Below are 50,652 nucleotides of genomic sequence, written 5' to 3'. Positions count from 1 at the left end.
CGCCGGCTAACGCCTCGTCGGAGATTCGTCGCGACTACGAATTGGCCCTGCAGGTCGGCAACAAAGCCGCCATGAGCGCGTTCCTCGCCCAGCATCCCGACGGCTATTACGCAAACCTGGCCAAGCTTCAGCTCAATCAGATCGACGCGGAGGACGCGCGCGTTACCGCCACCAGGAAAGCGCAGGAAGCGGAGCAGCAGAAGGCTCGGCTTGCGTCCGAAGGTGCGCAGCGAGCGGAGCAGGAAAAGGCGGCCGCAGATTTCAAGGCCGCGGAGGACGCCCGTATCGCGGCAGAAAGAACAAAGCAGGCGGCGCAGGACCAAGCTGCTGAGGCTGAACGGAAGCGGACCGCATCGCAGACCTCGACGGTCGCCATGCTTTCCGCGAACGGACCCGCGCCCGACAGCGCCAAGCCGGATAGTATTGCAACCGCTACCCCATCGCTGAATAGCGAGGGCGCGAAGGTGGCCGCCTTGAACACGGCGCCGCCGCAGGAGGATCTTGCCAAATCGGTGCAGAGCGAGTTGAGCCGGGTTGGCTGTTTCACAGGCTCCATCGACGGTGAGTGGAACGCGGCCTCGCGTCGCTCCCTGACCCTGTTCAACCGGCACGCCGGAACCAAATTTGACGTCAAGCTTGCAAGCCTCGATGCGCTCGATGCAATCAAGCTGAAACCGGCCCGGGTTTGCCCACTGATCTGCGAGCATGGCTACAAGGCAGACGGCGATCAGTGCCGCAAGGTCACCTGCGCCGAAGGCTCGTTCCTGAACGAGGATAACGAATGCGAGAAGCGGCGCGGAAAAAAGCCGATGGCGAAGCGTTACATGGATGAGCGCCCGTCGCGCGCCGATCGTCCGGTTCGCGAGAGGCCTGAGCCGCAAGCCGACACTCCCCGCCGACAGGCGACGGCGAGACCCTCGGGTGGCAGCGGCCAGATCGTGTGTGATGCTTATCTATGCCGCCCGGTCCGTCGCGGATGTCATCTCGATTACCGTGGCGGCGGAGGTCCCGGCGGCGGTACCGGCAATGTTGAGGTCTGCAACTAGGACGGTATGCACGGCGGCGCGCTCGAGATCGTGTACGGGCCGCCGTCTCCTCCCCGCAATCGGCAATGCCGGGGCAAGGGAGCCAAACCGCAGGGCCCTGCACGCAAGACACCGAACAGCAGCCTCCGCCACACGGATATTCACCACATGATCGCTCGGGACGGTCTCCTCAACCGCCCGGGTAGCCGGTGCAACGCGATCGCTTACCTACTTGATGGAGTATGATTTGATGTCGAACGACCAATTGTTCGGCAACAGTCTTCCGCCGCCGCTGTCCGGTATCCGCAGCTGACTGGTCCAATCCGACAGATAGCTCAACGTGTCGGCCGGCCCCTGAAGCTTGCGCTGAATGTCTGGCAAATCGAGCAATTGCACACGACGCTCGCTCAGGATCGCAACGATCACGGCGGACCCGGCCGGCGGCGCGACGACATATTCAAATCCACGTTGCTGTGCCGCCGGGGTCGGAACGATGAATTGGACGCCAGGCTTGACAAGATTCATGTCGGGTCCGACCGACTGCGCCAATAGCTCGGCAGTCGGAAAGATCTGGGACATCCGCCCTTCCGCATCAACATCCACCAGCATCAGATAGCCAGGCCTCCTGGCGGTTACGCCGAATGACACCTTGCCGCCAATGTTGACAGTTGGACCCGGCAGGATCTCAAGCGACACGCCGGCAGCATTTGCCGGGCCGCGCGGGGCCTGTACGCGCCAGAGCAACGGAGCATTCGTCGCACCCGCCGATGGAGAGGCCGATGGCGGCGGCGCCGCCGACGCGGCCCCGCTTCCCGCCAGCAGCAGCACGATCGCGAACCATGATTGCTTGCGGCAAACCAGTTCCGCTGGCGACATGGTCCGCTGCCCCAGGATTGTCAGGGAACGCTGAAGAAGCCGATTGACGCGATCCGCGCATCCGCCGGCAGGTAGCGCTCCAGACTCTTGATCACCTGCCCCGAGGCACGGCGCCGGTTGAGCTGCATCAGGACCGTCTCCAGATCGACCATCCGCTGCTGCGAGGTCACCGCGACGATCTGCTCGGCGCCGAACGGCTCGCCTACACGAAGAGGCAGCCGCAGATTTGCTGATCGAGCCATCGCGGCATCGGATCCCACCGGATACAGCATTTGGATGGTTCCATCACCGGACACGTTGAACAGCAGCACCGCCCGCGAACCGACGTCGGACAATTCGACCTCGACGGTCTGGCCGCTGCGCTGCTGTCGATCATCCGGCCAAATACGCATCAGCTGCGGCGACTGCGTCGCCATGCGCTTAAGCTCCCGAATTGCCGCGGTTCGGTTGACCACTGTCGTCAAGCCGCCAACGTCGACGCCATAGGCGACCACGTCGCCCCAGGCGATCACGTCATGGGACACGGGGTCCCAGATCAGGTCGGGATTATCAGTCGGTTGAACGGCCTGCACGCTGGCGTCCTGCGGCTTGACGCTGGTGAAATAGCCCATCTTGCCGTCAAGCGCCGCCAAGCGGATCGGCGTGGTGAGGCGGAAGGGCGGCAATGCGGCACTGGGCGCGGCCGGGGCGGTCGCGGCGGCACTGGTTGGAGCGGTTTGCGACTTGGCCGTAACGGCCGGCGGCGCAGGATTCTGCTTCTCGGCGGACGCGACGGTAGCAACCTGACCGGAGGCAGCTCTCGCGGCCGTCCCCTGGATCAGGACCACGCCGCGGGTCAATTCGAAGGCGACCTCGGTTTCCGGCATCTGTGCCGGCGACGATACCGTCACGATGTTTTGGCGCTGGTCGGACAGTTGATAGACCACCTGCCGAACATTGCTGAAAAGCTCCTTCAGGGTCACCTTGCCATCATGATTGATGTCCGCGTTGCCCTCCACGGCGCGCGCAACGGCATAACTCAGGGCGCCGCGCAAGCCATCGATCCCGGGAATCCGCACTTCCGGAGCCTTGGTGTGCCGGTCGACCGCGGCGATGAACGCGGTGTGGTCGAGATCGAGCTCGGACTTCGGGTCGTCGCTGCTCGACACCGGCTTCAATTCATCAACCAGCAGCGTGTAGCGCGGCACCTGTCGAAAGCTCATCTCCGCCGCCCGCGGGTCGATATCGCGCACCATTCCGCCGCCATGGCAGGTATCCGCAACGAAGATCACCCTTGCGCCGCGCAATTCGAACTGCCGGATGAAATGATTGAATTCGCTTCCCAGAATGCGCTCGACCGACCCGGACGGCGTGGTCGCGAATTCGGGCAGCAGGAACACATTCTCCATTCCGTCCGGTTCCGAGCCCTTGATCCGCTCCGGCTCCTGCGTGCCGTGACCTGCGATCGACAGGAAGACGAGATCGTTGTTTTTTGTCCGCTCCACCAGTGAGCTGATCTCGCGCAGCACGCTTGCCCTGTCGGCCTGTGCATTGGTCAGCTCGACCACATCGCTGACGCCCATGGTCCTCAAGCTGGACACGATGTCATTGGCGTCGGCGACCGCGCCCTTCAATTTGCGCACATGCTGGTAGTCGTCGATCCCGATGACGAGCGCCCGGAGAGCCGCACCGTCGGGATTGCTTATCGACAGTTCAGCCGCCGCATGCGCGGGCTGGAGCGGCAGGCCGATCAACGCAGCGAACAGGAGGGCTGCACACAGCCAACCGGTCCTTCGATCAAAGCCCCTGAGCGTTCGCATCGCGATCCACCTCGATATCAAGCAGGTCCGCCCTGGAACCGCACCGGTAAGGCAGAGCGGCAGGAATGCCGTTCAGGCCTCCGGAAACCAGCGCGCAGGCGGTAATCCATGTTCATCTGTAGCCTTTGTTCATCTGTAGCCTTGGCAAGACCTCAGGTTCAGCGCCGTTTATTCGCCGTCTTGCGGCCTGTCGGCGCCTCGGTCTCCTGATAGGCGTTCGCGGAAACGGTCGTCTGATCATCTGCGAACGCCCGAAAGCGGACGGGAACGTATCCGCGCGCAAGCAGGCTCGCGAGCGGGTAGACGTTGCGGCAGACCCGACCGTTGCAGCCACCCGTCGAGGATTCCATAACCTCGGCCTTGCGATCCGGCGTGAACCGCAAGAACAACATCACGTGGGAACCCGGCTTGTTCAGGGCGTCACCAGGCTTGAGGTCCCAGGGGTTGGTCACGGGCGCGGCGATCGCGGGGATGGCGGCGGTCGTGTAATGGACGGAAAGCCCCCACGTGGCACTGACGAATGCCGAACAGTCGACACCGGCCACGTCCGGCCGTGGCTCGTTACGGGTGCAGACATTGCCCGCCAGCGTCCCGCTTTCGATGCGCTGCCGGAAATTCGCGAGCGAACCGTGGCAGCCCCAGCAATAGGGCACGCCCCGCACTTCCTGGTTTACCTTGCCCTGCAGGTACCACGGCCGGCGAATACGGCTGAAACCGGAGCATTGGCTGTCGGGATCGCTGCCGTAGTTCGCCGGTGTCAGCTTCCACTGAATGCCCTCAAAGGCGAAGGCCGTCTCAATCGCCTGCTGACGATTGGACGGCCGCACGGCGGCGGTCGCATTGAACCTGATATCCGGCCGCGCCGCCGGCTCGGCCGCCGTGCGCGACGGCCTGACGTCAATGACGGATACCTTGCCCAGGGGGCGGAAGCCGACACCGACCACCTCGACACCATCCGGCTTGGTGCGCAGAAAATAGACGTCGCCATCGCCGGAGACGGTGACGAACCGCCGGGTCACGGGCGTGTTCTCCAGCGGCAGCTCGTAGATGCCCTCAAGGCGTCCGTTCGCGGCATAGCGTGCGACGAAGGTGGAGGCATTCTTGCCCGACGAAGGAATGTCCTCGGCCAGCACGTAGAAGCGGTCGCTGTTGTCGATCTCGAGAAACTCCACGGCGCCGAGTTGGTTGCGGACGCGCAGGCCGAGCTGACCGATGGTCTCGTTGGAGACCATGGTCTGGATTTCGACCCGAACGCCGGCATTGCCCTTGTCGGGAATGATATCGGCGATCACTGATCCCTTGCTGCGCGAGGCGATATATTGCCGGTCGGGCTGTCGCGTCGTCCTCACGATGGCCGCGCGCGTATTCTGATCCAGCAAGTCGGTGGGGCTGCTCAGCGCCTGCGAGCCCATCTGTGCGAAGGCCGAAATGGCGACCTGGTCGTCCGTTCCGCGGGATGAGACTTCCTCCAGCTGGATCACGTCACCGCCCAACCCGCGTGTGGACTGTCCTGGTGCCGCCTTCAGCATCCGCACGCCGCCGTCCCAAACCATGATGTCGTCGTTATGGACGACGAGGTCGGTGGGCTGCACATCGCCAGGCATCTTCAGGATATCGGGAGCCGTGTTCGGTTGTTTGGGGTCGAACTGCAGAATGCGGCCATTGATTTGATCGAGCACAAACAGGTTTCCCTGTCCGTCAGCGCTGAGCGCTTGCGGGCCCGCGAGCTCGACGTCCTGGCTGGCCGCGACGATCCCCACCATGGATGCAGCCGAACCGCCGGCAAAGCTTCGCACAACCGCATCGTCGGCCCGTGCCCCGGTGGCAGCTATGACCGCGCCGACGATAGAGAGCCAGATCCAGCTAGATCGACGAAGCATATCCGCCTCAATGTAACCGAACCGAATGCGGCGTCAGTCCGACTAATCCAAGACTGCCTAATCCAAGACTGCCTAATCCAAGACTGCGCGAATGCAGCGTCAATTAGTGGCGAGCAACCCCGATCCCGTTCAACTCTTTCACTGGACGGTGATAGTCCGAACTCCTTCAGCTTGCAGTGCAAAATCATGGCCAGAAACAGATTTGAGCAAGTCAGCGAAATCCAGCCCGACGCGATCACTCTGGTTTTGAGGAGCGACAATGCCGGCGCCTCCGGGTCAATCGTGTTGCCGGCCGCCGCAAGCGGGGGACGCCTGAGCAGCGACCAGGTCAGCGCCCATATGCCGGCCCAGGATGCCTTTCGCGGCGCAATCCGTCTCGCCAATGACATGAAGCTCGCGATCGTGGTTTGCGACCCCGATGGCGTCTGGAAGCCGGAATGGGGCGACCTTTACCAGGCGATCGATTGACCCACACGGGCAGACGCTGCGGCGCCGCATGGAGGCCGGCATGGCAATTGGAGTGTTAAGCGGGCTGTCGTTGAGGTCTCGAGCCTTGATGATCGTCCTGTTGGCCGCAACCGGCTGGCCTGCGCGGGCAAACGATTCCGCGGCCGAATTGTCCATCGGCGGGCTACAATTCGTCCGCACCAAGGACGTGGCCATGGCGAGCGAGGAGCTTCATATCGGGCTGGACCGGGTCAGCGTGCGCTACCAATTCGTCAACCAGACAAGCAAGGCGGTTGCGCTCACGGTCGCCTTTCCGCTGCCCGACATCGACCTGTCCGAAGCCGAGAGCATTGCGCTTCCATCGAGCGATCCAGTCAACTTCGTCGAGTTCGAGACCAGGATCGACGGCAACCCGGTGCCGCTGACCATCGACCAGCGCGCCATGGTCGGCAACAAGGATGTCACGGCTCTCCTCCGTCAGTTCACGCTGTCCCTGCTGCCACTCGGTGATCGGGAGATCCGGGTGGCCGACCTGCCGGCGACAACCCGCACGAAGCTGATCGATGATGGCCTTCTGATACCTGCCGGCATGAGCGACAACGGTCGCCAGCAATACACGCCCGGCTGGATAACCAAGACGTCCGCCGTTCGCGAGCAAGTGTTTCCAGCGGCGCATACCGTCACGGTCGAACATCAATATCGCCCGAGCGTCGGCTCCAGCCCTGACACCGTCCTTCGCTCGGGCCTGCGTCGCAGCGCGGCGCTAGGTCCGGAGGTCGAGCGATACCGGAGAGACTATTGCATTACGGATGCGTTCCTTGCCGAATTGGACAAGCGCACAGGTGACAGCAAGGCCAATACCGCAAAGCTGCAGGAGCGGCGCATTTCCTACGTGCTCAAGACGGGCGCGAACTGGGCGGGTCCAATCCGGTCCTTCACGTTGACGATCGATCCGGGCGGCGACGACCGTCTGGTCAGTTTTTGTCCGGGGCGGCTCAAGCCGTCATCTGCCGACAACGCGCGGCAGTTCACGGCAAGCGACTTCAAGCCGGATGCCGACCTGAAGATCCTGATGATCGGCAGGTTCTGAACGGCAGCTCAATTGGTGAGCATCACATAGCGTCCAGCCGCGGTGATGGCCACGTTGCCGCGTTGTGCTTCGCTCGTCGCCTGCAGGAAGAATGTGTCGGCAGCCATCGGTCGCGGCTGGCGCAATGAATCCAGAACCCGCGGGGCTGCGACGGCCAACAGGAGTTGCGGGCCGGTCGTACGCTCCATCGGCAGGGCAAAGGAAAGCGAGTCGACGCCCGGCTTCAGGAGATAAGACAAGCTGCGCACCTCGCCGCGATCCGAGACCATGAGCAGTTCCACCACACGGTTGGCAAAATTCTCGACGGTCCCATTGAGGGTCTCACCAGCCTTCAGCTCCGTCGCCGACAGGTTGATGCGGGGCGCACGCGCTTGATCGCTTCCGACCTGACTGAGGAACTTGACGGCCGGACATTGCGCCTGATTCACCTGCCTGACGCCGACCGAAGCCTCAAATCCCTGCTCCTTTCGAAACGCCTTGTCGAAGGTATCGAACGGGGCGGTCGAAGCGCCGAAGCCTTCAATGACGGCTGCGCTTGAGCTCACGGCAACAGGCAGGATGAAGAAGCAGTCGCCGCCAGCATATTGGGCAACATATTTGCGGATGCGCTCGGCTCGCCCCGGCCCGTCGGGGGACGGAGACGGCGTCACCGTCGGCTGAGACGGCAGCTTCGCCGGCTCCTGACGTGCTGGCGGTGGCGGAGCAGGCTCGCTCGGCGGTGTGGATGTCCCGGCGAGTTTCGGAGGTGGCGGCAAGGCCTCCAAGCCTGGTGCCTTCCAGACAAATCTATAGAAGGTGTACCCACCGCCCCCCAGCAGAAGCAGCAGCCCCGCGACGCAGGCGCCGAGCCAGATGCGGCGGGAGCCCCGCGTGGTTGATGGCGCCCGCTCCTGCGGAGCAGACGTACCAGCCTGCGACTTCGCCAATGGATCGAAGCCGTAGAGCGGTGCCGCGGGCGGCTGCGCCGACCCCGCCGGCGTCCAGTTGGCGACCTCCGCCATGGTCGGGCGCAAGGCCGGGTCCGGCTGCAGCATCCTCTCGAGAAGCGGCCTGATGCGCATGTCCACTGCGCCGAGATCGGGCACGCGCCGACGCTTCTCGACCAGCTGAAACTGGCTCCCGCCCATATCGAGCTTCTGTCCGGTCAGGGCATGGAACAGCACGAGACCAAAACTGTAGACGTCGGATTTCGCGGTGACATCATTGCCGTACAGGCCGACCTGTTCCGGCGACGCGTAATTGTCCTTGCCGGCGAAGCCGGAGCCGATGATGGTCTTGTCACCCATCTGCGTCGACCGGGCGATCCCGAAGTCGATGATCTTCGCCCGCCTTACATCGTCGAGCGGCACGATGATGTTATCGGGGGAGACATCGCGATGGATAATGCCGTGCTCGTGAGCGGCCTGAAGGCCCGATGCGACCCGCCGCATCAATTTGATCAGCGCTTCGAAGGTGAGCGGCCCATCGTCGAGCATGTTCGACAACGAGCGTCCGTTCACAAACTCCATCGCCAGATACGGGCGCTGCAGTGCGGGTTCGACCGTGAACAGGAAGTAGCGAACGATTGCTTCGTGCGGAAGATTGTGAAGCGCGGCCGCCTCCCGGCGGAACAGCGCAAGCGCCGCCTCGTTGTCGACCATGTCAGGGAGCAGCATCTTGACCGCGACGGGCGATCCGGTCTGGATCTCGCGGCATCGGTAGACCTCCCCCATGCCGCCTGCCCCGATCATCGCTTCGATCTCGTAAATGCCGTTGAGCCGGGTGCCGGCCGGCACACCGCGGTAGGATGACCGAGACGGATCGTTCGCGGTCATGGTCGCGGCTCCCGATCAAGCGGTGTCCTCGTCGGCTCTGAGGGTCGTGGCGCGAGCAATCGCACGATCACGATCGTGACGTTGTCGAGTCCGCCGCGATCAAGCGCGAGCGCGAGCATGTCGTCGCAGGCGGTCTGGGCAAGGCGAGTAGCCACATGCTGCTCGATCTCGTCGTCCCGCACGTGTCGGGTCAAGCCGTCACTGCAAATCACGAAGATGTCTTCCGGTTCGGCCGGACCGGTCACCACCTCGAGCTCGGGGTCGGCGACGACACCGACAGCCCGGGTGATGGCATTGCTCGGCCAGTCCTGAACCTCTTCGCGCGATAGCGCGCCATCGGCGATCAGCTCCTCCAACTCGCTGTGATCGTGCGATACCTGTGTGATGCCGTCGCGGTTGATCAGGTACACGCGGCTGTCACCCGCCCAGATACAGGCATAATGGCCGTCGCGCACCAGCAGGACTGCCGTTGTGGTCCCGACAATGGCACCTTGCCTTTCATGGCTGAGTGCCAGGATTTGCTGGTTGGCGCTGAACAGACGCGCCTCGCATTGCGCCAGCAGGTCCGCCGCGGAGTCCGTCGCGCCGATGGAATCAAGCGACTCCACCACGATGCGGCTGGCAAGATCGCCCGCCTCGTGACCGCCCATACCGTCAGCGACGGCCCACAGGCCGACGTCGGTCCTTACCAGGCATGCATCTTCGTTCCGCGCCCGCACCCGTCCGGCGTGCGTGACGCTACCGACATCGAACAAGGAGGGGACGTGTGCCATCGCGCGTCATCCCGTCCCGGATACTTCGCGGCCAACGTCGCCGGTCAGCAGCGTGGAATAGCGAAACGGATCCGGCAATCCGCGGCAACAGAGTGCGATCGGCGAGAACCCTTCGCCCCCCGCGGTCCACCAGAAACTGGCCGCGGCATAGACTTGAGGGTTGGCGCCGCAGAGCGTGCCGAACGCCCCGGCAAACCCGTCGACCGTCGAAACCATTCCCAGCGTCGCGTCACCCAGCGACACGACCGGCGGTCCATCAGTCCCCGGCGTCCGCAGACGCGGAAGCGCGAGACGATCCAGTGCATCGGAGATCTGCTCGAACGTCGCAGCCCGGTCCAGGGTCGAGAGCAGGAACGTCTCCACTTGCCCATACCACTCGTCCTGCGGATCGATGTGCGGCGGCGACAGCGCAGCGTCGCCATCCGGCACTGCATGCAGCGTCAACGGATAGTATCGCCCCACGCCGTCAAGCGACGGCATGATCGCTCCTGCGACGGCGGTGCCGCAGATCGCGGCGCCAAGCCAGAATCGCCAAATCGGCGCGGTCAGGAATGCTTCCTGCCAGGCGGCGCCGAGTTGGTGGCGGCTCGCGGAGATGGCTGCCTGCACCCACGGCTCCCAGACTTCCAGGAAGCTTCGCGGCGTCGCGATCGCGATGAAATCACGCTTCGCGCCGATCTTGCCGAATAAGCCGCATCGCATGGTCATATTCCGGTCGGGCAACGAAACTCGCGGAGCACTGACAGGTTTAGCGGATTGCGCAACGATCCGGTCGAAATCTGATAGTTGAGCTCGCGTCCGGCAACAATGAACGTTGCGCTGGCGGATTCCGCCTTGGCGACCAGCGAGCCAGCCTCCAGCATTCGGAACAACGACCAGGGGCCGATGCGCTCGAGTACGGATGGCGAGCCGGACTCGTTGCTGACCGAAATTGCCGTCCGCGGCGATGGGCCGGGCCAGAGCACCGTCGTCGGTGAATTGCTCTGCGGCGGCGGCGGCGGAGGAGCGGGTTGCGGCGCGCCAAACATGGAGGGGGTTGCGGCTGGTCCTGGTGTGGTCGGGCTGGTGATCGTCGTGCCGCCGATCTCGGTCTTGACTGTGATGCCCGGTCCGGCCGCAGCCGGCGGCCGGATCGCAAAGGACACCGCCGGCACACCGCCGCCAGTCTGGAAAAACGCGTCGCGGATATAAGCGGCATTCTGGAACTGCTTTAGCGTATCAGGCGAGAACGATCGGCCGACGGGGCTCTCCTTCCGCCAGACCCATTCGGATCGCGACGTATCTGCATAAGGCGCCAGAAACTGAGTGAAGAACTTGTCCATGACGCCGTTCGGGCTGAACAGCTTGGCGAAGTCCGCGAGCGGGACTTCCTGACCGCTGCTCCGCACGAACGGATAGCGGTTGGTCACCGTCTGCTGACAGACCGGCGTGACCTGATCGCGTAACGACTGCAGGATCTGGCCTGCCGTGGAGGCGGCGATGCTGCCTTCGAACTCCGCGGCCGCCGCCCGCAGCATATCGGAAAACGGTGGCGGCATACGCGAGGCATTATTGCGCAGCGCTGCAACCTGGGTCTGAAGCCCCGCGGTTGCTTGTGCCGTCAGTTGCGGATTCTCGATCATCAGCGTCAGATTCTGCGCGATGTCGTTCAGGTTTGCGATCGTCGAGTCGATCGGCCGGCGGGTGCTCTCCCCTTCAAGCACTGCATGGTAGGGTTTGAACTGCGACTCGATCGCCGCGCCGGGCGTACCATCCTGGGCATTGTTGAACAGCGCTGGCGTGGTCACCGCAGGCGGCGCGGCCGGCGTGCCGCCGCTCGCCGGCTTGGGGCGTTCCTTGGTCAGCATCGTCTCATCGCGCACCGACTCCAGGATTTGCCGCATCGGCGAGGTCGGCGCCGAAAGCGCCCTCAGCACCTCGTATTTCGGCTTGTCCGCGAGCAATTTCTTCAGACGCAGACTGCCGAGCGCAGTCCGCCAGGTCGTCACGAACTCATTGGAGTAGATGCTGAGCAGATCGCCAGCCAGATTGTCATACTGCTGGTCGATTGCCGATTGCTGGCCGGCGTCACCCAAGACCCACCGCTCCCGCTTCATGCGCTCCGACAATCCGGGCAGTCGAGCGATGAACTTCTGATTGAAGCCGTTGTAGGTGAAGAACTCGGGTACCCGCACGTTGTCCAAGGGCTGCCCAGTCGTGGTTTCGAAGACAACTGTCACGTCCGGACCACCTCGGCGGCTGGCGATCCAGTCGCCGGCGGTCGATCCACGAGCCTCCGACTTCAGGAACTCGTAGGCGCGTTGCGACACGCTGAGGCGCGCCAATGAATTCTGTGCCTGCTTGATCAGCCGGCCGTCAAGCTCGACCAGCGGCGGCTGCTCGGTTTCGAGGTCGAACATGGCGACGAGATTCTCATCGAGCAGACGCCGTCCCTCCGCGTTGGTCGCGCCAGGATACAGGTTGTCCGCCCAGTCGCGCTGCATCCAGGAACGGATGAGCTCGCGGTCCGGGGATTGCAGGCCGCCGAGCATCAGGTAGACCTTCAGCGCCTCATAGACGAAGGCAGGCTCGTTGATGCGCGCATTGAGCTGCTCTTCCAAACGGTACAGCAAACGAGGCCTGAACATGCGCTCAAGCGCGGTGTGATAGGCCGCCTTCGCGGGCGACAACAGGCGCGCGTGCTGACTGAGCCCGTAGCGCGCCGACAGTGCTACCGGCTCATTCCGTGAGGCATAGCCGGCCGGGGCGTTCCGCAGCCGATAGAGCAGCGGCAGCACCTTGTCGAGATCATGATCGGCAATCAGCGTTTGCTTGATGAGCGGCGCCCCGGCGGCCGCATACTCGTTGTCCGCCTGCAAGCTCTGTTCGATCAGGTCGGAGTTGCGCTTGTAGCTGGTCAGCCACGCACCGATCAGCCCGATCGCCACCAAACCTATCACCGACAGCGCCGCGGTCTTGAGGATCAAGGCGCGGCGCACCGCAGCGCGGTCGGTCGAGACCCAGTCGGCCTCGCCGATGATGACCTTCGAAATCAAATCGGCAAGGAAATAGCTCTTGCCGGTCCCGGAGTACGATCCGGCGCCGACTTCCTCCGCGCCGAACGTACGCGCCAACGATCCGATCAATTGATCGATCGGCGTCCCCTGCTGGGTACCCGACGTGAAATAGAACCCACGCAGATTGGCGTTCACGTGATACCGTGTCGGCTCAAAAATCTGGTTGAGGAAATCGTGGATCTGCGGCTTGAGCCGCGCCATCTGCGCCGGGAAACCAAACAACTGCACCCGGTGCTGGGGCGTCGGCTCGTCCTGCAGACGGTCGAGCGTTTCCTCGCTCAGACGCTCCAGCAGGCGATCGAACTCGACCGGAACCTGCCCCACCAGATTCTGGGTCTTGTCGGCGGTCTGGAACGTGGCGCCCCAGACCTGGCGCCGGCCGGCCTCGCCGAGATAGGCGAAATATTCGGTGAAACCGGCAACGAGATCGGCCTTGGTGAACAGCGCGTAGACCGGGAAGCTCACTTTCAGCCTTTGATGCAGTTCGAGGAGCCGCATCCTGATGGCATCGGCATGAAGCGCGAGTTCCTGCTTCGGCAGCGTCAGCACGTCCTCCAGACTGATTGCGACGAGAACGCCGTTGATCGGCTGGCGCGACCGATTTTTCTTCAGGATGTCCAGGAAGGATAGCCAGCTTTCCTTGTCGGCCTTGCTGTTTGAATCCTGGGTTGTGTAGCGACCGGCGGTATCGATCAGCACCGCCTCCTCGGTAAACCACCAATCGCAGTAGCGAGTCCCGCCGACCCCGGCGATCGCCGCCGGCGTCGCCCCTCGCGCGAGCGGAAACTTGAGCCCCGAATTGACCAGTGCGGTGGTCTTTCCCGCACCCGGCGGACCGATGATGACGTACCAGGGTAGATCGTAGAGATAACCGGACTTGTTGCCGCTCGCAGTCTTGAGCGTTGCGAGCGCATCCTTCATGCGCTCCTTGAGCACCGGCTCGTCGCTGACAGCCTGGTCCGCAGCGCTGACGCCGTCGGCGATCTCTTTGGCATTCTTGCGTCGCTTGAAGAAATGAAGGCCGGTGATGCCTGCTGCCGCAGCGCCGAGCAGCAGGATCGCGATCTGGCGAACGATGTGATTTTCCAACGGATGCCAGTCGCCGAACGCAACGAAGGGACCGGCAAGGTAGATCACCGCCCCAAGCGAGCTGAGCCCGACTCCATAGAGAACGATGCGTAGAATGTCCTTGGCGAGCATATTGACCGGTACCTGTCGCTTATCGCGTGAGCTTCTGGCGTCCGCCTATTCGCTACGTTCGATGAAGATTTCGACCCGACGGTTTTTGGCACGCCCCTCGGGTGTCGAATTGCTGGCAATTGGTGAATCCGATCCCTTGCCGTCGACATCGACGCGCGAACCATCGGCCAAGCCGGGCTTCAGCGCGGCGGCAACCGCCTTGGCGCGCTCGACCGACAATTCGAAATTCGAGGGAAAACGCACGGTGCGGATCGGCGAGCTGTCGGTATGGCCAACCACCCGGATTCGCCCCGGTTCCTTGTCGAGCGTCGCCGCGACGCGGGCCGCGATCGGCTTGAAACCATCCAGGATGGTTGCCTGGCCCGAGGCAAACAATGCGAGATCGCACACCCTGATCACGATGAAGCTCGCCGTCTGATCCGCGGTCATGGCGCAGGCCGTCTTCTCCTGCGCAAGCGCGTTGCGAATGCGCTGCAGCTGGGTGATGCGGTCCGGCGGTGGCGGCGGAGGCGGTGGTGGCGGCGGCGCAACGACGCGGCGCTTGAGCTCGATCGGATCGCCGGGATGCAGCGCCAGCGCTACTTGCGCAGCATTCTCTGCACGGCCAGCCAGCAATGTTCGCAGAACGAAATAGGATCCGGTTAACAGCGCGGCGACCACGGCCGCCACCAGCCAAACCGGAATGCGCAAGTGCTTCCGCCGACCGGCCAAGGCCTGTCCGCGCCAGTGCGGCGACAAATCGTTGGTCGGCTTGGGCCGAACCCGGCGCAGCGTTTCATAGAGGTTGCGCTGGATCACCTGGAGGTTCGCAAGTCCGCCCGGCGACGTCCGGTGGATGCCCTGGAATCCGAGCGCAAGGCAGGCGTGCTGAAGCTCGAGCACCGGATAGTTGACGAGCGGATCAGTCTTCAAATGATCGAGAATCTCGAAGAAGCGTACGCCGCCCACGCGTTCGCCGAAGAACCGGCTGAGCATCGAATATTGGGCCCAGACGTGCCGATCGTCGGTCGGAATGTGCTGCACAATATCGTCGGCGGTCGCGCACAGGATATACTTCGCCGTATTGGCCTGGTGCTCGGAAATGCCCGCCGAGCGGATATCCTTCTCGAAGAACTTGATGGCGTCGGCGACCTGCTCCATCAGGCTCGCGAATGACGCCCGCATCAGCGCGACGCGCAGCCGGCCAAGCAACTGCAGCAAAGGGCCGCCGGCGCGCATCACCGGATTGGCGTTTGGCGCAACCAGATCGTCGACACGCAATGGCGGTCCGGGCGGCAGGATCGGTTGCGGCGCCTGAGCCGGCGCCGGTGTCGAAATCCATTCCTCTGAGGGCTGGCTGGTCGGCGGGGCGGCGTAGCTTGCGCCCTGCGGTGTGGGAGAAAATGAGGGCGGCGGCGAAGGGGCACCAGGCGAAGCCATGGGCGATGGCGAGTACGCTGGACGGCTGGCAGGTCCCTCGCCTGCCGGAGGTTGAGGAGCCGGAGCCGGCGGCATCTTCCCGCCGGGGTTCGGACGGATGATGGTCCGCTCACCCCGACCGAAAGGATTAACCGGCTTGTCCCTGTCGGTCATGGCCGCTCTTCCAGGATGGCCCAAAGGTACAACTCAAGCTCCGGCCAGTCGCCGGAAAAATGCATCCCGATCGAGGCCGCTGTGCTGAACTCAGGCCACAGCGGCGACTTGCGATCGAGATAGAAATAGACGTGGTCTGTGATGGCTCGGATGTGCGGTGGCGGCGTCGGCAGATGCACCAGGGTCAAACCCGGCAGGTTTGCGTGCACGATCTCGGTCATTTTCGTGTTGGGCCCGACCTTGAACAGGTGCGGGAATTCATTCTGAATCTCGACGAGAGGCCGCCGCGCGGCGACCTCCAGCACCAAGGTCGCATTTCGGAACAACGCGCGATCGCGGATCGGCGATACAAATGCGTTTTGCGCACGTTCAATGATCTCCAGACGAATCGCCCGCCTGCCCAGCCGCGCGCTCAGGAAATCCTGGATGTCGCGCACCAGGGGCGTGAAGACGTATTCGAGGTTGTCGTGATCGTATGCCGGGTAGTCACGTGCGCGTCGCTCGGTGGTCGCGAAGGTCGCAAGCTCACCGGCAAACCTCAGCAATTCCTCGTACAGCCGCTCGGGATGTACGCTGCCGGACCGCTTGAAATGAGTCAGCACCGGAATGGTCCGGTTCAGTACCTGCAGCACGAGATAATCGACGCTCTGCAAGCCGCCGCCGGACGACGGATCGACTGCGTAGCGTGCAAGCTCGTCGAGCTTGGTCTCGACCCAGCCGATGATTCGATTGAGCCAGCCATCGACAACCGGATGCGCGGCGCAGACCAGCATCGGCGGCACAAACTTGTCGTCGAACAGGATATTCTTGTCGCGCACTTCGAGGATGCGAGCGATGCCGAGACCCATGTATCCCGGCTTGCTCGTCTTGCGCAGCTCGAACGACAGCCGTGGATAGACAACGTCGATCTCTTCTTCGATGCGCAGCGCCGAGGTTGAATCGATAAACGTTTCGGCAGTCCGAACGTAGCGACTTGCGCTGTCGGTGCGGTCCTCATCCACCTCCCGCGTATTGGGAGCCGCGACCGGCATCATCAGCCAGACGATCTGGCCTGCGGCCGAATCCGGCACTTCGATGGCTTCCGGGATCGGACTGTCGGCGGGAATATCGAACGGCGTTCCGTCCGGCATGACGCCGGTCGCACTGCGCACGGCGAATTTGCTCTGCTGAGTAAGATCGTTATCGATCTCGAGCTGGGCAAAGCCCCAGGGATATGGTGTCGTGTAACGAACGCGCTTTTCCAGCAGATGCTCGAGATAGCGATCGTTCTGCTGCAAATGATGCGGCCGCAGGAACAGACCTTCCGACCAGAAAACTTTGCTGTACCAAGACATTCCTACATCCACTTGGCAATGATCGGCGACTGCATCGTCACCGACAGTTCACTTTGAACCCGACTTGTCAGCGCGGTCGTAATATTCGGAGAAATGCAGCATGAAGGTATCGATCGGCGCGCTTTCGTCGCGACCGAGATGCGCGTTCCAGCGCGTCAAGAATTCGTCCCAGAGCTTGCTCTTGTTCGAGCCAAACAGGGATCTTGCGCCGCGCTGAAGCTCGAGCTCGCGCGCCATCAGCGTCGGATCGATGCTGGCAATCAGTCCCCGGACGGCATGTTGCATTGCCGCATAGGTCTTCAATTGATGGGATTTGAGGTCCTTGAAGCCCTGGGCGAAGGCATGCGGCGCATCGAGGTAACTGCGGGTCGGCGGCCCGAACAGGATACGCATCGCGTCTTCCGCGGTCGGCGAGAATTTCAGCGGGTTGTTCTCGATGGCCTGGATGGTGGTTTGGCTGGTGCTGCGCGTCAGCTGCTTGGCCTGGGTGCGCGCCTGCAGCAGGGCCATCAAGTTTTCCACCGTCATGCGCAGGATGACGCCGAGCTGTTCCGCAAGTTCAGCTTCGGTCTTGTCGGCAAAGAAACCGTCCGGCAGCCCGGCAGCACGGGCGACCAGGCGCGCAAGTTCGGAATTGCCGGTCAACGCCGCCGTGGCCGGTACCGGCTCGGCCAGTTGCGGCCGCGGCGCTCCCACATGCCCTGTCGGTGAAGGCGGCGGCGGCGGGGCAGCCGCTTCGTCGTCGGCCCATACCGACGGTCGGCGCGGCGTCGGCATCGCGTGCAGCACGTCGACCGGCGGTTTTGGCGTGGCAACCGGACCGGCTGCCCAGCTCATGTCGTCGTGCAGCGGCGGCTCGCGTTGAGGCATCTGCGGCGAATGCCGGACGGGATCCACACCCGCCGCGGGAACGCTCGCTGCCCAGTCCAGGAATTCCGGATTGACGGGCCGCGCGGCCTCGCGCGGTTTTCGCAACTGCTGCGGGTCGATTGGCGGCGGCACGTCGCGACCGGGAGCCCACAGTTCGTGGTAGTCGGCGTGCTGCTGAGCGAGCGGAGCTTGCTGCTGCGCACCATGGCTCGGAGTGCCCTCGGCAGGCTCATCCAGGTCCAGCGAAACGCCAATGACATAGTGGCCGATGACAAGCCGATCGCCGTTGCGCAGCCGATGCGCTCCCCGCATACGCTGGTCGGCACCATTGAGAAAGGTGCCGTTGGTCGAGACGTCGTGCAGCCAGTAGCCGCCGTCGCGATAATGGACCTCGCAATGCTTCCCCGAAATCATCCGTGCCGGATCGGGCAATGTCCAGTCGAGATGGCGATCCCGGCCGATGTCGACCGAACGCCTTCCGGTGACAGTGAATGACACAGGGCCGCCGTCTGGAAGGTTCGGCTCGTTCTCAATGTTGAAGCGAAGCACCATCACATCGTCTCGTCAGCGTGGAGGGCGCGGTTCGCCGCGTGCCAATTGAATACCATCCTCCAGGCAGGCCGTCATTATCCGGTCCCTGGACTCGCGGGTAAGCCGGCAGAGGCCGATCAAAAGGGCTGCGCGAACCGCGCGCGCCGTCTGATCCGGCTTGGCTTCGACCGGCGCAAATTCCGCGGGAACCACGCTTCCACCAGACCAACCCGCCGCCAGCGCCAGCCAGGTCGCCGGCTGCTCAGGATCGTTGGCATTGCCGACCGCCAAAGCCTTGTTGCGCGATTGCTCATCCGGTTGCCGGACCCAGGTCTCGGCAAAATTGAGCGACCTGCCTTCATTGCCGTCGAAATGGTCGAACATCTGCCGCAACGAGCGACAGCCCCAGGCGACGGCCACGCGCCTGGGGAGCAGATACGCGCAGAAGGATACAGCCTGGTGCCAGCTGCCCGCATCGGCCGCCTCCTGCAGGAAATCCAACGACAGCTTGTCCGGAGCGGCCTTGCCGACGTCGTAGCGCGCCAGCGGATAGGCTTCAAAGAGATCGTGGACTGTGCTGAACCGAACCTGATTCATGGCTGTCAGCCGACAATGGTTGGCGTGCCGTGGGCAACCAGCGGGCCGCCGGCCGCGAGCGCCATGGCGGCCTGCGCGGTCATGGTGATGGTTGGCGCGTTGATGACGATGCCGGCCGGAGACAGGATGATCTGGCTTGGACCAACCTGCAGGGTGATGTTGACGTTGGCCGTGAGGGTGATGCTCAGGCCCGCATCGACGGACTGATCCATCGCCAGCTTGACGTGCTGACCGCCCAATTCGATATCAAGCTTGTCGTTGCCGTTCTTGAGCGTGGTCTTGCGGGTGTCGCCGCCGAACGCCGCCTCACCGATGGTCCTGGTCTCGGTGTCGCGGACCGTGACGTCGTAGTCCTTCTCGGCATGCAGGGTGATCTTCTCGGACCCTTTCTTGTCCTCGAAGTTCCATTCGTTGTAGCCGCCTCCTCCCTTGGTCGAGTCGGACTTCAGACCCGCAATCGTCTTCTTGGACGGCAGGTCGTAAGGCAGCTTGTATTCATCGTTGTATACGGTCCCTATCACCAAGGGCCGGTCGGGATCCCCTTCCAGGAATTCCACCACCACCTCCTGCCCGACGCGCGGGATGATCTGACCGCCCCAGCGCTTGCCGGACCAGACTTGCGCCACGCGCAACCGGCACGACCGCTTCTTCTTCCGATCCCAGAAAAAGCGAACATAGATTTCGCCCAGCGACTCGACGTCGATTTCCTCGCTCGAATTGTCGTCCTTGGTGACGACCTTGGCCGTCTGGATACCATTGATCCTCGGCTTCGGCGTCGTCATGGGAGATCGAAACGGCCGATCGCTCGGCAGAAATTCGTAGCTGCCAAAGTAGACGTGCTGTCCGGCGTCGCCGGGGCCGCCAGTGCGATAGGACTCGATGGAAAACGAATGAGCTGCCCGTACCACGAGATATTCCACGTTCTGCGAGTCCTTCGAGTGCTTCTCGAGCTTGGTTAGTCCGCCCGGAAACAGATTGACGGCGTCGCCATTGCCCCGGCGGCGCCGATCCATCGCCTGCTCGGCCTGGAGCTGGATCTTCGCGTAACGCTCGCCGTCGGATTTCTCCTTGAACTTGCCGGGATAGTCGTAGAACTCCATCTCGGATCGTGTGTAGTGCTCGGAGCCCTTGGCGTCGCTGATCATCTGCGCGTTGGGCTTTTGGTAGTTGTAATCGTTGAGCTCGATCTTCCCGGTGCGGAACCGGCGTTCGGAAGCCCATTCATAAATATGCTGCTCGCCGCGACGATCGGAGCCGGTGAGCGGGATGTAGGGGATCTTCGCGAGACCGTTGATTGGACTGTGCGAGGACTTGGAATCGGCCAGCACCAGCGTGTGCTTGCCGCCTTCATGCTTGAAGAAGTAGTAAATCCCGTGCTGCTCCATCAACCGGCACACGAAATCCAGATCGGTCTCGCGATATTGAACGCAGTATTCGAGCTTTGGACATGAGCCCTCTTCGGTAAGCTTGGACTCATAGTCGGTGAAGCCGCGCTCGTTGAAGACTTCCTTGATGATGTCGGGCGCCTTCTTGTCCTGAAAGATCCGGCAATCGGTGGTCCGCGACAGCAGCCACAACCAGGGCCTCAGCACGATCCGGTAACTGAAATAGTCGTTCTTCACCCCCAGCCATTGGGCTTCCGTGAGAATGCCGCTGAACTCGCGTTCCTTCTCGTGCAGTTTGATGGTGAGGGTGCACTGCTTGCCGATGGCCCGATCGAAGTCGAGATCGGCTTCCTCGCTGAGACATTCGATGCGATATTCGAACAGTTCACTCAGACCTTCGGCGGCCTCGAACCGGGCAAAAACCAGAACGTCCTTGCCAAGGGGGGTCTTGAGCTCGCAGAGGCGGGTATCCTGGGTAAGCTGGCCCATGTGGGCGTTAAACTCCCTCGTTGACCGCACGAACTGCGCAACCGGCGCATCGGGCGGTCAAGCACGAACGATCGAAATCCGAGCCGTCCATCGGTGGGATGGCCGACAGGTCCGCTCGGTGTCACCTCTCCTGGCTCGGCAACGCACCCGCCCGGGGAAGCCACTGCGGCACTCATGTAGTCGGTTCCAAGCGCTTGCTGGTTCACGGGAAACCGCCGTCATCGCGGGAATGAACCGAGGCCAGCGTTGATCTGACCTAACAGTCAATCGGATCATGATCCCCCGCGTGATCCGCCAGATGTCACGGACCTGGTAGAGGGGCCAGGGCCCCGCAGACGGATCCTCTTTGCATGCTCGACGTCGCATCCCTGACCCAGCCCATCGACCCGGACGATCCCTGCGGGCCTGACCTCGATGCGGCCGGCGACGTCCAGTACCTGAATTTCTTCGCAGCTGCGGAATCGCTGCTGCCGATGTCGTATTTCGAGGTCGTCAATGCGAACGGAGAGCGCGGACGCTTCGATCCAAAAGCCATCGATATTGCCGGCCAGTTCGCCGCTGCCCAGCCCCTGTTGGCTCGCACCCGCGATCTGCGCCTGACCATGCTGCTCGCCAAGTTTTCCATCCTGAACCGCGATCTCGACGGCTTCCTCAGCTGCCTGCGGGCAACCACCCTGCTGCTCCGCGAACAATGGGAAGCGGTTCACCCAAGGGGCGAGGACGGCGACTATGCCTTTCGGGCCGTCACCATCGAGGCGATCGACGTGTTTCCGACGGTGATCAACCCGCTCCAATTCCTTCCCCTGATCGAAAATCGACGGCACGGCAGCCTCAACTACCGAGCCTATCAGATTGCCAAGGGCGAAATTCCCGCCGGCGATGCTGACGTCGACATGCCAGATCTCGGAACCATCGAGCGCATCATCGGCGAGACCGACCTCGACACCCTCAAAGCGGTGAGCGCCCGCTGTTCGGCGGTCGCTGCCGAGATTGCCGGCATCAAATCGGCTTGGCACGAAAAGTTGAACTCGGGGCAACCCATCAGTCTCGACAGGCTGGCGGGTGTCGCGAACGGCATGGCCGGCTGGCTCGCGACTCTGGTCACTGCACGCGATCCGGCCGCAGTTGCCTCATCCCCGGAGGAAACCGCCCAAGACGACCGGCAGCCTCCGATCGAAATCGCCGGCGCAGTGACGTCACCCGGACAGGCATCCGCGGCACTGGCGGCGGCTGCCGACTACTTCGCTCGGAAGGAACCGTCGAGCCCGGCGCTGTTGCTGGTGCGGCAGGCGCAGGACATGGTTGGCAAATCGTTTATCGAAGTGATGCGGATGCTGATGCCGGCCCACGTGGAAAGCGCCGCCATCAATATCGGTCGCGACAAGGTCTTCGACCTGCCGATCGAGCGCATGGCGGAGTTCGCCACCGCGCTCCCATCCGCGACCGAAAGCGAGGCTCAAGATGCTGTTTTTTCAGCCGAAAACAGAGCCCAGGCGTTGGACTTGCTGAGCAAGGTTGCGTCTTTCTTCCGGGCCGCGGAGCCGTCCAGCCCGATCCCGTTCCTGGTCGATCGCGCACGCGAACTCGCACAGCGAGACTTCCTCAGCCTGCTGAACGAAGTGCTGCCAGAGGGCGCTCTGAAGGCGATCGATAAATCGAATTGAACCCGCCTTCCGTTCGAGGGGACTAACTGAACGGAAGGAAGCTCCGCCGACGAAAGACCGAGGCACTTCCCTGCCTGCGTCGCGCAAGTCGGCTTCCGCAGAGATTTTTTTGTGAAGAGGGCAACCCAATGGCAACCGACAGCGGTCAAAAATTCATTCGCCGAAACCGCGCACCGCGCGTGCACATCACTTACGAAGATCCCTACGACGCCGAGCGGCTGATCGAGCTGCCGTTCGTCATGGGCGTCCTGTCCGATCTTTCCGGCAACAACCCCGGCATCGAGAAGACGAAGGTCGAAGAGCGCAAGTTCCTCGAATTCGACATGGACAATTTCGACAACCGCATGGCGGCGATCCAGCCCGGCGTGACGGCCCGCGTCGCCAATCGTCTCAGCGACGGGTCCGACGAAAAGATCTCCGTCAACCTGCGCTTCAACAAGATGTCCGACTTCACGCCGGTGGCGGTCGCCCGCCAGGTGCCGGCGACGGCCAAGCTGCTCGAAGCGCGCGAACAGCTTGCCAACCTGCTGCGCTACATGGATGGCAAGGTGGGCGCCGAGGACCAGCTGAAGAAACTCCTCGCCGATCCTCAACTGATGGCCGCACTGCGCGAGCGCGCGAGCAGCCAGTCCACCGAAGCCGACAGCAACAGCTAAGGGAAGGAATGGGGACCATGGCAAAAGAAGCAATCCACAAAGAGACCACCACCAAGGTCGGGACCGTCGAGGCTGACGAGTTCGCCGCCCTGCTGAAGCAAAGCTTCAAGCCGCGCACCGAACGTGCGGCGACCGAAGTGGAAAACGCGGTGTCCACGCTCGTTCAGGAAGCGCTGAAGGATACGAGCGTCATCAAGTCGGACGTGCTCGACACCATCGAGGAGATGATCGCGCGGATCGATCAGAAGCTGACCGCGCAGATGAACGAGATCCTGCACGCGCCCGAATTCCAGGCGATCGAAAGTGCCTGGCGCGGCCTCCACTACCTCGTCTTCAATTCCGAGACCGACGCCAACCTCAAGATCCGGGTGATGAACGTCTCCAAGAACGAGCTGTACCGGAACCTGCGGCTTTATCCCGATGCGCGGTGGGACCAGAGCCCGCTGTTCAAGCAGATCTACGAGTACGAATTTGGCCAGCTGGGCGGCGAGCCGTTCGGCTGCCTGATCGGCGACTACTATTTCAGCCACCTCCCCACCGACGTGCAGCTGCTCCGCGATCTCAGCAAGATCGCCGGCGCCGCACACGCCCCCTTCTTCAGCGGCGCCGAGCCGACGCTGATGGGAATGGACTCGTGGACCGAACTGTCGAACCCTCGCGACATCGGCAAGGTGTTCGACACGCCGGAATACGCCGCATGGAAAGGGCTGCGCGATCAGGACGACTCGCGCTATCTCGGCCTGTGCATGCCGCGTGCGCTGGGCCGCCTCCCCTACGGCGCCAAATCGGAGCCGGTGGAAGAGTTCGCCTTCGAAGAGGAGACGGACGGGCACACCGGTGACAAATACGGCTGGATCAACGCCGCCTATGCGATGGCGGTCAACATCAACCGCGCCTTCAAGGAGTTCGGCTGGTGCACCCGCATCCGCGGCGTCCAGTCCGGCGGCGAGGTCATCAACCTGCCGACGCATACGTTCCCGACCGACGACGGTGGCGTCGACCTGAAATGCCCCACCGAGATCGCCATCAGCGATCGTCGCGAGCACGAGCTTGCAAAGGCGGGACTCATCCCGCTGATCCATCGCAAGAACACCGACAAGGCTGCCTTCATCGGCGCCCAGTCGCTCTATAAGCCGAAGAAGTATTTCGGCGACAAGGGCGTGGATGCAACCGCGTCCGACAACCTGTCGTCACGCCTGCCCTACATGTTCGCAGTATCCCGCTTTGCGCATTATCTGAAGTGCATGGTTCGCGACAAGATCGGATCCATGAAGGAAAAGGATGAGCTGACGGTCTGGCTGCAGACCTGGATCAACGAGTACGTTGATGCCAATCCGGCCCTGTCGTCAGAAGCTCAGAAAGCGCGCAAGCCGCTGGCCGCTGCGAAGGTTGAGGTCATAGCAAACGAGGAGAACCCGGGATATTACAACGCGCGCTTCTTTCTCCGTCCACACTTTCAATTGGAAGCGATGGACGTCGGTCTCAGTCTCGTTTCGCGCCTGCCAGGCCCGAGCTCCTGACGCCGCGCTATCGCAACCGTCTATCATCAGAGAATTTTGAAAGGGCTATGCTATGGCTGTCGACATCTTTTTGAAACTCGATCCGATCAAGGGCGAGTCGCTCGACGACAAACACAAGGACGAAATCGACATTTTGAGCTGGTCGTTCGGCGAGAGCCAGAGCGGCACGTTCCACAGCGGGTCGGGCGGCGGCGCCGGCAAGGTCGCGGTTCAAGACCTCCACTTCACGCACTTCGTGGACAAGGCGACACCCGAGCTTTTCAAGGTCTGCGCGAATGGAAAGCACATCGACAGCGCCATTCTCACGGTACGCAAGGCCGGTGAACACCCGCTCGAATATCTCAAGATCGAGATGAAGCACGTTCTGGTTTCCAGCGTCTCGACGGGCGGATCGCACGGCGAGGATCGCCTCACCGAAAACGTCAGCCTGAACTTCCAGAAGGTCAAAATGACCTACAAGACCCAGACCGAAAAAGGCGGCGCCGGCGCGTCTCCGGTGTTCGGATGGGACGTTGCGGCCAACAAGGAATGGGCCTGATCGCAAGCTTCCTGCCCGGCGTCGGTTGCCCATAGCGGCAATCGGCGCCGGCTGTACGGGGACCGTCAATGACCGTTACGCCAAGGAAGGACCGGCTCTCTCCGCCATTGATGCTGGCCTTTCGTGCGGCTCATGACGCTCGCGATGCCCGCAAAGCGCTCGAATTGCGGGATCAGTTCGGTGAGCGAGTGATAGCGGGACGGCGCAGCGCTGGTCGTTTCCCGATCTCGGAGACGCTGCTAAGGCGCGAGGTTTCGCAGGACGTCGAAACACTCCTCAATACCATTGCCCTCGAGTCGACGCTTGACCTGACCGGTCGCGGCTGCGTCCGCACCTCGATCCTGAACTATGGTTTCCCCGATATCGCAAACCGTTCGATCGACGAAGTCACCGACGAGGAGCTCAGCGATGCCCTGCGCATGTCGCTGACGACCTACGAGCCAAGACTCGATCGCAAGTCCATCCGGGTGCGGCGCGACACCTCCGTGGGGCCCGAGCAGCTCAAGCTGCGCTTTGTCGTGCATTCCGACCTGAAATGCGAACCGCTCAACGTGCCCGTGGAATTCGTCGCAGACGTCGACCTCGACAGCGGCGATATACAGATCAACCGATTATAGCATGAACCGCGAGTTCCTCGACTTTTACAATCGTGAACTGTCGCTGCTGTACGAGCACGCGGAGGGTTTTGCCGAGGAATATCCTGGTATCGCCGAGCGCCTCGGCGGCCTGGTCCGCGACCGCTCGGATCCGATGATCTCAGGCCTGCTGGAAGGCGCTGCATTTCTCGCCGCGCGTGTTCAGCTCAAGCTCAAGCACGAGTTTCCGGAATTCACGGCGAACCTGCTTGAGCAGTTGGTTCCGAACTATCTCGCGCCGACTCCGTCTGCCATGCTGGTCAAGATTCAGCCGACCTACGCCGATCCGGCTTTGCGCGACGGCAAGAAGATCGCGCGGGGCGCCTATTTCGACGCGAACTATCGCGAAAGGGAACGGAGCCTCGCCTGCCGATTCCGGCTCTGCCGCGACATCGTGCTTTGGCCCTTTGACGTCACCGGCGCCGAATATTTTGCGACCGCGGGCGCGTTGCAGGCGCTCGGGATTCCAGTCGGCGGAGAGGTCATCGCCGGGCTCAGGCTCTCCTTGACGCACCGTACCGCCGCGCGGCTCGACGAGGAGCCGGCGGACGCGGAGACTCGCAACAAACCGGAGACCTGGTTCGCCGGCTGCCGCGCCAGCGAACTGCCCATCTACCTGACCGGCGCCGAGTCGGATGCCATCGCACTCTACGAACAACTGACCTCGAACTGCGTCGGGCTCTATTTTCGCTATCTCGACGATTTCGGCGATCCGGTCGTCATCCGGGCTCCGAACGACTGTGTGCAGCAGGTCGGCTTCAGCGAGAACGAATCCCTGTTTCCGAACGACAACCGGGTCTTTCGCGGCTCGGAGTTATTGCGGGAATATTTCGTGTTTCCGCGCAAGTTCCTTGGCATCAATCTGACCCAGCTTCGCGCTGTGATGCCGCGGTTACGTAGCAAATCCATCGATATCGTCTTCGCGTTCGATGAGCACAACTCGCGGCTCGCCGCCTCGGTCCGGGCAGAGACTTTCAGTCTCTACACCGCCCCGGCGATCAACCTGTTCGAAAAGACCAGCGATCGCATCCCGATCAAGTCGAATACCTACGAATACCACGTGGTGCCCGACCGAAGCCGCTATCTCGAATATGAGCCGCACCAGGTGCTGGAGGTTTACGCGCACTTTCCGGCGGAAAAGGACAAGCGCCGCGTGCGTCCGTTGTACTCCGCCGCCGTCGACCGGACGGCCGGATCGGTCGAGGGACTTTATTATACGGTTCGTCGGCTGCCGCGGCGGCGCACCGTCGAAGAGAAGACCTATGGCGCGGCCTCGGACTATACCGGGACGGACATGTTCCTCTCGCTGCTCGAGCCCGGCGACCCGAGCGGCGGCGGATCCGCCGCCGAGCTGAGCGTCCGCGCGCTGTGCTCCAACCGGCATCTCACGGAACATCTGCCCGTCGGCCAGGGCGGAGCCGACTTTCGCCTGCTGGACGACACCTCGCTCGAGCTGATGTGCATCGCCGGTCCCACCCGGCCACGCGAGCCGGTGGTGGCCCAGTTGCGCAGTCGCAGCGAAATCGCCAATAGCGGCGTCGTCAGCTGGCGCCTGATCAACATGCTGAGTTTGAACTATCTCGGCCTCGTGGAGCGCAGCGGCGGCAAGAACGCCGGGGCACTGCGGGAGATGCTGTCATTGTTCGCCGACCAGTTCGACGACGCGACGGAACGAAAGATTCGTGGCGTACGCAGCGTCGAGAGCAGACCCGTGGTGCGGCGGGTGCGTGAGCGTACCGGCAGTGGCGCAGCGCGCGGCCTGGAGATCACGGTCACACTCGACGAGAAGGCATTCGAGGGCAGCGGCGCGTTCCTGCTCGGGGCTGTGCTGGAACGCTTCTTCGCTGACTATTCGGGCTTCAACACCTTCACCCAGACTGTCATCTCGACTCCGGAGCGCGGCGAGATCATGCGTTGGCCGGCCCGCATGGGCACCCGGAGGCCGCTGTGACGCTGATCGACCAGATGAAGGCCGAGCCCTGGCGGTTCGATTTCTTTCAGACGCTCCGCCAGCTCGAGCGGTGCAATCCGGATCGGCCGCGGATCGGCGACAGTGCAGCGCGTCGCGAGGAGTTTGTCGACCTCGGTCAGACCCCCTATCTGGAATTTCCCGCCTCCAATCTGAGCTCAGTCGACGATCGTGATGGCAGGCTCAAAATTCTGGTCAAATTCCTCGGCCTGCTCGGACCGCAGGGCGCGCTGCCGCTGGCCACCACCGACGAGAGCGTCGGCTGGCAGTTGATGCGGGACGACGCTTTCCCCCGTTTTCTCGACCTGCTGAACGGACGCTTTCTGCAATTGTTCTTTCGAGCCTGGGCAGACGCACGGCCGATCGCCCAGCATGATCGGCCATCCGACGACCGCTTCATCGCCTATGTCGGCTCCTTCGCTGGCCTCGGCTCCGATATTTTTGCCAATCGGGATACCGTGCCTGACATGGCGAAGCTAAGCTTCGCCGGACTGGTTTCACCGAGAGCGAAATCCGCGTCGCGACTGGCGCGACTGCTGCAAGGGCTGTTCGATGTCCGGGTCGAGATCGACGAGTTCGTTGGCACCTGGCTCCCGTTCGACCCAAGCCACTGCAGCCGGCTCGGCGGGACGCACGCCAAGCTTGGTCACGACGCGCTCCTGGGCTCGCGCGTGTTCAGTGTCGAAGACAAGATCAGGGTTCGCGTGTTCGTGAAGGATTTTGCTCAATACGAGCAGTTCCTGCCGACCAAAGCGCCGAACCTGTCCGAGCCCCTGGCTGACGCCGTCTACTTCTATATCGGCGACGAACTCGAGTGGGAGGTGGAACTCGCCATTCCGGCCGGAGCGGTTGTCCCGATGAAGCTGGGGCAGAGCGGACGCCTTGGATGGACCAGCTGGGTTTCGCCGAACTGGGCCTCGACCGAGGAGTATCGGCGCGATGCACGCTTTCACCTTGCCGAGCGTCTCAGAGCCCGGCGAAGCGCTGCCGCTGATCAGCAGCCGATTTGAACCTAAGCATCGCTCCGATTGTCCTAACATCATGGGAATTCGAGCCGATTTCCGCGACGACCCGGCATCGCCCGGTGATTGAGCAGGAGGCGCCATCGTGACCGATATCAGCCTTGAGGCCGTGACTGGCAAACTGAACCGGGCCGGCTACGACGCCTTCATACAGGCCCTGCGCCACGCCAAGAGCGCCAGCAACCGTAACGTGGAGCTTGCGCATTGGCTGTTTCACATCCTGCAACAGGAGCGGACCGACCTCAGCCTGTCGGTGGATCACTACAAGCTCGACCGCGCGCGGCTGCTGTCGGACCTCGCGGGCGTCATCAACGGTTTCCGCAAGAACGAAACCGACATGCCGGGCGTCGCCAATTCGGTCATCGATATTCTCGACCGTGGCTGGCACTATGCCACGCTGTTCTTCGGCGAGACTCAGATCCGCACCGGACATCTCCTGGTCGCAGGATTGAAGTCGAACGAGATCCGTCGTGCGCTCAACAACATCTCGCAGGAATTCGCCAAGATAAACGTCGACGCATTGGCTGCGGAGCACCGCGCCATTTGGGCAGGCTCCGAGGAGGAGACCATGCGTCCGATGGACGGCTCCGGATTGGCCGGCGCCGGGACGGACGGTACGGACCGCGCGAATCCCAAAGGGACGACACCGCTCGACCGGTTCTCCCAGGATCTCACCGCCAAGGCCAGATCGGGCGAGATGGACCCGATCCTCGGTCGAGACGACGAAATCCGTCAATTGATCGACGTGCTGATGCGCCGGCGGCAAAACAATCCGATCCTCACCGGCGAGGCCGGCGTCGGCAAGACCGCCGTGGTCGAGGGATTCGCCCAGCGCATTGCCGCCGGCGAGGTGCCGCCGCCACTGCGCAACGTCAGGCTCTGCGCACTGGATATCGGCCTGATGCAGGCCGGCGCCTCGATGAAGGGCGAATTCGAGCAGCGCCTGCGCTCGGTGATCGACGAAGTACAGAACTCGCCTACCCCGATTATCCTGTTCATCGACGAAGCCCACACGCTGATCGGGGCCGGTGGCGCGGCCGGCACCGGCGACGCGGCCAATCTCCTCAAACCTCCCCTCGCCCGCGGCACGCTGCGGACCATCGCCGCCACCACCTGGGCAGAGTATCGCCAGTACATCGAAAAGGACCCCGCACTCACACGGCGCTTTCAGCCGATCCAGGTCGATGAGCCGGATGTCGAGACCTGTTGCATCATGCTGCGCGGTCTCCTGGGCCCGATGGAGAAGCACCACGGCGTTCGCATCTCGGACGCCGCGATCGTGACCGCGGTCAACCTGTCGCATCGCTACATTCCGTCTCGACAGCTGCCGGACAAGGCGGTCAGCCTGCTGGACACAGCCTCGGCGCGGGTAGCCATCAGTCAGAGCGCGACGCCCGCCCTGATCGAGGACGCTCGCGTCGCCATCGCGGCCCGCGAGGCCGAACGATCGGCGCTGGTCAGCGACGGCGATCTCGGGGACGAGAACAGCGAGCGCATCACCGCGATCGACGGCGACATAGCGGCGCTGAAGGACAAGCTGACCGGGCTGGAGGCCGACTGGGCCAAGGAGCAGGAGCTCGTCAAGGACATCCGCAGCATTCGCGAAATCCTCTCCGAGAACGGAGACGAAGATCGAGCCACCAAACGCGTGGAGTTGCGCGGCAAGTTCGAGACACTGGAGGGCATCAATCCGGAAAAGCGGATGATCTATGCCCATGTCGACCAGCAGTCGGTCGCCTCTGTCGTGTCCGACTGGACCGGTATCCCGACCGGCAGAATGATGCGCGACGAAATCGAAACCGTCCTCAAGCTGCCCGAAATTCTCAATCGCCGCGTGGTCGGCCAGTCCCATGGACTGACGATGATTGCGAAACGAATCGAGACCAGCCGCGCCAAGTTGGACAACCCGTCCAAGCCGATCGGCGTTTTCATGCTGGCCGGACCGTCCGGCGTGGGCAAGACAGAAACCGCCCTCGCGCTTGCCGAAACCCTCTATGGCGGCGAGCAGAACATGATCACGATCAACATGTCGGAGTTCCAGGAGGCCCACACGGTCTCGACCTTGAAGGGCGCCCCTCCGGGCTACGTCGGCTATGGTGAGGGCGGCCGGCTCACCGAAGCGGTCCGGCGCAAGCCCTACAGCGTTATCCTGCTCGACGAGGTGGAGAAGGCCCATCCCGACGTCCATGAGATCTTCTTTCAGGTGTTCGACAAGGGAGTCATGGAGGACGGCAACGGCCGGCGAATCGATTTCAAGAACACACTGATCATTCTGACCACGAACGTCGGCACCGATCTCATCATGAGCCTGGCGCGCGATCCCAAGTATCGCAACGAGCCGGAAGAACTCGCCAGGCTGCTGCGGCCGGAATTGCTGAAAGTGTTCCCTGCCGCGTTGCTTGGACGCATCGTCTCGATCCCCTACTTTCCGCTTTCGGACGAGATGCTTGCCGGCATCGTCAGATTGCAGCTCGACCGGATCGGACAGCGCCTCCGCGATAATCACAAGGCTGCCTTCGGCTACGACGATGCAGTCGTCGAGCACATCGTATCCCGATGCAACGATCCGGACTCCGGCGGGCGGATGATCGATAACATTATCACCAACACGCTGCTGCCCGAACTGTCGCGCGAATTCCTGAGCAAGTCTCTCGCCAAGGAGGAGGTCAAGCAGACGCGCGTTTCGATCGTGAACGACAAGTTTGCATATTCGTGGAACTGACTGCGATGAACATCCAGACCGAGCACCGCCAGCCGACCACCGGCACCACACCATACGATGAGGTGTATTATCCCGGGCATGTCTACGGGCTCACCCACCCGAACCATCTGGCGACGATCGCTGCGGTCTACGGCCTACAGCCGGCTCCGGTCGAGCGCTGCCGGGTCCTGGAGCTCGGCTGCGGCGTTGGCGGCAATCTGTTGCCGATGGCCTTTCAATATCCGGATAGCGAGTTCATCGGTATCGACCTGAGCGGCGTCACGATCGAACGCGGACAGCGGAACATCGCCGCATTGGGCTTGAGCAACATCAGGCTTCTGCATTGCGACATCATGGATGTCGACGCGGCCTTCGGACAGTTCGACTACATCATCGCCCACGGCGTGTATTCATGGGTACCACCGATCGTGCGCGAGAAGATGATGTCCATCTTCAAACGAAATTTGGCGCCACAGGGGCTCTGCTACGTCAGCTATAACGCGCACCCGTTCTCGCATCTTCGCGACATGGTCCGCGACATGATGCGCTACCACACCCGGCGCATCACCGGGATGAAGGAGAAAGTGGGACAAGCTCGCGCCATCGTGAAATTTCTCAGCGAAGGATCGAAGTCCAACTCGGTGCACGGTACAGTCATGCGCGATCAGTGCAACCGCGTCCTCAAGGCTCCGGACGAGTTGCTTTTTCACGACGATCTCGATTCTGGCGCGACAGCCTTCCTGCTGCACGAAGTCGTCGAAGACGCCGGCCGACATGGGCTGCAATATCTGAGCGACGCCGATTTCTCACGGCGCTATCTTGCCGGCTACACCGAAGAGGTCCGCGCCACGCTGCAGCGCTTTCCGGAAAGCGAGTTCATGGCGCGCGATCAGTATCAGGACTTCATCGACGGCAACGGGTTTCGGCGTACGTTGCTCTGCCACGAGGGCATCTCTCTTGACCGCCAGGTCGATCTCGACTTCATCACCGCCTTCTATCTGCTGAGCACCGCCAGCCCACGTCGCCCCGATGCCTGCCTGACCGACGATTCCGAGATGGAATTTGAAAATCAGGATGGCAGCCGAATCACGGTGACCAATCCGCTCCTGAAGGCTGCACATCTTTGTCTCGGCCGGGCTTGGCCGCGCGCACTCTCATTCACTGAACTGCTCGATGGCGCCCGGACGCTGCTGGAAGGCCGGCAAACGGCCGATGACCAGCGGATATTGACGGAAGCGCTCTATATCCTGGCCTGCAGCGGCGAGGTCTCCTTTCTGAAATCACAGCCCTTTCTCGTGAAGGAAGTCACGGATTGTCCGCAGGCGAGTCTGCTCGCCCGCAGGCAGGCGCAGAGCGGCCCGCTGGTCACCAATCTGCTTCACCAGACCGTGCAGTTGGAGGACGACAGGACGCGCCACTTCCTGCAGTTGCTCGACGGCTCCCGGACGATCGAGCAGATCACAGCCGAAATGACCGAAACCTTCGGACCGACCGTCCAGGTCAAGCAAATGGATGATGCCGGGCAGCCCGCCGAGCCGTTGCTGCTGTCAACCCGACAAAGCGTTGACCGTTCGCTGGCGACGGTCGGCAAGCTGGGTCTGCTGGTGGCCTGAGGACGGGCGGCAAGGAGCCGGCCCGTCCTTCTGCGGAGCGGACACAGTCTCAGCGATCAGCCGTCGTGGGTGTATTGTTGGCCGAGCAGCCACCCGGTGACAATGCCGCCGGGTCCGCTGGCATAGACCGTACTAAGGCCGACACCGGCGCGCAGCATCCGCCATTCATGCTCGCCGACCCAGGGAATGCCGGGATCACCCTTCTGATATTGCGACAGCAGCGTTCGGGCGACCTCGGCGGCATTGGCGTAGATCGGACCGTTCGCCCAGCGGGGTCGCGGCAGGCCTGTCATGCGGCAGTAGAGCGCTGTGCAGACATAGGCGGACGCCTCCTCCGCATTGCCGTCAAGGCCGGTACGCAGCAGATCGTAAGCCGCATGCAAGGCCTCGTGGACGATATAGGCTTCGTCCATTCGCCCCGTCGCCGACACGACCTCCAGCGTATTCGCCGCAACGACCGTACCGTCCGCCCGGGTCCGCGCGACGTCGTTATATTGTGCCGCAACATTTGCCGCGAGGTCCGTCGGAACTCTGACGCTGACCTGTCCCAACCCGATCGCGCGAGCGACGTGATGGAACGTTTGCGGTGCAATCGTCACGTGGCTGCCACGGATCGGAAACCGGAAGCGAATGCGCGCGACCGCCGGGCCGTTGAGTACGTCTAGCACCCTGCTCCGAAGCGACATCGGACCGTCCTTGCTCTTTACACTGCTCCACGAATGGTGGTCGGCGTTTCCGGTTGGGAGGTTCAGTTGAACCCGGCCCCGGCCAGACCAGACAAATCGGGGACTGGCTTTCACTCGGAGGGCAGCCCCGTGACGACCACCGACCCGACCACAACCGACACTTACCGCAAGATCGCGGCGCGGCTGACCATGCTCCGGCCGCAGATCGATCTGTCGAAATATTTCGCGGGGCCGAATCCCAATGTCCGCCTCTATGACGAGAAGGCCTATATCCGACGCCAATTGGAGAAGTATGGCGTCGCGGCCGCGACGAGCACGCTCGACGGCGTCACGTTCCTGCCCAAGGACTGGGAAGACCTGATCAAGACGCTGCGCATTGCCAAGACGTCGGACGGATTCGACGCCTTCGCCGAAGGCAAAAGCGCGGAGAAGCCGTCGCATTGGGCCCTCGATCTGTCGATGGCAGCCACAATCGGCAAGGGATTCCGGGAGATCTGGCGCCCAAAGCTATCCGACCGGCCGCTCTCGACGCGGGACCTTCCGGGCCGGCACGGCTTCGGGCTGGGGCGCGGCCGGGGGCAATGGAGCGACGACTATAGTGCGCAGTTCGGCAAGGACCCGCAGCCGCAAGACATCACGTCGCTGCATTTCGCGGTAGCGCCGGACCGGGTCAATGTTCACATCGACGAGACCGGCTTCGTGTTCGAGGGCGCAGACGGCGCCCTCACGGTCGGACCGAATTTCGGACACCACGCCGTCAATGAACTGTTCTGGAAGAGCAATCCTCACCTGCCGCGCTGGGCGATCGATCACATCGACCTGATCCTGCCGAACAGCGCGAATGATTTTTCGCGATTTGGCGTTTCGGTCGACCTGTATCAACGCAAGAACTTGCGCGTCACCGTCACCGGCTCCTGTGGAATTTTCGGGGGATTCGAGTGCTCGGGAACGCTAAGCGTCAGTGGGACGCATAATCTGCTTGGCTCCAAGCCGAAGGGCGCACGCTGACGATCGCATGTCTGCGATCGAGGGTGCGGCAGACGTCTGACCTGCGATGGAATCTCACCGTTGGTGAAGCCGATCGGAAGCCGCCGGCCGTTCTACCCACGAGCCCTGCAAGGGTGGCGAAGAGCGCGCCGACATTGTCGATGCATCGCCGAAGTCGTGGGATCGCGCCAGCACCAAAGCAAGGTCGAACTTGCATGGCGATATCGAAAGCCGCTTGAACCGGCACTTCGGCAGATGCGACTGAGGGATAGGCTCGCCGACGCAAATGCGTCCTAGGCCGGTTTATGCCAATGGTGTTGTCGCAATGGCGCCTTTAAAGCCCCCCGTCTGGCTCGATACCAACATTCTTATAGACATACAGAACGGACAAAGAGCTGCGGCGAGCGCCGCCGAGAAAGCGCTCAGCCGACGTTTTGAGAATGAAATTCTCAATCTGGCCAAGGACGGTCACGAGGTTCTGATCTCACCACGCGTCAAGTTTGAATTCTTGAAGGGAGCGCGCGCTCAGTCCGGCGAAAAATTGCTCACCGACTTGCGGATCGTCGAGACAGAATGATGACCCAGGTCCCTCGGGCGCAAGTTTGGAAGTGGGGCAATGAGGGTTTGAATCACGGGCTTTCCGCGTTCGATTCCGATGTGGTCGCCCAGGTCAGGGCAGGCGGAGTGGCTCGCGGCATCAAGAATCCGGTGTTTCTGACCAGGGACAGCGGAGGAACGCTCGTTGCGATGCGCAGGAGAGGCGTTCAAGCGCTCGACTTCCGGGCACCGGAGGTGAGACTGAAGGTCCCGCGGAACACACCGACTCCGCCAGAGGTCCCGCCGCCGCCGGCAGGCTCCGTCGCCGGCGAAGGATTTTGGAGCGCGGCCAAAGCTGGCTTCAAGGCGGGTTTAAAGGAGGCTTTCAAGGCCGAGAATATCGCTGCGATGATTCCTGATCTGGTCCTCATGGTGGCCGACAAGGTCGCGGCTCGGGAGGCGTTCAAGAACATTCAAGTCAAGTTCATCAAGGAGGGCTTCGCAAAGGGCGTTGCAGCGGGCGTCATGGGTTGGTCCGAGGAGGAGGTTGCATCAAATCTGATGAACCGCATCACCGCGTTCAGAGTTCAAGGTCTGGAAGACCCTGCTGGCATCCTGACGCGCGCGACCATTCTGCAAGTGGCCGAAGCGTACGAAAACTATGCGGTGGTGATTGGATTTCAGTTCAGCTCTGCCAAGGACCTGAAATGGAAGCGCGAGATGGTCGCCAAGGGCTCCAAGATTCTGCATCAGTATGGATATTATTTCGGAACCGATCCGCAGGCGCTATTTGAGTACGAGTTCATCGACAAGCTTGCTTGGACACTTCAGCCGACCACCAACGCGATAGTAGAGCCCGCAATCCGCCACTGAAAACGATCATATTGCTGGTGATTGCTCATGCCGCAATTGAAAGACAAAGTCGGTCGGTTTGCCGCGACGGGTCGCAGCTTCCAGAACTGGAAGCAAGACCAGGAGCTGGTCATCTCGCTGCTCAACAAGATCGCCATTTCCGACGGAGGAGCCGAGACCACGCTCAAACCGCAAATGGTCGTGACGGGTCACGCCAGCGACAGCCTCTACAACTCGATCCTGTATTTCCAGAAAAAGAACTTCCCGGGCACGCCGGACGGCTATATCCGGCCCGGCGGGCCGACATTCACTCGGCTCGTCGACCTCGCGACAAAGGCAGCCGCCAAGCCTCCTCCTCCAAAGGGTCAATGGGACGGGATCGCGACGCCATCCGTCGATGCCGCGCTTCGCAGGGGTCTGCTTGACGATTCCAGGCTAGATTACGCGGAAGTCGTCGACATTATCAGGGCGACCGTCACGGACGGCATGGTCACCGCATTCGAGCTGGACGACCTGACCACCATCGCAAACACCTCCAGAACGCTTTCTCCGACTTCGAAGAAACTCATCACGCTCTTCGTCGGCGACGAAAAGAAGAAGTGGCTCGGGGTTGGACCGTACGACCTCAACTCGGATCAAAAGAAGCTCGCCGCGGAGATGGTCTGCGATTTTCTCAAGAACACGAGGACCACATTCTTTCCGAAGCTCGACCCGCACCGCGTCGGGATAGGCATTCTCAGGCGAATTGCGAAGCCGAGCCTCATAGATCAGGATCAAGCGAGCATGTGCGGTCCGTCCGCGCTGATGTTCAGCTACGCATCCGACAAGCCGGGGCAATATGCGCGGTTCGCCATCGACCTGTATCAGAAGGGGCAGGCGAACCTCGGCCGCCTGCTGATCAAGCCGGGAAAGGACGTGAAAAGCTATACGCCGCCCTACTCGCTGGACCACGTCGATTGGCTGACTTGCGCCTCCATTCGCGACTCCGAAAACTGGTTCCTCGATTTTGACGACACCGGCAGAATAAGCGACGTCGCGGGGATCACCTTGCCGAGCGAAATGGAGCAATGGTTCCGCAAGGCCGGATACCAGGACGTGCGCGAGGAGACCAATCTGAAATTCAGCAAAGGCATCGACAGCGTCAACGAAGCCAACGCCCTGCTCGCCAGTGGATATCGCGTATGCCTGTTCATAAGCGCCAACATGATCGAATATGACGACCAGTCGGATGAAGGCTCGGTGCTAACGCGGCACTGGGTCGTCTTGCGTGACAGGATACAAGTGTCGAGCGGAAACGTGACGACAACGATCTTCACATGGGGCAAAGGAGATTACGCGATCCCGCATCCGGGCAAGGGTGGCGCTCAGAAGCCTCTCTCGATTGGGGACTTCCTTATGAATTATTACGGGTACATTGCTGCCAAAGCGTGAGCGGAGAACAAGCGCTCTCACCACGCGTTGAGGTCGGTGACGAGTTGCTTGTCCAGGGACAAGCTTTCCATGCCGCTGGAAAGCAAAATGCCGCTTCGGTTATGGTGCCCACTTCCGGGAATGTTCCGCTTGTGGTGCAGGAAGTGACCCACCTCGTGCGCCATGACGCCAATGAACGCCTCGCCATAGTCGAACACGGGTGGATTGCCCTGATCGACAACTACGAAGACCTGCTCGTCGGGCAGATACTCTCCAGCCGCCTCGTTATCCATTGCGTCATAGTCGCCGACGAGAAAGCACGTGAGATCGGCGCCGCGCACCTTGAACGGGACGATTTCCTTACGGAAAACATCCCGCGAGATTTTTGGTCCAAGGGCTTTCTGGACCGTAATCCAAGTCGCCTCTGCCGGGGTGAAAAAGATATTTGCCTGAGCCCCGAACGTCCAGTTCAGCTTGGTGAGGAACCAGGGCACGTCGTCCGGCGTCCATCTCGTGGCGTTGATCAGATTGCCGGATTGATCGAGGTGCTTGAGGAATTTGAACGCGATCGTGAAATCTTTGCGCGGCAGAATGGCGACATCCAACTTGATGCTTGTGCTGCCGCGTACGGCTTTAAGCTCGGGAATGCCTTTATCTTTGGGCGAGACCTTGAGGCCGCGCGCAGGGCCGTCCGGCCGTGCGGTGGCATACAGCGCTGTACGTAGACGCAGCAACTGGTCGTCGCGCTCCTGGCCTTTCTGCTCCCTGAAGCGGGTCTTGATGTATTCCTGAGCGACACGTTCGACGTCATCGAGCCGCACATCCTCGACCAGTAGTCGATTGCGATCATACGACAGGCCAACGTCCTTGCTGTCGCGGAGACAGACCAGGTTGAAGCCTCCCCGAGGAACGATCATGAAATTTTGCGCAGTGTACACACCCGAATTCTGCAGGAACTGAACGAAGCTCGGCATGGCTTCCCCCACCCCTAACCACGGACGGGATCTCGCCCGGTCCATCGCGCCGAGCATATCCATCCGGGATCATCGTGTCCGGTTGAGCGAGCAAGATAGCGGAAATTGGCCTTGCGAGGCAGTTGATTTCGCTTGGTGTCGTTGAGCAGCAAGGACGAATGCCGACTCAAGCCGAGCGCATTTCGAAGAAGATCTTTCCGGCTGCGGGATTGCGCCCTGAGCTGACCTTCACGTCGGTTGGCCGGCATGGCGGGACCACCGAGGCGAGCATGTCCGGCCTTACAAAAACGCGACCGATGAAAGAACGGCCAATGGTCATCGACCAAAGCGATGGCGCACGACCTTCATCATGACGACGAGGCCAAGCAGCACGCACAGATCAAACTCATCAGGCGGGGCAAGCAGGCGGCCAGAAAGTGAACGCTTGTCGGAATGGATTCGGCGTTCTTGTCGGAATGGAAATCAAATATTTCGATAAGTACCTGAAATTATTGGAGCGGGTGAAGGGAATCGAACCCTCGTATTCAGCTTGGAAGGCTGCTGCTCTACCATTGAGCTACACCCGCATCTCGGGTTCACCTAACACGGCCGGGCGGCGGCCTCAACTGCCCCGGGGTGCGTTCTGTTCTCCGGTAAACGAAACCATTTCGCCGCAATCCGGCCGGTTTCCCGGCGCGGACGGGCCGGATGCGGCCTTAACAGCGGCGGATTCGGCACCTATATTCGAAGTCCCATCAACAAAGAAAGGAGGTGATCTAGTGTCTTGTCTCAAGCGCTGTCACCTCGCTGGGATCGCCCGCTAGGCCCTGAGCAATCAGCCTGGCATCGGGGCGCTCTCAGCCCTGGACCAGCGAGACATCAAAATCGGGGGCGCGGCGGAAGCTAATCCGCCGCGCCTTTTTTGCTGTTTTGGCCTGCGCGATTCGCCGCCGCCATGCCGGACGGCGGGATACCTTGTCGCAACACAAAGACCGTCCGATCCGCTACAGATGAAATGTCGGCTCGGATCGCCGCGAGACGTCCTTGGGCCAGTCGCATCAGAAATAAGGAGCCCATCAGATGCTTTATGCCATCCTGGCCTATCACGTCGAAGCCGAGGTCAAGTCGTGGAACGCCGAGGAGGACGCTGCCGTGATGACGGGTCTGCGCGAGGTCCATCAACGGCTGAAGGGCAAGCTCGGCCCGGCTGCGCGGCTCGGCGATACCCGCAACGCCAGCACGCTGCGTGGGCCCGGCCACGGCATGGTGATCGACGGGCCGTTCTCCGAAACCAAAGAGCAATTGCTCGGCTTCTACGTGATCGATTGCGCCGATGAGGCGGAGGCGATCGCCGCGGCGCGCGATCTGCGCAGCGTCAACCCGTCGGCGGTCTACGAGATCCGCGCGCTGAAGCTCTACATCCCCGGTGCGCCGTTTCCGGAGACTGCGGGCCCGCGCGACGCGTAGCGCGCGTGATCCCCGCGCAAACGGCTTTGGCGTTTGTCGCGAGGGAAACCGCTTCGCACTCTTCCGGATCATGCCTTAGCGGCTGGAGCGTTTCGGCAGCTTCGGAAGCTTGCTCGGGTCGAATTTCGGCAGCGGCAGATCCGGCGGCGGCTCGGGTGCCACCTCCTGGCTCGGAATCAGCGTCACCTCGAAGGCGAGATCGGGTACGGCGTCCGCCCTGCCCGTGCAGGTCGCGATCGCGCCGGTCCAGATGCCCTCGAGCCGCACCACGAGGTCGTCGGTGCCGAACACGGTCGTGCCGTCCCTGGAATGCCGCTGCGTGGTGAGCACGGCGGAGAAGCGCTCGCCGTCGACCTCATAGGTGCCACTGTAGAGCATGACCGCGTCGCTGCCCCACAGCCTGCCATCGGCGACGTGCACGATGCCGGTGCCGTCCGCAAGCGACGTTCGAAACCACGCCGCGTAGGTGCCATTCTTGAGCACGGAGCCGGTCTCCATCTGCTCCCGTTTCACAGCGCACGATCTGGGCACCGTTGCGTTAACAGGCGATGAAGGAACTCGCGCCTGCGCTCATTGGCCGTCGATCTGCCGTCCCATGATGGCGATCGCCTTCTGGTAGACGCCTGCCGCGTTCCACGCCTCGATCGCGGCGAAGTTGGGTTCCCCGGGCTGATAGCCGGCGCCGGCGCGCCAGCCATGGGCGCGCAGGAAGTTCGCCGTCGAGCTCAGCGCGTTGGCCGCGACATCGAGATTGCCGGTGCCGTAGGCGAGGACGTTCTTCGGCATGAACTGGGTCTGGCCGATCTCGCCATGCATCGAGCCGCGCGTGCTTCCGGACAAAGTGCCGCGGTCGACGAGCTTCAGCGCCGCATAGAGCTGGTCGGTGAAGAACTCCGGACGGCGGCAGTCATAGGCAAGGGTTGCGATCGAGGACAGCATGTTCTGATTGCCGCGCTGGCTGCCAAAACCGCTCTCCATACCCCAGATCGCGATCAACGGTCCCGGCGGCACGCCATAGCGCTGCTGGATCGAGGCGAATAGCGCCGCCTGCGACTGCTTCAGCGATCGGCCGCGCGCTACGATGGTCGCAGATCCCCGCTTGGCCATGAACTGCTCGAGCGACAGGCCGAAGCTGCGCTGGCCGCGATCCGCGGCAATCGTCGCACTGGCATAATGGGTCTGCATCAGCGCGGCGATCGCGGTGGCGCCGATGCCCTTGGCGCTCGCCTCGCCCGAGAACTGCTGCTTCCAGGCTTCGAACCCGCCGGGCCCGTTGCCGCACTGCGCCGCGTTCGCCTCAGCCCCCAGCGTCGCAACCATCACGACGATGGCGAGCGCCGACGTCGCAACCTGCCAGCCCCTTATCATCCAAGACCTCCTCCGCAAATATGCCGCCGCCCTCGCGGGCGCGGCGCTGACGATGGCCGGATTGACATGACCCGGCGATGAACGATCCGCCTCAGATTCGGCCGCGAACCGTCACGATATGTCGCCGGCAGCGGATTGGCCATCCCGGCCGCCTCAGGCAGGCCGGGACATTTGGCCCCTGCGCCCGGAAGGTGTCATGCGCCGGGCATGACGACGAACACGGCGTGCGTGACGATGTGTGACGATGCAGATCGCGCGTGAGAAGTGCGAAATCCGGTGGTGAATGGCGTGCGATGTAGTAGGTTCTCCGCGGGGACGGCGGCCCCGCTGTCCTCCAACTTGGGAGGCGATGGCTATGATGAAGACCCTGTCACTTCTAGCGGTCCTGCCCTTTATCGGCGTCCTGTCGATGTCGACGGGCCACGCCGCATCCACATGCTCGACCAGCAATTTCGGCATCTCTGCGGTACCGTGCGGAAAGCGGTATGCGGTCAGCTACGAAGCCTGCCGGAAGTACGTGATCGAGCATGGCGCATCGCCCGCCGAATCCTGGTGGTACTGCAGCAGTCAAGGCTACACGAAATAGCCGGCACTTCCTGAGCGAGGCCTTATTTCCTGAGCGAGGCCTTTCGCCGGCGCGGACAGCGCGTTGAGCTGCCGCGGCGTCGAACACGCGTGCCTGCCGATCCGCGTGTTAAGGCACGTCGCCTCGCCTCACCGGGCCGACAGTCTGCGGCCGGTTGAGGAAGAACTCGCGGTTGCCGAGCGCGGCCTCGGCATACTGGTCGATCGCCACGATGATCGCCTGCACGTGGTGAAAGCACCAGCCTTCCCGCGTCGCCATGTGCCGGACCTCGGCCAGCGCCTTGATCCAGGGCGCGTGATCATCGCTGTCGTGGAAATACCGAAGCGGCTCTCTCATCTTTCCTCCGGCACATCACGTCTTGCAGCTCGGCGCGCAGCCGCCGCATCCCGAGCACTCGGTCATGCACGCGCTTCGCCGGCGACGAGCTCTTGCTTCACCGGGCGAATGAAGGCCGGGGTCGCGGCGCGACGGCGCGGTGCAACGCTCGCATGCACGATGATCGGATCGCGGTCGCCCAGGACGCCCCGCTCCTCGACCAGGCGGCTCATGACCAACCGCATCTTCAAGAGGTCCCCGGCGACGAAGGCGCAGTCCTCATCGCGGTTGATCTGCTGGCGCATGATGGCTTCGGCCTCGAGCATGCTGACGCGCAGCGCCCTGATCTGCCTGCGAATTTCGCTGATACGGTTGTCCATGGCGTCCTCCTATTCCGGTGGAGGACAATTAGAACAAAACAAGAACATTGAGTCAAGCGGTGCACCCGTCCTGGGGTATCGTGATCACGACGCAACCGGGTGAGTTCCGGTCACGGCCGTAACAGCTTCACGAATTCAACGTAAGGTGCCGGACATCAAGCGAGATCAAGGAAGCTACGGCGAAGCGCGCGCAGCGAGGATCGCCGCCGTCAGAGACAAACGGCCGACACACGACTGTGGAACAATGCGGCATCGAACTTGTCTACACAAATAGACAAGTTAAAATGGGTCGATTCTATTTCGATCATTGCGCAGCAAATGCCCAAGTCCTCGAATGCCAAAGTCCTCCAAGCTGGTAGCCGCGAAGCGCGGCAAGGTTCTTCTGGTTAGACGCCGATCTGACGGGCTGTGGATGTTCCCCGGCGGGCGCAGGCGTGCGCGAGAGACCGGGAAGGATTGCCTCAAGCGCGAGATCAAGGAGGAACTGCCGAAGCTCAAGCTCGGCAGGCTCAGCCTGTGGAAGGAAGTGACGGCCAGGAACAAGCGTTCCGGCCGCAGGATGAGCGACGCGATCTTCATCGCCAAGAACGCCAAGGGCCGACTGGCGATCGGCGACAAGAAGGAGATCGACCGCGCCGCCTGGCAGAAGCCGCGGGGCCTTCGCCTGACGCCGACCTCCCGCTACATCCGCGACCGGCTGTTTCCGAGAAAGCAGCGGCGCCGGAGATAGGCGGCGGGATCATCGCGGCTTGAAAGGCCGCGCTTCCACCCCAAAGAAACGGCCCCAGCGAGGGGGCACAAGCTGGGGCCGCGAGTTACTGTGATCGTCCGGGCGCTGCCGGCAGGGACAGCACCGAACCTGTGACAATCATGCTCCGCGGCGTCGGTTCCTGGACGGAGGGCCTGGGCTTTTTATCCGGGCGACATCACACGTTATTTATCCGCGCTCGCTGACCTGCAATTTGACGCGACGTAAGTTTGTTTAATCGTTGCGTGGAGTCATGGAACCGAAGACCGAGATTTGCCCGAAGTGCGGGCACAAACTGGAATTGGCATTGCCTCCGGGCGGCAAAGGCGACCGCCTCTATCGGTGCTTCAATTGCGGAGGCCCGGACCCTCTGAAGGATCACACGGCGGACGGATATCTGCGCGGTCTGAAGCCCCCGGAAAAATAACACAGGTTAGTCAGCAACACCGTACTGATCCGGATTTCTGAAAAGATAGGACGGCCGTAATACAACCCTGCCGGCGTTGCCGTTCTTTGCAGAGCATTTTTTCACGACTGAGTTGTTACAGACCTATTGTAACCGGCAGAAAAGGGCCGTCGATGCGACGGCCCTTTTCGATTCAGCGCCCGTGTCTTTCGGGCGGCATCAATCCCGGTGACGACAGCCATACTCCGGGAATATCTGTTCTACCCAACTCGGTACCGGGCAAAGAATGAGGCCGCGAACCGGCGGTCTCCTTAATTGAGTGGCCCCAGCAACCTATGGGGGCCTGGGAGGGCAGGCGCTGGGGCCGTCTACCGGCCCGGTTGGCGCGGTCGGGCCAGGTGAGCTTCCATCAAATGAATAGAGCAACGGCAACCATTGCGATTGGGCAAAGTCCCAATACGACGATGCCCGCTCGAACAATCACTTCGGACATGACATGCGCCCTTCAATGGGGCGGTCAAAATACGCCGCGGCGGAAGCCGCGCAAAGTGCAGTTTGTGCCAGATTTTCCGCGTCCCTCAATCATGCGTCACGGCGGGAAAGGACGCGCCAAGGCGGAGTCGTTGAGACACCAAAACTCACGCGCGAGCCTCCTGGAGATCGCCGAAGAGTGAGGCCTCAGGCGGTATCGCGGATTTCGGCCCTGGAGTTTGGCGGCTGCGCCGGCACACCGTGCTGATTTCTTCAGCTTCGCCTACCGCCGACGCGTGCTAGGAATGACGCGATCCGCTTCGTATCGGACCACGACATGAGCTAAGAATTCGTCCAAAATGACCTTCCCCTCCAACCGCCAGAGGCGGCTGCTCAGACTAGTCTCCGCGCGTTGGCAGCGCCGCGCCCTGTTCTTGCTGGGCGGCATTGCGGTCGGTGCTGCGGCCGTCGCGCTGGCACAGCTCGCCGATCTGGCGCAGATTGCGTTTGGCGCGGTGGTATCCCGTTTCCATTATGCCTCGCTGCTGCTGACGCCGGCCGGGTTCGCGCTGTCGGTGTTTCTGACCAACCGCTTCTTTCAGAACGCGCAAGGCAGCGGAATCCCGCAGGCGATCGCCGCACGCCATCTGACCGACCAGACCGCGCGCGAAAGCCTGGTTTCGCTGCGCGTTGCGGCCGGCAAGATCCTGCTCACGCTGTTCGGCCTGTTGTGTGGCGCGTCGGTCGGGCGCGAGGGACCGACGGTGCAGATCGGCGCCTCGATCATGTTTGCGCTCGGCCGCTTCTCGCCGCGGCGCCAACCCGGCCTGATCCTTGCCGGCGCGGCAGCAGGTGTCGCGGCCGCCTTCAACACCCCGCTGGCAGGAATCGTGTTCGGCATCGAGGAAATGAGCCGTGCCTTCGAGACGAGAACCAGCAGCCTGATCATCGGCGCGGTGATCGCTGCCGGCCTGACCTCGCTCGCGCTGATGGGCAACTATACGTATTTCGGCACCAGCGCGACGGCCCTGCGCAACGGCACCGACTGGCTCGCAGTGCCGCTCTGCGGCGTTGCCGGAGGTCTTGCGGGCGGCCTGTTCAGTCGCATCCTGATCGCGATGGCGCGCGGATTTGCCAATCCGGTCGGACGCGCGATCAAGCGTTATCCAATCGGCTTTGCCGCGATCTGCGGATTTGCGGCTGCGATTTGCGGGATTGCGTCCGACGGCGCGATCTATGGCACGGGATATCAGCAGGTCAAATCCGCGCTCGAAGCCGGAACACAATTGCCGGCGAGCTTCAGCGTCTGGAAATTCCTGGCGACCACGTTCGCCTCGATCAGCGGCATGCCGGGCGGCATCTTCGCGCCCTCGCTCGCGGTCGGCGCCGGGCTCGGCTCCAACATCGCGCCGCTGTTTCACGGCGCGCCGCTGTCGGCCATCATGCTGCTCGGCATGGTCTCCTATTTCGCCGGCGTGGTTCAGGCGCCGATCACCGCCTTCGTGATCGTCACCGAGATGACCGACAATCACGCGATGGTCGTGCCCTTGATGGCCGCGGCCCTGATCGCGCACGCGAGCTCGCGCCTGATCTGCAAGGAAGGCGTCTATCACGCCCTCGCCAAGGGCTTCGTCGAGCGCGCTGCGCCGGCGCAGAAGATCACCTCGATCTGAATTCCGGGCACCACGGGAAAACGGCCCCGGCATCTCGCGTTGCCGGGGCCGTCCTATTCCATGCTCACTCACGCCGAACCGCCGGTGCCGATAATCAGGCGGACCCTCTGGGCCTTGAAAATTTCCTTAATGAAAAAGCCTGCCCAGCGCCCGAATGATTCGCGCGATCCGGCGTTCCGGAAAATAACGCGTGTGAATCCAGCCTGAATAAATTTAAGCCCGAAACAAACGGAATGTTTCAGTGACTCTTCATGCGTGAACGGAGTTCCGGGGTTCCTCGGGGAGCGGACTTGTCGCGGCGACGTTGGTCTATGGGCAATCCCTGAGAAAGGGGGAAGCGCCATGGTCGAGAACGTCATGACCAACGCCACTTATTGGCGGGACCGAGCCGCCAAGACACGTGCCAAGGCGGATTTGTTCAGATATCAAAACTCACGCGCGAACCTTCTGAAGATCGCCGAAGAGTACGACCGTCTGGCCAACTATGCCGAGCAGCAATTGCTGCGCGCACCGACGGTGAACCTGTCCGGCCAGTCTCCTTAAGGCAGGAGCCTTTTGGACATTGGGCCGTCTCAGCCGGGACGTGCGCCGCACGTTACGCTGCTTTCGGCCAATCGAGCCTCAGCCCCGATAGGCAAACAGCTCGATCGGCTCGCTGAAACCGCGCACCGAATGCTCGCCGACATGCTCGAGCGCGAAATCGTGCGCGACCAGATCGGCGAAGGCGCGCGACAGCAGCACGTTTCGTCCCAACTGCTTGGTCAGAGCCTCGAGCCGCGAGGCCATGTTCACCGCCGGGCCGATCACGGTGAAGTCGAGCCGGCTGCGCGATCCGATATTGCCGTACATGACGTCGCCGACATGGACACCGATGCCGTAATTCATCGGCGCCCGGCCCATCATGCTGTTCTTTTCGCTCAGCGCCGCCATCGCCTGCCGCGCCTCGGACACCGCGTGAAGCAGGTTGGCGCAGGCCCTGGGATCGCTGAGCGGGAAAATCGCAAGCAGACCGTCGCCGATGAACTTCAGGATTTCCCCGCCGTGCCGCGCAATCGGCTCCGACATCGCGTCGAAATAGTCGTTGAGGAGATCGATGACGTCGTCGCGCGGCCAGGAGTCGGAGATCCGGGTGAAGTCCCTGAGATCGCAGATCATGATTGCGGCGCGGACCGTGGTGCCGCTGCCCCGCCGCGTCGCGCCCGCCAGGATCATCTCACCGGCATGGGTGCCGACATAGGTCTCGAGCAGCGTCCGCGCCAGGCGGTTCTTCATCCGGATTTCGCTGACCAGCGCCAGCACCGGCAGCACCTTGCGCAGCTCGGCGATGTCAGCGTCATCGAAACCGCCGGACCGGTCGGTCGCGAACGTCACGACATGCCGCTTGCCGAGCGTATGCAGCAGCGGCCACGCCACATAGTCGGTCAGGCCTTGCGCGCGCATCTCGTCAAAGAGCGCATGCGTGCGGCCAGGCGCCCGTTCGAGCCGCTCGCGCACTTCGCCGGCGCCCTGGTGGATTTCGTAGACCGGGCTGCCGATATATTCCGAGCGCTCCCTCACCTCGTAGTCGACCCGCGTGATCTCGGCCTCGCGCTTGCCGTCGCCCCAGATGATCCGGGCGCCGAGCCATTGCGGATGCTGGATCAGCAGATTCATCGTCGCCCGCTTGAGGGGAATACCCGTTTGCTGCAACCGGATGCACAGCTCGGCGAAGATATTGTCGATGAAGCGCTCGTCGCGGGTCTCGTTGGTCAGCCAGGCCACAACGTCGCCGCCAGACTGCGGCGTGACGGACTCGATGTTGGGGGCGTTCATGGCTTGCTCCGGAGCGGCGGGTGGGATTGGCACGCGATATGTCGTGCTTCTGCCCGGCAACGTCAACGCCGCCAGCGGTAACGTGATCGGGCGCCCGGGTGGCCCAGGCGGTAGCCCGACCACTGCGGGGCGCGTTGCCAAAATATCGAAAACAACCCCATGCAAAGTAGCCGGCGATGGCCGGCCCTCGACCAGGCTCCTTGACACGTCGGGCAACTCACGGGTACTTTTCCAATATTCCGAAATTCCGCGGACGCACGCTCGGCCCCGGCAGGCATATGGCATTTGCGTGCTTCTGTAACCAGACGTTTCCACGTCGTCATGGCCAACAGCCACATGCGATAGCCCTGCCTTTCAGGGCGGAGCCAGACGCCGCTTGAGCACGAAACCGCGCCCCGCACGCACTCAACTGGTTAGCGATCGATTAATTGCAGCGCGCGGACGTTGCATCGCGGGCACACTGCTTGCTGTTTCGCATGGGGAACACCAAGCTTCATTTGTTTGCTCACAGTGAGTCACATAGCGTGACGCACATCCGCGGCTGGCGAAGGTTTGCCGGAATGCAACCTGCCTGGCGGCGGCAAGAACAAGGGGCTGAGCACCATGCGCGAATGCATCGGGGCTACGACGATCGCACGACACGTTGGTGACAATCCACCCAATCCACGCCTGACGTCCCGCACGCGTGCGCACTTCCACCGCCTGCTGCTGATGAGCGCCTCGGTAGTCGCGCTCTCGGCGCTGATGCCGGGCTCAGCGGCGGCGCAGACCTGGACCGGCGCAACCAGCAACGACTGGACGGTGGGCTCGAACTGGAACACCGGCACGGCCCCGGCCGGCGGTGCGGTCAATATTGTGCCCGGCTCAAACGTCGTCCTCGGCGTGAGCCCAGGGGCGACCGGCACGACCAGCACGCTGAATGTTCGCGACCTGGTCGGAGGCACGACAAATCTCACGATTCAAAACGGCAGCACGCTGACGAGCACTACCGCTTCGATCGGCGATGTCGCAGGTGGCATCGCCACGGTCACCGTGACAGGGGCCGGCTCCCGGTGGAACGCCAGTACGATCAACCTGTTCGCTGGCGCCACAAGCGTGCTCAACGTTACGGACGGCGCGACCGTCTCCGTCACAAGCAGGCTCATCGTCGGCACGCCGGCCGGCACTAGCACGGCCACCCTCAACATCAGCAACGCCACGGTGGAGAATCGCGGCTTCGGCATCAGCGTTGGCAACGCACGGGGCCAGGTCAATTTTGACAACGCCACCTTCCGTGCGGCCATTAACACCTCCAACATCTCCAACGGAACGGCCGACCAGAACAACATCGCCGCGGGCGGACTGACCGTCGATAGCAACGGGTTCCTCGTCCTCCAGGCGAACGGCTTCAGCGGCGTCGGCGGATTGACCAAGATCGGCGCTGGGACCTTGCGGCTCAGTGGCGCCAGCACCTACATCGGCGACACGCTGATCCAGCAAGGCACGCTGGCACTGACGGGCGCAGGCGCGATCAGTCTCAGCCGAGTGGTCGACAACGCAACCTTCGATATCTCGGCAATATCCGCCGTGCCAGGTATAGCCGGCATTCAAAGCCTCGCGGGCACCGGCACCGTCACGCTCGGCACCAGGACGCTGGGCATCATCAATGCGAGCGACAATTTCGCCGGCACCATCAACGGCAGCGGCGGGCTGGGCCTCACCGCCGGCACGCAATTGCTGTCCGGCGTCAACAGCTATAGCGGCGTGACCTTTATCGCAGGCGGCACCTTGGCGCTATCAGATGCGGGCTCGATCGCAGCTTCCAGCCAGGTGATCGCGAACGGCACGTTTAGCATCGCCGGCCTCTCCGGCGCAGGCACCAGCATCCAGCGGCTGTCGGGCTCAGGCAGCGTCGATCTCGGCGCCAAGACGCTGACGCTGACCGCCGCGAACGACACGTTCGCCGGCGTGATCGGCGGCAGCGGCGCCCTGACGCTTGCCGGCGGCACACAGACACTGTCCGGCGCCAACACCTATAGCGGCGTGACCACGATTTCCGCGGGCACGCTGGCGCTTGCAGGGGCTGGCGCGATCAGCAATTCCCGCGTGGTCGCGAATGCAGCGTTCGATATCTCCGGCCTCACGGGTGCCGGCACCAGCGTCCAGAGTCTCGCCGGCTCTGGCAGCGTCACGCTCGGCGCCAAGACGCTGACGCTGACCAATGCCAGCGACAATTTCGCGGGCGCGATCGGCGGCACCGGCGGGCTCGCCCTGACCGGCGGCACGCAAATCCTGTCCGGCGTCAACACCTATAGCGGCGCGACCACGGTGAACGGCGGCACGCTGCAAGCCGGCGCGGTCAATGCGTTCAGCGCCGCCTCCGCCATCACCGCCGGCGCCGGCACCACGATCGACCTCAACGGCTTCAACCAGACCATGGGCGCGCTCAGCAATGCCGGCACGGTGCGGTTCGGCGCGGCGCCCGGAACGACGCTGACGGTCGCCGGCAATTATGCCGGCAACGGCGGCACGCTGCTGTTCAACACCGTGCTCGGCGGCGAAGGCTCGGCGACCGACCGCCTCGTCGCGGGAAGCACGTCGGGCACCTCGACCGTGCGGGTCAACAATGCCGGCGGCGGCGGCGCGCAGACCGCCGACGGAATCAAGCTGATCGACGTCACCGGCGCCTCCAACGGCGTCTTCGCGCTGGCGGGCGACTATTCGCTGCAGGGCCAGCAGGCGATCGTCGCCGGCGCCTATGCCTATACGCTGCAGAAGAACGGCATCGCGACGCCGGCGGACGGCGACTGGTATCTGCGCTCCAGCCTGGTCAATCCGCCTGGTGATCCGGCCGCACCGGCCAAGCCCGCGGGCCCGCTGTACCAGCCCGGCGTGCCGCTTTACGAGAACTACGCCCAGGTGCTGCTCGGCATGAACGCGCTGCCGTCGCTGCAGGAGCGTGTCGG

41 protein-coding genes, 1 tRNA gene and 1 pseudogene are annotated in these 50,652 nt (G+C 62.6%); 23 read left to right on the top strand and 20 right to left on the bottom strand.

Going from position 1 to position 50,652, the window contains the following annotated elements; all coding sequences use genetic code 11:
• Positions 1–1,046, top strand: a pseudogene (locus AKL29_RS44895) (caspase family protein); the annotation flags it as partial.
• Between the two features lie 207 nt (positions 1,047–1,253).
• On the opposite strand, the gene AKL29_RS15710 reads toward AKL29_RS44895, so the two are convergent.
• The 3 genes from AKL29_RS15710 to AKL29_RS15700 form a co-directional block, all read right to left on the bottom strand.
• Positions 1,254–1,853, bottom strand: coding sequence for a DUF4384 domain-containing protein (locus AKL29_RS15710; RefSeq protein WP_244482065.1), 600 nt, complete (start codon positions 1,851–1,853; stop codon positions 1,254–1,256).
• A gap of 68 nt (positions 1,854–1,921) precedes the next feature.
• Positions 1,922–3,700: a caspase family protein gene (locus AKL29_RS15705; RefSeq protein ID WP_050384810.1), complete on the bottom strand. Its 1,779-nt coding sequence runs from the start codon at positions 3,698–3,700 to the stop codon at positions 1,922–1,924.
• Positions 3,701–3,858: 158 nt separating this feature from the next.
• A complete protein-coding gene (locus AKL29_RS15700; RefSeq protein WP_050384809.1) occupies positions 3,859–5,580 on the bottom strand; it encodes an NHL repeat-containing protein in 1,722 nt (573 codons plus the stop codon).
• Between the two features lie 186 nt (positions 5,581–5,766).
• On the opposite strand from AKL29_RS15700, the gene AKL29_RS15695 reads away from it, so the two are divergent.
• Entirely contained in the window at positions 5,767–6,048 is a 282-nt protein-coding gene (locus tag AKL29_RS15695) for a hypothetical protein (RefSeq protein ID WP_028335413.1), read from the top strand.
• A gap of 88 nt (positions 6,049–6,136) precedes the next feature.
• Positions 6,137–7,117, top strand: coding sequence for a DUF4424 domain-containing protein (locus AKL29_RS15690; protein WP_050384851.1), 981 nt, complete (start codon positions 6,137–6,139; stop codon positions 7,115–7,117).
• A gap of 8 nt (positions 7,118–7,125) precedes the next feature.
• Here the strand turns inward: AKL29_RS15690 and AKL29_RS15685 are convergent, their stop codons facing one another.
• From AKL29_RS15685 to AKL29_RS15645, 9 genes are all read right to left on the bottom strand, one after another.
• Positions 7,126–8,931, bottom strand: coding sequence for a serine/threonine-protein kinase (locus AKL29_RS15685; RefSeq protein ID WP_050384808.1), 1,806 nt, complete (start codon positions 8,929–8,931; stop codon positions 7,126–7,128).
• Positions 8,928–9,704, bottom strand: a complete 777-nt coding sequence (locus AKL29_RS15680; RefSeq protein ID WP_050384807.1) for a PP2C family protein-serine/threonine phosphatase — start codon at positions 9,702–9,704, stop codon at positions 8,928–8,930. The genes AKL29_RS15685 and AKL29_RS15680 overlap by 4 nt, the downstream gene beginning before the upstream one ends.
• Before the next feature lie 6 nt (positions 9,705–9,710).
• Entirely contained in the window at positions 9,711–10,412 is a 702-nt protein-coding gene (gene tagF / locus AKL29_RS15675; RefSeq protein ID WP_050384806.1) for a type VI secretion system-associated protein TagF, read from the bottom strand.
• Positions 10,409–13,960, bottom strand: a complete 3,552-nt coding sequence (gene tssM, locus AKL29_RS15670) for a type VI secretion system membrane subunit TssM (RefSeq protein WP_050384805.1) — start codon at positions 13,958–13,960, stop codon at positions 10,409–10,411. Before tssM ends, tagF begins: the two co-directional genes overlap by 4 nt.
• A 45-nt stretch (positions 13,961–14,005) precedes the next feature.
• On the bottom strand, positions 14,006–15,220 hold the full coding sequence (gene tssL, locus AKL29_RS15665) for a type VI secretion system protein TssL, long form (RefSeq protein ID WP_283089576.1): 1,215 nt from the start codon (positions 15,218–15,220) through the stop codon (positions 14,006–14,008).
• A 308-nt stretch (positions 15,221–15,528) separates the two neighbouring features.
• Complete coding sequence (gene tssK, locus AKL29_RS15660; RefSeq protein ID WP_028335406.1) at positions 15,529–16,866, bottom strand: type VI secretion system baseplate subunit TssK; 1,338 nt, start codon at positions 16,864–16,866, stop codon at positions 15,529–15,531.
• A gap of 48 nt (positions 16,867–16,914) precedes the next feature.
• The gene (tagH, locus tag AKL29_RS15655) at positions 16,915–18,288 is read right to left on the bottom strand and encodes a type VI secretion system-associated FHA domain protein TagH (protein ID WP_050384803.1); all 1,374 of its coding nucleotides are present in this window, start codon (positions 18,286–18,288) and stop codon (positions 16,915–16,917) included.
• Positions 18,289–18,300: 12 nt separating this feature from the next.
• Complete coding sequence (locus AKL29_RS15650; protein ID WP_050384802.1) at positions 18,301–18,864, bottom strand: DUF6931 family protein; 564 nt, start codon at positions 18,862–18,864, stop codon at positions 18,301–18,303.
• A gap of 5 nt (positions 18,865–18,869) precedes the next feature.
• Complete coding sequence (locus AKL29_RS15645) at positions 18,870–20,738, bottom strand: type VI secretion system Vgr family protein (RefSeq protein WP_028335403.1); 1,869 nt, start codon at positions 20,736–20,738, stop codon at positions 18,870–18,872.
• Positions 20,739–21,088: 350 nt separating this feature from the next.
• Here AKL29_RS15645 and AKL29_RS15640 point away from each other — a divergent pair, with 350 nt between their 5' ends.
• The 9 genes from AKL29_RS15640 (at position 21,089) to AKL29_RS15600 (ending at position 33,056) form a co-directional block, all read left to right on the top strand.
• Positions 21,089–22,402, top strand: a complete 1,314-nt coding sequence (locus tag AKL29_RS15640) for a type VI secretion system protein TssA (RefSeq protein WP_050384801.1) — start codon at positions 21,089–21,091, stop codon at positions 22,400–22,402.
• 128 nt (positions 22,403–22,530) lie between these two features.
• Positions 22,531–23,058, top strand: coding sequence for a type VI secretion system contractile sheath small subunit (tssB, locus tag AKL29_RS15635; RefSeq protein WP_028335401.1), 528 nt, complete (start codon positions 22,531–22,533; stop codon positions 23,056–23,058).
• 17 nt (positions 23,059–23,075) lie between these two features.
• Positions 23,076–24,578: a type VI secretion system contractile sheath large subunit gene (gene tssC, locus AKL29_RS15630; RefSeq protein WP_018272201.1), complete on the top strand. Its 1,503-nt coding sequence runs from the start codon at positions 23,076–23,078 to the stop codon at positions 24,576–24,578.
• A 52-nt stretch (positions 24,579–24,630) separates the two neighbouring features.
• Positions 24,631–25,116, top strand: a complete 486-nt coding sequence (locus AKL29_RS15625; protein WP_016843423.1) for an Hcp family type VI secretion system effector — start codon at positions 24,631–24,633, stop codon at positions 25,114–25,116.
• A 68-nt stretch (positions 25,117–25,184) separates the two neighbouring features.
• Positions 25,185–25,733, top strand: a complete 549-nt coding sequence (gene tssE / locus AKL29_RS15620; protein WP_152977617.1) for a type VI secretion system baseplate subunit TssE — start codon at positions 25,185–25,187, stop codon at positions 25,731–25,733.
• A gap of 1 nt (position 25,734) precedes the next feature.
• Positions 25,735–27,702: a type VI secretion system baseplate subunit TssF gene (gene tssF / locus AKL29_RS15615; protein WP_050384800.1), complete on the top strand. Its 1,968-nt coding sequence runs from the start codon at positions 25,735–25,737 to the stop codon at positions 27,700–27,702.
• Positions 27,666–28,730 carry a type VI secretion system baseplate subunit TssG gene (gene tssG / locus AKL29_RS15610; protein WP_050384799.1) on the top strand — a complete coding sequence of 355 codons (1,065 nt, stop codon included), beginning with the start codon at positions 27,666–27,668 and terminating at the stop codon, positions 28,728–28,730. Before tssF ends, tssG begins: the two co-directional genes overlap by 37 nt.
• Before the next feature lie 97 nt (positions 28,731–28,827).
• The gene (tssH, locus tag AKL29_RS15605) at positions 28,828–31,464 is read left to right on the top strand and encodes a type VI secretion system ATPase TssH (RefSeq protein WP_050384798.1); all 2,637 of its coding nucleotides are present in this window, start codon (positions 28,828–28,830) and stop codon (positions 31,462–31,464) included.
• Positions 31,465–31,469: 5 nt separating this feature from the next.
• On the top strand, positions 31,470–33,056 hold the full coding sequence (locus tag AKL29_RS15600) for a class I SAM-dependent methyltransferase (RefSeq protein WP_050384849.1): 1,587 nt from the start codon (positions 31,470–31,472) through the stop codon (positions 33,054–33,056).
• Between the two features lie 56 nt (positions 33,057–33,112).
• On the opposite strand, the gene AKL29_RS15595 is transcribed toward AKL29_RS15600, so the two are convergent.
• Entirely contained in the window at positions 33,113–33,742 is a 630-nt protein-coding gene (locus AKL29_RS15595; protein ID WP_050384797.1) for a hypothetical protein, read from the bottom strand.
• Between the two features lie 129 nt (positions 33,743–33,871).
• On the opposite strand from AKL29_RS15595, the gene AKL29_RS15590 reads away from it, so the two are divergent.
• From AKL29_RS15590 to AKL29_RS15580, 4 genes are all read left to right on the top strand, one after another.
• Positions 33,872–34,750 carry a hypothetical protein gene (locus AKL29_RS15590; protein WP_050384796.1) on the top strand — a complete coding sequence of 293 codons (879 nt, stop codon included), beginning with the start codon at positions 33,872–33,874 and terminating at the stop codon, positions 34,748–34,750.
• A 304-nt stretch (positions 34,751–35,054) separates the two neighbouring features.
• On the top strand, positions 35,055–35,306 hold the full coding sequence (locus AKL29_RS44890) for a PIN domain-containing protein (protein ID WP_244482062.1): 252 nt from the start codon (positions 35,055–35,057) through the stop codon (positions 35,304–35,306).
• Positions 35,303–36,139, top strand: a complete 837-nt coding sequence (locus AKL29_RS15585) for a hypothetical protein (RefSeq protein ID WP_244482060.1) — start codon at positions 35,303–35,305, stop codon at positions 36,137–36,139. Before AKL29_RS44890 ends, AKL29_RS15585 begins: the two co-directional genes overlap by 4 nt.
• 27 nt (positions 36,140–36,166) lie before the next feature.
• Positions 36,167–37,549 (top strand): hypothetical protein, encoded by a 1,383-nt coding sequence (locus tag AKL29_RS15580; RefSeq protein ID WP_050384795.1) that lies wholly within the window; start codon positions 36,167–36,169, stop codon positions 37,547–37,549.
• Positions 37,550–37,566: 17 nt separating this feature from the next.
• Here AKL29_RS15580 and AKL29_RS15575 read toward each other — a convergent pair whose 3' ends face one another.
• Positions 37,567–38,565 (bottom strand): hypothetical protein, encoded by a 999-nt coding sequence (locus AKL29_RS15575; protein ID WP_050384794.1) that lies wholly within the window; start codon positions 38,563–38,565, stop codon positions 37,567–37,569.
• 59 nt (positions 38,566–38,624) lie between these two features.
• On the opposite strand from AKL29_RS15575, the gene AKL29_RS40715 reads away from it, so the two are divergent.
• Entirely contained in the window at positions 38,625–38,855 is a 231-nt protein-coding gene (locus AKL29_RS40715; RefSeq protein ID WP_193395218.1) for a hypothetical protein, read from the top strand.
• A 139-nt stretch (positions 38,856–38,994) separates the two neighbouring features.
• On the opposite strand, the gene AKL29_RS15570 is transcribed toward AKL29_RS40715, so the two are convergent.
• Positions 38,995–39,068: transfer RNA gene (locus AKL29_RS15570), tRNA-Gly, on the bottom strand.
• Positions 39,069–39,561: 493 nt separating this feature from the next.
• On the opposite strand from AKL29_RS15570, the gene AKL29_RS15565 reads away from it, so the two are divergent.
• Positions 39,562–39,948, top strand: a complete 387-nt coding sequence (locus tag AKL29_RS15565; protein WP_028335390.1) for a YciI family protein — start codon at positions 39,562–39,564, stop codon at positions 39,946–39,948.
• A 75-nt stretch (positions 39,949–40,023) separates the two neighbouring features.
• Here the strand turns inward: AKL29_RS15565 and AKL29_RS15560 are convergent, their stop codons facing one another.
• Together AKL29_RS15560 and AKL29_RS15555 are read right to left on the bottom strand one after the other, a co-directional pair.
• Positions 40,024–40,446 carry a hypothetical protein gene (locus tag AKL29_RS15560; protein ID WP_082190602.1) on the bottom strand — a complete coding sequence of 141 codons (423 nt, stop codon included), beginning with the start codon at positions 40,444–40,446 and terminating at the stop codon, positions 40,024–40,026.
• 72 nt (positions 40,447–40,518) lie between these two features.
• Positions 40,519–41,316: a lytic murein transglycosylase gene (locus tag AKL29_RS15555; protein WP_038383190.1), complete on the bottom strand. Its 798-nt coding sequence runs from the start codon at positions 41,314–41,316 to the stop codon at positions 40,519–40,521.
• A gap of 355 nt (positions 41,317–41,671) precedes the next feature.
• Here AKL29_RS15555 and AKL29_RS40710 point away from each other — a divergent pair, with 355 nt between their 5' ends.
• Positions 41,672–41,902 carry a hypothetical protein gene (locus AKL29_RS40710; RefSeq protein WP_225160192.1) on the top strand — a complete coding sequence of 77 codons (231 nt, stop codon included), beginning with the start codon at positions 41,672–41,674 and terminating at the stop codon, positions 41,900–41,902.
• A 108-nt stretch (positions 41,903–42,010) separates the two neighbouring features.
• Here AKL29_RS40710 and AKL29_RS15550 read toward each other — a convergent pair whose 3' ends face one another.
• Together AKL29_RS15550 and AKL29_RS15545 are read right to left on the bottom strand one after the other, a co-directional pair.
• Complete coding sequence (locus AKL29_RS15550) at positions 42,011–42,238, bottom strand: hypothetical protein (RefSeq protein WP_016843397.1); 228 nt, start codon at positions 42,236–42,238, stop codon at positions 42,011–42,013.
• 62 nt (positions 42,239–42,300) lie between these two features.
• Positions 42,301–42,597, bottom strand: coding sequence for a hypothetical protein (locus AKL29_RS15545; protein WP_050384793.1), 297 nt, complete (start codon positions 42,595–42,597; stop codon positions 42,301–42,303).
• Between the two features lie 334 nt (positions 42,598–42,931).
• Between AKL29_RS15545 and AKL29_RS15540 the strand changes: the two genes are divergently transcribed.
• The 3 genes from AKL29_RS15540 to AKL29_RS15530 all read left to right on the top strand — a co-directional run bounded on the left by AKL29_RS15540 (position 42,932) and on the right by AKL29_RS15530 (position 46,438).
• Positions 42,932–43,327, top strand: a complete 396-nt coding sequence (locus tag AKL29_RS15540) for an NUDIX hydrolase (RefSeq protein ID WP_026192922.1) — start codon at positions 42,932–42,934, stop codon at positions 43,325–43,327.
• A gap of 1,254 nt (positions 43,328–44,581) precedes the next feature.
• Entirely contained in the window at positions 44,582–45,895 is a 1,314-nt protein-coding gene (locus AKL29_RS15535; RefSeq protein WP_050384792.1) for a chloride channel protein, read from the top strand.
• Positions 45,896–46,237: 342 nt separating this feature from the next.
• On the top strand, positions 46,238–46,438 hold the full coding sequence (locus tag AKL29_RS15530) for a hypothetical protein (protein ID WP_050384791.1): 201 nt from the start codon (positions 46,238–46,240) through the stop codon (positions 46,436–46,438).
• A 78-nt stretch (positions 46,439–46,516) separates the two neighbouring features.
• Here AKL29_RS15530 and AKL29_RS15525 read toward each other — a convergent pair whose 3' ends face one another.
• Positions 46,517–47,707 carry an adenylate/guanylate cyclase domain-containing protein gene (locus AKL29_RS15525; RefSeq protein ID WP_028335383.1) on the bottom strand — a complete coding sequence of 397 codons (1,191 nt, stop codon included), beginning with the start codon at positions 47,705–47,707 and terminating at the stop codon, positions 46,517–46,519.
• 552 nt (positions 47,708–48,259) lie between these two features.
• On the opposite strand from AKL29_RS15525, the gene AKL29_RS15520 reads away from it, so the two are divergent.
• A partial coding sequence (locus AKL29_RS15520; RefSeq protein WP_193395217.1) for an autotransporter outer membrane beta-barrel domain-containing protein occupies positions 48,260–50,652 on the top strand: 2,393 nt, incomplete at its 3' end.

The sequence above is a fragment of the Bradyrhizobium pachyrhizi genome (assembly GCF_001189245.1).
Taxonomy (GTDB): domain Bacteria; phylum Pseudomonadota; class Alphaproteobacteria; order Rhizobiales; family Xanthobacteraceae; genus Bradyrhizobium; species Bradyrhizobium pachyrhizi.
This window is presented reverse-complemented; position numbering and strand designations above follow the sequence as displayed.

Bases quoted from the DNA above. Each gene is read 5' to 3' on its own strand.
- AKL29_RS15625 (WP_016843423.1), top strand. From the start codon at position 24,631: ATGGCTGTCGACATCTTTTTGAAACTCGATCCGATCAAGGGCGAGTCG.
- AKL29_RS15540 (WP_026192922.1), top strand. From the start codon at position 42,932: ATGCCAAAGTCCTCCAAGCTGGTAGCCGCGAAGCGCGGCAAGGTTCTT.
- tssB (WP_028335401.1), top strand. From the start codon at position 22,531: ATGGCAACCGACAGCGGTCAAAAATTCATTCGCCGAAACCGCGCACCG.
- AKL29_RS15575 (WP_050384794.1), bottom strand. From the start codon at position 38,565: ATGGATATGCTCGGCGCGATGGACCGGGCGAGATCCCGTCCGTGGTTA.
- AKL29_RS15525 (WP_028335383.1), bottom strand. From the start codon at position 47,707: ATGAACGCCCCCAACATCGAGTCCGTCACGCCGCAGTCTGGCGGCGAC.
- AKL29_RS15530 (WP_050384791.1), top strand. From the start codon at position 46,238: ATGGTCGAGAACGTCATGACCAACGCCACTTATTGGCGGGACCGAGCC.
- AKL29_RS15600 (WP_050384849.1), top strand. From the start codon at position 31,470: ATGAACATCCAGACCGAGCACCGCCAGCCGACCACCGGCACCACACCA.
- tagF (WP_050384806.1), bottom strand. From the start codon at position 10,412: ATGACCATGCGATGCGGCTTATTCGGCAAGATCGGCGCGAAGCGTGAT.
- AKL29_RS15550 (WP_016843397.1), bottom strand. From the start codon at position 42,238: ATGAGAGAGCCGCTTCGGTATTTCCACGACAGCGATGATCACGCGCCC.
- AKL29_RS15585 (WP_244482060.1), top strand. From the start codon at position 35,303: ATGATGACCCAGGTCCCTCGGGCGCAAGTTTGGAAGTGGGGCAATGAG.
- AKL29_RS44890 (WP_244482062.1), top strand. From the start codon at position 35,055: ATGGCGCCTTTAAAGCCCCCCGTCTGGCTCGATACCAACATTCTTATA.
- AKL29_RS15560 (WP_082190602.1), bottom strand. From the start codon at position 40,446: ATGGAGACCGGCTCCGTGCTCAAGAATGGCACCTACGCGGCGTGGTTT.
- AKL29_RS15545 (WP_050384793.1), bottom strand. From the start codon at position 42,597: ATGGACAACCGTATCAGCGAAATTCGCAGGCAGATCAGGGCGCTGCGC.
- AKL29_RS15680 (WP_050384807.1), bottom strand. From the start codon at position 9,704: ATGGCACACGTCCCCTCCTTGTTCGATGTCGGTAGCGTCACGCACGCC.
- tssM (WP_050384805.1), bottom strand. From the start codon at position 13,960: ATGCTCGCCAAGGACATTCTACGCATCGTTCTCTATGGAGTCGGGCTC.
- AKL29_RS15535 (WP_050384792.1), top strand. From the start codon at position 44,582: ATGACCTTCCCCTCCAACCGCCAGAGGCGGCTGCTCAGACTAGTCTCC.
- AKL29_RS15685 (WP_050384808.1), bottom strand. From the start codon at position 8,931: ATGACCGCGAACGATCCGTCTCGGTCATCCTACCGCGGTGTGCCGGCC.
- AKL29_RS15595 (WP_050384797.1), bottom strand. From the start codon at position 33,742: ATGTCGCTTCGGAGCAGGGTGCTAGACGTACTCAACGGCCCGGCGGTC.
- AKL29_RS15555 (WP_038383190.1), bottom strand. From the start codon at position 41,316: ATGATAAGGGGCTGGCAGGTTGCGACGTCGGCGCTCGCCATCGTCGTG.
- AKL29_RS15700 (WP_050384809.1), bottom strand. From the start codon at position 5,580: ATGCTTCGTCGATCTAGCTGGATCTGGCTCTCTATCGTCGGCGCGGTC.
- tssC (WP_018272201.1), top strand. From the start codon at position 23,076: ATGGCAAAAGAAGCAATCCACAAAGAGACCACCACCAAGGTCGGGACC.
- AKL29_RS15695 (WP_028335413.1), top strand. From the start codon at position 5,767: ATGGCCAGAAACAGATTTGAGCAAGTCAGCGAAATCCAGCCCGACGCG.
- AKL29_RS15690 (WP_050384851.1), top strand. From the start codon at position 6,137: ATGATCGTCCTGTTGGCCGCAACCGGCTGGCCTGCGCGGGCAAACGAT.
- AKL29_RS15640 (WP_050384801.1), top strand. From the start codon at position 21,089: ATGCTCGACGTCGCATCCCTGACCCAGCCCATCGACCCGGACGATCCC.
- AKL29_RS15650 (WP_050384802.1), bottom strand. From the start codon at position 18,864: ATGAATCAGGTTCGGTTCAGCACAGTCCACGATCTCTTTGAAGCCTAT.
- tagH (WP_050384803.1), bottom strand. From the start codon at position 18,288: ATGGTGCTTCGCTTCAACATTGAGAACGAGCCGAACCTTCCAGACGGC.
- AKL29_RS40710 (WP_225160192.1), top strand. From the start codon at position 41,672: ATGATGAAGACCCTGTCACTTCTAGCGGTCCTGCCCTTTATCGGCGTC.
- tssE (WP_152977617.1), top strand. From the start codon at position 25,185: ATGACCGTTACGCCAAGGAAGGACCGGCTCTCTCCGCCATTGATGCTG.
- AKL29_RS15705 (WP_050384810.1), bottom strand. From the start codon at position 3,700: ATGCGAACGCTCAGGGGCTTTGATCGAAGGACCGGTTGGCTGTGTGCA.
- AKL29_RS15580 (WP_050384795.1), top strand. From the start codon at position 36,167: ATGCCGCAATTGAAAGACAAAGTCGGTCGGTTTGCCGCGACGGGTCGC.
- AKL29_RS15645 (WP_028335403.1), bottom strand. From the start codon at position 20,738: ATGGGCCAGCTTACCCAGGATACCCGCCTCTGCGAGCTCAAGACCCCC.
- tssK (WP_028335406.1), bottom strand. From the start codon at position 16,866: ATGTCTTGGTACAGCAAAGTTTTCTGGTCGGAAGGTCTGTTCCTGCGG.
- tssF (WP_050384800.1), top strand. From the start codon at position 25,735: ATGAACCGCGAGTTCCTCGACTTTTACAATCGTGAACTGTCGCTGCTG.
- AKL29_RS15565 (WP_028335390.1), top strand. From the start codon at position 39,562: ATGCTTTATGCCATCCTGGCCTATCACGTCGAAGCCGAGGTCAAGTCG.